Origin of the sequence: Parasutterella muris (genome assembly GCF_943193095.1) — a bacterium.
Taxonomy (GTDB): Bacteria; Pseudomonadota; Gammaproteobacteria; order Burkholderiales; family Burkholderiaceae_F; genus Parasutterella; species Parasutterella muris.
In genome coordinates, this window is sequence record NZ_CALPCV010000012.1 from 1 (window position 1) to 56,365 (window position 56,365).

Here is a 56,365-nt window from a genome sequence, read left to right on the forward strand (position 1 = left end):
GGGATGGATTCGAACCATCGTAGGCGTAAGCCAACAGATTTACAGTCTGCCCCCTTTAGCCACTCGGGCACCCCTCCACATTTGGAGAACGCAGATTTTGCCAAAGAACTTTTTCTTTGTCAAGCCTGCTGAAGATATATTTTTACGAGCTCTTACAAACCTCTTTAGTTTGAGTCATTTGGTGGAGGGGGATGGATTCGAACCATCGTAGGCGTAAGCCAACAGATTTACAGTCTGCCCCCTTTAGCCACTCGGGCACCCCTCCGCTCGTAAGCAGAAGCATAATTCTACATAATTAAATGAGAGTTGACAATTGAGCGCCGACGCCGAACATTGTCAGAACCCATCCGAGACGAACCATCCAGCCAACCCAGGGACGGTTCTGATCCTCCGCATCGCGCAGTTTCTTCAACGCTTCTTCACGCTTTTTCCCGTCCGTGACGTAAGTCAAAATGGCAAACTCACTGCTTCTGAAACACATCCCCGCAAAAATAAGCGCAAGTCCCATGTTTCCTAAGCTCTCAGCTGTGTCTCCCTCACTCAGACCGGCCAGCGCTTTGCCCATCATCACTGCTGAAATCACATAAAGTGAAGTACGCGCAATGACAGCGGCTCGAGTCTGTGAAATCGGAATTTTTTTGTCAGAAGTTCTCTGCATAAATTATTAATCTTTTTTTACAACTTTCTCTTCGGAGATGATTTCCGCATCAACGGCCTCGCTTTTATGCCAGTTCTTAGGCACAATGCTGCCGCCGCGGCCGGAATTATTGTCCGTTCTGTAATAATCGCCGGGATTATCTTCTGAATAATCCGTCTGTCCTTGAAATACTGCAAAGATTTTCCCGCTCAGCCAAAGCAGCCCTGATAGCGCAAACGCGCCGATGAGGACGGCTCCGAGAACCGGCAGAATAAACATGGCTGCCGCCAGGCCGACCGCTATCAGTAAAACCGGCACAATGAACTTGGAAAATTGAATGTTCAAAGTCTGCTCCTAACAATTAATAGAAGGAAAGGCAGTTTCATTCTACTTTGACAAAAGAGAAATAACGAGATCAATGCGTTTTGAAATATTTCTGTTTTCTCCCGCACTTCACGGCTTGTTACCTAGATAGGCTCCAGAGATCGGAGCTTTCCTAAATTGGCGGTATACTTTTCAGACTTCTAATTAGTATGGTCGAGGTATTTGACCTAATTTTAATTTATCAAACCAATGACAGAATCTACATTGATGGTCCTTCCTGATGTCCAGTCCAGTACGGACAGAAGAAATATTTCTATTCAGAAAGTCGGTGTCAAGGGCATTCGTACACCGATTCTTGTTAAAAGCCAGTCAGGTGCTCAGCACACTGTCGCTCACGTCGAAATGTACGTAGCGCTGCCCGCTGACAAAAAAGGCACGCACATGTCCCGCTTCTGGACTCTGCTCGGAAGCGTTGAGAAACCTTTCGCACCTGTGATGCTCAAAGAAGTCATCAGCCAAATGCTGGAATCGCTTAAGGCTGACGAGGGTTACATCCGCCTGTGCTTCCCATTCTTCATGGAGAAAAAGGCGCCTGTTTCCGAACTTGAAAGCACCATGGATTACGACGTTGAACTCGTTGCCGAGACGCTAAACGGACAAACAACAGTCTTCCAGAAAGTGACTGCTCCCGTCACAAGTCTTTGCCCCTGCAGCAAAGAAATCAGTAAATACGGAGCTCATAATCAGCGCTCTCACGTTTCGATCAGCGCCGAGGTCCAGACAAACTTCCCGATCGAAAAACAAATCGAAATGATTGAAAGCAGCGCTTCCTGCCAGGTCTGGGGCCTTCTGAAACGCTCCGATGAGAAGTTCGTCACCGAACACGCCTACGAAAACCCGAAATTCGTTGAAGACCTCGTGCGCGATGTCGCAATTCGCTGCCAGGATGAACCTTCTATCCTCTCCTTTACTGTAGAGGCTGAAAACTTCGAGTCTATCCACAATCATTCCGCTTTCGCTTCCATCGCTTTTAATAAAGACAACGAATAATTTTTAGAGGTCGATATGCTCGCCAATCAGAAGAAAGAAATTCTTCAGCTTTTTGCATCTGCGCTGCAGGCCGTCGGAGCACCTTCTGATGCAAAAATTGTTTTAGAGCGGCCCAAACAGACTGCTCACGGAGACGTCGCCTGCACCGTCGCCCTCCAGTGCGCCAAGGCTATGAAAATGCCTCCGCGTGCGATCGCCGAACAGATCGTTGCCAAATTAAATGAGAACCCGCAGACCAAGGAACTCATTTCCGCCATCCAGATCGCCGGCCCGGGCTTCATCAATATGACGCTCTCGGAAGCTGCAAAACAGGCTGTTGTTCCCCTTATCCTTAAAGAAGGGGCGGCATATGGATGCTCGGATGAACACACCGGTCAGTCAGTTCTGCTGGAATACGTCTCCGCAAATCCGACCGGACCTCTGCATCTCGGTCATGCAAGACAGGCTGCGCTCGGAGATGTCCTCTCCCGTATGCTGAGAAGCCAGGGCTGGTCTGTTACTCGTGAGTTCTATTACAACGACGCCGGGGTTCAAATCCACAATCTTGCCATCAGCGTTCAGGCAAGAGCTAAAGAACTTCTGGGCGAGAATGTTGTATTCCCCGAAGACGGCTATCACGGACTCTATATCGCCGATATCGCTAAAGATTACTTGGCTAAAAAAGATATTCAGACGTTCGACGGCGGCGTCGTTACAAGCTCCGGAAACCCGGATGACCTCGAGGATATCCGCACTTACTCGGTTGCCTACCTCAGAAATGAGCAGCACCGCGACCTTGAAGCGCTCGACGTCTCTTTCGACAACTATTATCTCGAAAGCTCTCTTTACAAAGACGGTCGAGTAGAAAAAGCAGTTCAGGCCATCAAGGATGCCGGAAAAACTTATGAGAAAGACGGCGCGCTGTGGTTTAAGAGCACCGATTACGGCGACGATAAAGACCGTGTTATGCGCAAAGCGGATGGAACCTACACCTATTTCATCCCGGACGTTGCATACCACCTTGCCAAATTCGAACGCGGCCATTCCCGTGCGATTAATATTCAGGGAACCGACCATTTCGGAACAATTGCACGAGTTCGCGCCGGCATTCAGGCCGCTTCCGGGGCATACGGATATACCATTCCGAAGGACTTCCCGGAATATATGCTCCACACCATGCTGCAGCTTGTGAAAGACGGCAAGCCGCTGAAAATGAGCAAGCGCGCAGGCAACTATGTGACGCTCGCCGATTTGGTCGAATGGGTCGGAAAAGATGCGGCACGCCTCTTTATGGTTAACCGTAAGGCCGATGCCGAATTTGTATTCGATATCGACTTGGCTCTCAGCCAGTCAGACGAAAATCCGGTTTATTACCTGCAGTATGCGCACGCCAGAATCTGCTCCGTACAGAGACAGGCAGAAGAAAAAGGCTTTAATGTTCCTTCTGAAAAGACACTCGCAGCCGCGGATCTGTCTTCTCTGACCACGCCGGCGGAAACCGTGCTGCTGAACAAACTTTCAGACTTCCCTGCCGCACTGGCTCAGGCCGCTGACGATCTCTCCCCGCAGAGCGTCGTCACCTACCTGAAGGATCTGGCTGCCGACTTCCACTCTCTCTACAACGCAGAGCGAGTGCTGGTCGATGAGACAAAAACAAGAAATGCAAGACTGGCTCTTTTACTCGCGACACGCCGAGTACTGAGAAACGGCCTTGAGATTCTTGGAATTTCTGCCCCGGAACGTCTGGAAAGAGAAACTGAACAAAATTAATTAACGGAACTGTTTTATGGCAAGTAAATCCGGCGGCGGTTTTGGAACTTGGTTTTACGGCGTACTGGTAGGCGCGGTAGTCGGTGTCGGCTGCTGCGCGGCCGCAGCGCTTTACATCACTAAGGCTCCAATCCCGTTTGTGAATAAGGTCAACCAGGCGAGCGAAAAAATTAACCCGATCGCCGGAGGTATGATCCCTGATCCTAACAAACCGCTCTCAGAAACCGGCGGTGCTCCGAGCAATGCTCCTAAGAGCAAAGTTGTAACTGTTGAACCGCCGACTGCCGAACAAGCGGACGCGGAAGCTAAACTTCAGCAGGAACAGGGTTCAAGATTCGTTGTTCAGGCCGGAGCGTTCAGTTCCGAGGCAGAAGCAGAAAACCGCAGAGCTGAGCTTGCGCTCCTTGGGTTTGAATCACGCGTGATCCCCAGAACCGACGAAGGTAAAACACTTTATCGCGTCCGTCTCGGGCCGTACGGAACTGTCCAGGAGGCAAATTCCGTACGTACAAAGTTATTAGAAAACTCTATTCAGGCAATCACCGGAAGAATTAAGTAACTGCTTTTCGGGCCTTGAATTTTTATTTAGTTAGGACTTTTATGCTTCGTAGAATTCTCCTTGCAGCTTGTCTGGCCATCCCGGCACTTAGTTTTGCTTCGGCGGAACATCCTGAAGAGGGTACGGATTACACCGTTTTAAAGACTCCTGTTCAAACACAGAACCCTAAAAAGATCGAAGTAATTTCTTTCTTTGCTTATACCTGCCCTCACTGCTACACCTACGAAAAAACATTAGAACCTTGGGCAGAAAAACTCCCTGAGGACGTTGAGTTCGTTCGTGTTCCGGTGGCGTGGTCTGATAAATACTTCCAGTACTCCAAGGCTTATTACGCCTTGGAAGCATTGAACAAACTGCATCCCTATCATGAAACGCTGTTTGAAGCAGTCATCAAACAGCGTAAAGACTTTCCGACAATCGAAAGCATTGCGGATTTCCTGGCAACCCAGGGGCTTGACCGTGACGATTTCATGAAAGCGGCCAACTCTTTCTCTACCAAGATGAAAAACGACCGCGCTTTCAAAACATGGCAGGCTTACAACATTGACGGAACCCCAGCTAATGCGGTCAACGGCAAATATGTCACCGCACCTCACATGGTCGGAACGCGTGAAGGCGCTATCCAAGTGATGGAGTTCCTCATCGATAAGGAAAGAAAAGCTAAAAAATAAGCCCGACTGAGAAGGCGCTTCAGAGCGCCTTTTTATTTTGGCAAAACACTTTGCTTTTTATCTAAACTAATAAAAATGAAGGGGCGGAAGCCTCCGTCCGGAACGATTTAACCTGGAGTTCTTACATGAATATTTTTCTCACCGGAGCCTCGAGCGGTATCGGTCAGGCGCTTGCCAAGGAATTTGCCGCTAACGGCGCGACGCTTGGACTTGTCGCTCGCCGAAAGGATAAACTCGATGAACTGATCGCCTCGCTTCCTCATCCGGAACTCCACACAGCTATCGTCTGTGACGTGACCGACAGAGATAAACTGATCGAGGAAGCCCGCAAATTTGATCAGCAGTGCGGAGGAACGGATATCGCTATCGCCTGTGCCGGCATCTCTGTCGGCGTAAAAACTCAGTATCGCGAAGACCTGGACGTTTTTAACAAGGTCTTTGATACTAATGTTTTCGCCATGGCTTCTACGTTTCACGCATTTATCGACCCGATGATCAGCCGCAAACGCGGAACATTGGTCGGTATTGCCAGCGTGGCCGGCATCAGAGGCCTGCCGGGCAGCGAAGCATACTGCGCCAGTAAGTCCGCCGCCATCACCTATTGCGAAAGCCTGCGCGTGGAAATGCAAAAGTACGGAGTTAAAGTGGTGACCATATCGCCGGGATTTGTTAGGACACCGCTGACAGCGCACAATCCTTATAAGATGCCCTTCATTATGGAACCGGAAGAATTCGCCAAGGAAGCCGTCAAAGTCATCATGGCGGGCCGTTCATATGCGACAATCCCCTACCAAATGGGCATCCTTTCTAAAATTCTGTGCCTGATTCCAAACTGCCTCTTTGACAAGATCCTCGCTTCTCGTAAACAAAAACCGCGAAGCGGACAAACTGAACAGACCGCAGTCCCGACAGAAGAAACAAAAGCAGAAGACGGCAGCAAATAGCCACAAAAAAATGGACCGAATCAGACTAATCTCCGATTCGGTCCTTTTTTATGAAAGTGAGGACTTACTCCTTAGTTTTCTTTCGCTCAATGTACTTTGAGGCGGCGGCTGTGAAGACTACGTCCGTTGAGGAATTCAGCGCGGTTTCGGCCGAATCCTGAAGTACACCGATGACGAAACCAACCGCAACGACCTGCATCGCAACATTCTGATCAATGCCGAAGAGTCCGCAGGCAAGCGGAATCAGAAGCAGCGAACCGCCGGGAACACCGGAAGCACCACAGGCACAGACGGAAGCAACAACAGAAAGAAGAAGCGCTGTGAAGACATCAACTTGAATACCAAGCGTGTGCGCTGCAGCAAGTGTGAGTACGGTAATCGTCACCGCGGCGCCGCCCATGTTGATGGTTGCTCCGATCGGAATAGAAAGAGAATAAAGGTTTTCATCCAGACCAAGCTTGCGGCAAAGATTCATATTCACCGGAATATTTGCCGCTGAAGAACGCGTAAAGAATGCTGTAACACCGCTTTCTCTAAGACAAGCCCAAACCAGAGGATAGGGATTTTCTTTGGTGCAGAGGAAAACAAGAAGCGGATTGACAATGAGCGCGATAACAGCCATAGAACCGAGCAGCACGCACAGCAGGCGAACATAGCTCAGCATTCCTTCAAGACCTGTCGTCGCAACCACTTCTGCCACCAGGCCGAATACGCCGATCGGAGCAAGACGAATAACAACACGAACCACGTACTCAACACTGAAACAAAGATCGGAAACAATGCTCTTTGTCTGATCTGATGAATAACGAAGCGCAAAACCTAAGCTGATCGCCCAGGCAAGAATACCTATGTAGTTCGCATTGGCAATCGCTTTCACGGGATTGTCAACAATGTTAAAAAGAAGGTTGCGAAGAACTTCTCCGATGCCTCCCGGGGCCGTGACTCCGTCCTGAATATTCGCCAGCGCGATACTGGTCGGAAATACGAAGCTCGCCACAACAGCAACTAAAGCTGCAAGCAAAGTACCGACCATATAAAGAAACAAAATGGATTTAATGCCGCCGCCGGTGTGGCCTTCCTGATTGGCAATGGATGCGGCAACCAAAACGAATACCAGTACAGGTGCAACAGCCTTAAGCGCACTGACAAAGAAACTGCCTAAAATGCCGCAGAGCTTCGCTCCTTCCGGATAAATGAAGGCAAGAGCAATACCAAGAACAAGGCCTGCCAAAATCTGCTTAACGAGCGAGCCCTGCTTAATAAGTGAAATTAAGAAAGGAAAAGTTCTTCTCATGGTTTTTAACTATATTGATTTGTAACTATGCTTTGAGTTTACTTTTTTTCTGGCAATTCTCCTAAACTCATAGTTCCTTTTTTGCACGGCTTCTACATGAAATTATCGCGAGGACTCCCTGCTGTCCCGTTTGTCCTGTTCAACATCTTTCTGGACATTCTTGGGATCGGCTTAATCATTCCTGTACTTCCCAAACTTGTCGGAACCCTTGTAGAAAACGCTCAGGCACAGGCCTGGTGGCTCGGCGCTATGCTGATCGCCTACGGTTTCATGCAGTTTGCGCTTGCGCCGACACTCGGGTCACTGTCAGACAAATGGGGACGCAGACCGATTCTTTTGCTCGGAGTTCTCGGTCTGGGCGTAATGTTCTTTGTTCCGGCCTTCTCCGACTCCCTAACTGTCATCCTCCTGTCACGAGTCCTCGGCGGAATGTTCTCGGCCAATATCGCTGTCGCTCAGGCTTATATTGCCGATGTCACACCTAAAGAACAGCGCGCCGCGGCCTTCGGAAAAATCGGAGCGTGCTTTGGCGTGGGATTTATCCTCGGCCCGGCAGCGGGCGGCCTCATCGGAGAATACAGCATTCGACTCCCGTTCATTCTGGCCGGAACCCTTGCAATCCTCAATTTCTTTTACGGCCTATTTATCCTTCCGGAATCACTCAGGATTAAAAATCCAAACGCCGTCACATTTGCAAGATGCAATCCGATCTCGTCTCTGCTCGAACTCGGAAAATTCAAACAAATCGGCGCGCTCCTTGTTGTCATCGCGCTCAGCAGCTTCGTGCAGTCCCTGCTCCACTCAACCTGGTCGCTCTTTACGACCTTCCGATTCCACTGGTCTCCTATGGATATCGGACTGTCTCTGGTTGCAATCGGCACAGTAACCGGGATTATTCAAGGGAAGTTCATCAAAAGTCTGCTCGCTTTTTTCGGACCGAAGCGGCTTATTCTTTTTGGTCTTCTCAGCGGAGCGGCTGCTTACCTTGGGTTCGGACTGATTACTGTAGGCGCTCTTGCATACCTCATCATTGTCCTCAACTTTCTGTCAGTGGCTGTAACCCCAACCCTAAACGGAATCGTGTCTGAAGAAGTCCCGTCGGCAGATCAGGGTCGGGCTCTCGGCGCTGTCAGCGCACTCGGAAGCTTAATGGGTGTTCTGGCACCTCTTCTCGGAACGCCTCTTTTAGTACACACCTCTCACATGGCCCCGGGATCAGTCCTGGGCGGACTGTCTTATATCATCTGCTCGGGCCTTCTGCTTCTCGCTGCATTAATCGCGTCTTTGCATTTTCGCAGCCATCCGCGAGCCTAACCAAAGATGCGTTCGCCTATAAAGGGTACCGATTGGATTACATACCGCACTTTTACTTTACATTTACCAATATGTAACTAGGAGATCGCCGTGAACAGTCGAATTTTTCTCTGTCTAATTCCTGCTTTCATTCTTGCCGGCTGCAGCCATTTGAGCGATTTGAACGGCCCCGGCACTTCACATGCCCCGTCAGCAGATGTCTTGAGCCCTAAGTCCGGAGCGCCTTTCCTGACACTTGATGCCAAAGGCTATCAGTATTTTCGCTGCACTGTCGATGCGAGAGGCGGATACTGGAAATTCGAAAGACCCGAAGCCAAACTGACAAACAGCGCCGGAGAAACTGTCGCTGAACTCAGCGGACCAATGCAGGCCTTTGACCACAGCGACGGATCAAGAATCATTTCTTCGCATATAACCGCCTGGGTTAATCCGGCTAATCCCGCCGTCGACAATAAACTTGCACTCCTACAGGCCGTGTCGGATGACCGAGAAGGCGTCTTCAAAGGAGTTAGGTACATCCAAAGACTGGATACCGTCGGCGGAATGCCTCAGGGTTCCTGTACCCAGCCCGATAACGGCAAACTGCAGAAGGTCCCCTTCAGCGCTAAGTTTGTTTTCTGGAAGTAGCGGGTAAATCATCACGGAAAACCTTAGAGATCGTCGCGTCTGCAGCTGCAGGCGCTCGATCTCCCGATGACGGGCCTAAGTTCAAAAGTCAAATTGAGGTATAATTACAGTTTGGCTAAGCAATTGGTTTTAGGGAGGAAATTAATGGGCCTGACCGCAACTACCGTTGGAGGTTACCTCAGAGACTTACCCGCTGACAGACGGGTCGCGATGGCAAGAGTCTGCAGTATGATTCGCCGTTCCGCAAGAGGCGTAAGGGAAAGTATGCGTTATGGTCTGGCTTTCTATGAGCTCCATGGCCCGTTATTCGCTTTAGAGTCAACCGATAAGGATATGACTCTCTTCGTCGCCGAACCTGAAGTCATGGAACAGCATAAAAGTTCTCTTCAGAACTATATTCCGGAAAGATGCGCCATCCGCTTCACTGACTTGAACCGTATTCCGCTCGACAGCCTTGAGAAAATTGTCAGGGATTCCGTCGCCGCTCGCCGCGAACGTCTGAAAGTCGGCTCTGCCCCTACTCAGAAAGAGCTCCTCGCCCTTTGGAAAATCACCGAAGAAGAAGCTAAGGCGCCGCCTCCCATCGTCGTCATTCCGATGGGCAGAGATGAGACCGAAACAGAAGAGCCGGCCCCTGAAGTTCAGGTTCCGGAAGAACCTAAGGAGCCCGTTGAGATCCTCAGAGCCCCGACTTTTAAGGATCCGGCCATGACCGCAAGCAGCCGCCCAAAGAAACAGACGGCTGAAACAGAGGAAACAAAAGCAGAAAAGCCCAAACGCAAAACTGCTGCAAGAAAGAAAACTGCAGCAAAAACCGCTGAAGGCAGTAAGACAGTCAAAAAAACGACTGCTAAAAAAACGACAGCATCCAAGAAAACCGCAAAAACCTCCGGCTCAGCTGGTACTGCGGCTAAAAAATCTTCTTCCGTAAAGAAGAAAACAACAGCTCGAAACGCCTCTGAGAAGTAATTTCAAACGAATGCTCAAAAACTCCGGACCTCCGGAGTTTTTTCTTTCTCAAATTGGACAAATAAAGCGTTGCGGGAGGTTATTTATGCAATGATTAGCTTGTCTGCAATTTAATTTTGTGTTTTTTGTATATGGACAAAAAAGAGAAAAAATCTCTGTGGAAATGGCTCGTTGTCGCCGTAGCCGTGATTTTCGTTGTCTTCATGGCCGTCCTTCCATTCGCTTGGGAAAGCGGAGATGATGTTCCTGCGCCGAATGCAACTATCGACAGCGGAAACTAAATAATGAGAGATCAAGAGGTTACTGTTCTCTCAGACGTGTCATTCGTAATAAAATCCAACAACAAATAAACCAATTGAATGCAAATTAACCGGGCTCGTTCCTGCTGGTATGACACAACTGAAAAAAAACACAGATATACAAAAAACGGAGATAAAAGGTGAACAGAAACTAAGCGTTAAACTTTTTCTGGTCATATTCATCAAAATGCTCTGTATATTTGCGATCTTTTTCATGTTTTTCGGACCGGAAACCCGAAAAAGTCAGGATCCTGAAACTGTCAGCAACGGGATCTTAGCCCCTCAATCTATGAATGAAACGGAAGGAAAGAAATAATGATCTCGTCTGAATTAGTTGACCTGTCACGGCTGCAGTTCGCCGCAACAGCGATGTATCACTATTTGTTCGTGCCTCTGACCCTCGGTCTCTCCATGCTTTTGGTAGCAATGGAGGCCTGTTATCTGGTCACGGGCAAACAAGTGTACAAAGACATGGTTAAATTCTGGGGAAAACTCTTCGGAATTAACTTTGCTCTCGGCGTTACAACCGGTATTACCATGGAATTCCAGTTCGGTACGAACTGGTCCTATTACTCCCATTATGTCGGCGACATTTTCGGAGCCCCTCTTGCGATTGAAGGCCTCATGGCGTTCTTCCTTGAGTCCACATTTATCGGCTTGTTCTTCTTCGGATGGAACCGTCTGAAAAAGGGCACGCACTTCCTCTGCACTTTCCTGATGGCGCTCGGCTCTAACTTATCCGCCCTCTGGATTCTTGTCGCCAACGGCTGGATGCAGTACCCGACAGGCGCCGAATTCAACTATCAGACGATGCGAATGGAAATGACAAATTTCTTCGACGTCTTCCTTAGCCCTTGGGCCCAGGCTAAGTTCTTCCACACGGTTTCCGCCGGCTACTGCACCGGTGCGGCTTTCGTGCTCGCGATTTCCGCTTACTACATCCTTAAAAACAGAGATCTTGACTTCGCTAAGCGCAGCTTCCGTATCGCCGCTGTCTTCGGTCTTGTCGCCGCGATTTTCACCATTCAGCAGGGCGATGAATCCGGTTACCTCGTTGCTCAGGATCAGCCGGCTAAACTCGCTTCCATGGAAGGCATTTGGCATACAGATCCTGCACCCGCTCCTATGGCGCTCCTCGCCTGGGCAGATCCGGAACAGAAGAAAAACACTTTTGAAATTACCGTCCCCTGGGTCGCCGGTATCCTCTCCACTCGTTCTCTCGATAAGACTCTTCCGGGCCTTAACGACATTATTGCCCAGAACAAAGAGCGAATCACTCAGGGCGTCGTCGCCGTTCAGGCGCTTGAAAAACTCAGAAAGGATCCTAAGGACGAACAGGCTAAGGATATTTTTGAGCAGCACAAGAAAGACCTCGGCTTCGGTCTTCTTACTAAGAAATATCAGCCTGACAGCGCTAAGGTAACCGAAGAAGACATCCAGAAAGCCGCGGATGACTCCATCCCTTATTCAGTCAACTCCATGTTCTACGCCTTCCGAATTATGGCGGGTACAGGCGTTGCGCTGCTACTTGTCTTCGGACTGTCTGTTTACTACTCGGTTCGCCGTGTAGTCGCTCAGAAACGTCTCTGGCTGCGACTGGTACTGTTTGCGGTTCCGCTCCCCTGGATCGCATGCGAAGCCGGCTGGTTCGTTGCTGAATACGGGCGCCAGCCCTGGACGATTTGGGAAATCCTCCCGACTCACTTATCTGTATCTTCACTGTCTGTCGGCTCGCTTTGGGGCTCTCTGGGAAGCTTGGTGGTTCTCTATACCGGCTTGCTGATCGTTGAGGCCTGGCTGATGGTACGCTTTGCCAAACTCGGACCGAGTGCTTTAGGCACAGGTGCTTATCACCATGAACAGGCTGCAAAATAAGGAGAGAGAGAATGTTTATTGATTACGAAATACTCAAGCTTATTTGGTGGCTCTTTATCGGTCTGCTTCTTGCTGGTTTTGCGGTGATGGACGGACAGGATATGGGCGTCGGTACACTCCTCCCCTTTATCGGCAGAACCGATGACCAGAGACGCGTCATGATTAATTCCGTCGCGCCTCACTGGGACGGAAACCAGGTATGGTTCATCACGGGCGGCGGCGCTATCTTCGCCGCTTGGCCTCTGATCTACGCTACCGCCTTCTCCGGCTTCTACTGGGCAATGCTGCTTGTCCTCTTTGCCCTGTTCTTCCGCCCCGTCGGTTTTGATTACCGTAGCAAGGTCGCAAATACCGCATGGAGAGGAACTTGGGACTGGCTTCTCTTCCTCGGAAGCTTTGTCCCGCCGGTTGTGTGCGGCGTCGCTTTCGGCAACCTCCTCGAAGGTGTTCCGTTCCACTTTGACGACCATCTGAGAAGCTTCTACACAGGCTCCTTCTGGGCCCTTCTTAACCCGTTCGCAATCCTCTGCGGTCTGGTTTCCATCTGTATGGTCGTCGCTCAGGGTTCCAACTACCTCGTACTCCGTACGGAGGGCGAGCTGCAGGGACGTGCCAAGGTCTGCGGTCAGATTTCTTCACTGCTCTTCCTTGCACTCTTCATCCTTGCAGGTATTTGGGTCTACATGGGTATCAACGGCTATGTCATTACCTCTGCGATCGATCCGAACATGCTTCCCAATCCGATGAGCAAAACCGTGGAAGTTCAGTCAGGCGCCTGGTTCGCTAACTACATGAACTACCCGATCCTCTGGATATTCCCGGCTCTTTCTGTTGCCGGAGGACTCCTCTCGTTCGTATGCGTGAGCAAAATGAAGGCCGGCGCCGCAATCGTTTTCTCCTCTCTGGCAGAAATCGGTACCATCTTTACTCCGCTGGTCGCCATGTTCCCGTTCCTGATGCCGTCCTCTTCCAACCCCGTCTCTTCTCTGACGGCATGGGACTGCACGAGCTCTGAACTGACTCTGTTCACGATGCTGTTCGTCACGATCGTATTCCTGCCGATTGTCCTGCTTTACACAGGCTGGGCTTACAAAGTCATGAGCGGAAAACTGACCGACGCAATGATTCAGAAAGATTCTAAGAATCTTTACTAATCGATCTATTTCAACTTAAAACTGTCCGGGCGCTGTCCGGACAGAAAAGAGACAAAAAAACTATGACGTATATTGCTTGGATCTGCGCCTTTCTTCTGATGATCGTCCTTAGCGCCCTTGCAACACTGGGCCTGGATTTTTCCGACGATAATCAGTCGAATTCATAATGCGTATCTTGTCCTTTTTGATCGCTTTGGCGGTGGCCGCATCCGTTATCCTTTATCCGCGCGCTATCGCCAGCGATATGACGGATGTCCCCCACGGATGGCTGGTGCTCCTACTGATCGGAATGAGTTTGTGCTTTGTGCACGGTGTGGGATTTAAAACCAACAGCCGTATTCTTAATATTATTTTTTCTCCGCTGGTTGCGTGGCCCTGTGTGGCCGCTGCAGGATACATCATCCTCAGTCAGGGACCTCTGTTCTGCTAATTAAAGCAGTCCGAAAGAGGCCATAAATACTGGCATTGTTAAAGACGACAGCGCAGTGCTCGCAAGCAGAGCATTCGCTGTTGATTCTTTTACCACATTAAACTCGCGGCTCATAATGTACACATTGACGCCAACCGGCAGACAGCCGAAAAGACATGCAGCCTGAGTTTCTATTCGGCCAAGCTCGAGCCCCCGGCACAATAGGTACACCGTCAGAGGCATCACAGCGAGCTTAAAAAATGTTTCTGCTGCGGTAACGCTCAGATGCGAAGCGATTCGATACTGCGCCAATCCGATGCCCACAGAAAAAAGCGCTACCGGCGTCGCCGCTGCGGCAAGTCCTGTAAGCACCGACTCAGCAGCCGTCGGAAGCGATATATGGAAATACGAAAAACAAAGACCGGCTAAGATCGCTGCAATCACCGGATTCTTAACCGTTCTGTACAAGCCTTCCGCACACGTTCTTAAATACGACGGAGAGCAGCTTCGGCAAACCTCAACAGCAATCGTCGCAACAAGCCAAAGTACAAAAACATTGATCGAAATCAGAAGAGAAATCGCCGGAATACAGTCTTCTCCAAGCAGCGATATTGCAAGCGGTACACCAAGCTGAACATTGTTCGAGAAAATGGCGCCCATGGAAAATACAGTGCTTTCATCGCCCGCCATGGCAAAAGACTTTCGACCGATAGTCCAAGCCGCTATGCAGACAATAAAACATGCGCCAAAAAACGCGATCCCGATCTTCCAGTCCGGCGGCGGAAGTTCCCCGATTCTGCGCATAGATTGAAAAAGCATGCACGGAATCGTTACCGTAAACGAAAATTTTGCCAGAGCTGCGCCAACCTCGCTTCCCAACAGTTTCACTTTCGCACAGAGCCAACCGGCCCCTATTGTCAGGAAAAGAGGCAGCGAAACCAGGAAAGTCTGAAGAAAAAGCGCCACCATGCCCTCAAAGAATCCGTCTGAGAGAGATTATAAGAGAGGCTTATAGCTGAGTCGCCTGCTTACGTTACATTGGCATCGGCAGACCATCGGACAGACGCATCCATCCGCGAATAATGCGATAGCAGACCCAAATTCCTAAAATGACAAAACCGACAATCCAAATGGCGAAACCGATCAGGAAAATAGCAAGCAGCAGGCCGAGAAGCCAGACGAGAATAATCCACAGAAGCGCATACCAGAATGTCCTGATCTGCCAGGAGAAATGACTGTCCAGATAGGTGCCCCTGACGTCAGATCGTTCCACATAATTGATAATAACGGCAATAATCGACGGCCAGCCGAATACAAAGGCCGTCGCTATTGATGCTCCGGTAAATACTCCGATTAAAATCGACAGCGCATGAAGCGCATAAACCACACGTGTAACAGTAATTAAACTGGGCGGAACCGGAGCGCGTCTAACCCCGCTCTCATCAGTTACAATTTCATATTCGCTCATTCTTTTCCCCAACAAGGAACGTTCTGCACGTATCATTGCTATTAAAGTCCAATTAGACAAGGATTTTTCAGAATCGTGGCTTTTTTGGGAAATAGGCTTGGCATTCCGTATCCTTTATCAGGATTTCGGCGAGGAGGTAAACGTGAGAATTTTATTAGTAGAAGATGATGGAATGATCGGCGAAGCCGTTTCTGACGGACTTAAGTCGGAAGGTTACGCGGTAGATTGGGTAAAAGACGGCAACTCAGCCGTTATCGCTCTGGATACAACTCCTTTTTCGATCGTAATTCTTGATCTGGGGCTGCCTGGAAAAGACGGTTTGGCCGTACTTAAAGAGCTTCGCAGACGAAAAAATCATATCCCTGTACTTGTAACCACCGCTCGTGATACGGTCAACGACAGAATCGAAGGATTGGACGCCGGCGCCGATGATTATTTGGTCAAACCGTATGACCTTGACGAACTCAGCGCAAGAATTCGAGCGCTTCTGAGACGCTCAGCCGGAAGAAGCGATCCGATCATACGCAGAGGCCGCCTCACTATTAATCCCTCGACTCGGGAAGTCATCTTTAACGGCAATTCCGTCATACTTTCCAGTAAGGAATACGCACTGCTGTTTGCGCTCGCCGAAAGACAGGGCATTGTTCTCTCCCGCTCTCAGCTCGAAGAAAAACTCTATAACTATGATTCCCTAATCGGCTCTAATGCTATTGAAGTTCACATCCATCATCTGAGAAAGAAACTCAGTGAGGACAGCATTAAAACCGTCCGTGGAGTGGGCTATGTTCTCGAAACCTAATGTATTCCATTAAGACTCGACTGCTGGCGGCCATAACAATTGCCCTGACCCTGGCAACCCTGTGTGCGGCCGCCGCTATCTATTTCTCTGTTGAAAACGAGATCAACCGACTGCTCGATAATTCTCTTCGACAGGTCGCCCTTGCCTATCAAAATGTCCGCTCACAGGACATTCTGCGTATTCGAAGAGATTTCTTTGCGCAGGACGAGAGCATGGTGGTACAGATTATCGATCCGAACACCGGAGCAAAGGCGCTTTCCAGAAGTATGGATCCTCTGCCGATAGCAGATCAGATTGGCTTCTCCAATGTCAAAATCGGCGACGAAATCTGGCGACTTTATACAACTCAGAACTCTTACGGACAAATCATAGAGGTAGCGCAGCCTACATTTGTGCGCAGCGAAATTGCGCTGCAGTCGGCAAAATCCGTACTGCTGCCGCTCTTTTTTATGCTGGTGCTCATCGCTTTGGTATGCCAAATTATCATCGGGCAGGGATTCAGAGCGCTCAGCCGAACCGCATCGGCAATCGGACGGCGTTCTCCGTCATCCCTAACCCCGCTTTCGCTAAAAGGTCTGCCTGCGGAAATTGAACCCCTTGTTTCATCGCTGAACAACCTTCTGGAACAGCTCAGCGACAGCCTTAAAGCTCAGAAACGATTTGCCTCGGATGCCGCCCATGAACTGCGGACTCCGCTCACCGCGCTAACACTTCAGATCCAGCTTGCGGAAAGAGCTAAAACCGAAGAAGCCAGACAAAAAGCCTTTGGCCGTCTTAAGGACGGAATCAAACGCGCGACGCGTCTGGTTACTCAGCTGCTGACAATGGCGCGCCTTGACCCGGACAATCGCTCACAGCCCTTGCTTCCGCTCGATCTGACCGCCTTGGCCCATTCCGTTTGCGATGAACTCGCGCCGCTTGCCGCCCAGAAGAATATCGAACTGAAAGCGGCCGCGGATAAACCCGCTGTAGCCATCGCCAACGAAGACGCACTGCGTTTGCTCATGAACAACCTCTGTGACAATGCGATGCGTTACACACCGGCAGACGGACACATCGAAATCAGGACGTATATCCGTGATTCCAAGGCTTTTATCGAGGTTTGCGACGACGGGCCGGGCGTTCCGGAAACAGAAAGAGAACGCATCTTTGAACGCTTCTATCGGGCTGAAGGCACAAAAACAATTCCCGGCACAGGACTCGGACTCGCAATCGTAAGACGCGTCGCGGAACTGCACGGCGGCACACCTTCGCTTGACGCCGGACTAAACGGCAAAGGCGTATGCTTCCGAATTTCATTCCCGGTAGCAGGCGCTCAGGAAGAAAATTAAACAATTTTGATTCCGCTTTTTTAATGAAGCAGCCTAAATTCCTTCCTACAATGATGAGCATTAGGTAAAGCGATTATCGATAACGGAGCCCAATAATAATGACGTTTCACAAATTTGCTGCCGCGGCGGCTGCCGCAGTACTTGTCATGACTGTGCCGGCTCAGCTCTCTTCTCTAAACGCAGTCAGCTCTGCCCATGCACAGACATCTGCCGTTTCCTCCCTCCCGGACTTCTCTAAACTCGTTGAAGACAACGGAAACGCGGTTGTCAGTATCGCCGTCGTTGAAAAAAGAAAGAAACGTGCCGAAAGCATGATCCCAAAGGATCAACTCGATTTTTTCCGCCACTTCGGCTTCCCGTTTCCTTTTGGAGATAACGGAGGCTTTACGCCGGGAAGACGTGGACAAGGGTCAGGTTTCATCATTAGCCCGGACGGATACATCCTCACAAATAATCATGTCGTTGAAAACGCAGATGACGTGACAGTCAGTCTCACCGATAAACGTGAGTTCAAAGCTAAGGTCGTCGGAACGGACCCTAAAACCGATATCGCACTGATTAAGATCGAAGGAAAGGACTTCCCGGCAGTTCGTCTCGGCAACTCCGATAACGTCAAGGTCGGAGAATGGGTGGCCGCCATCGGCGCGCCCTTTGGTCTGGACAACACCGTCACGGCCGGAATCGTCTCGGCAAAAAGCCGCAGCCTGCCGGATGAACAATTTGTACCCTTCATTCAGACCGATGTTGCGGTAAACCCGGGCAACTCCGGCGGACCGCTTTTTAACATGAAGGGTGAAGTCATCGGAATCAATTCTCAGATTTTTTCGACTTCGGGCGGCTTTATGGGACTCTCCTTCGCAATCCCGATTAATCTTGCCGTTCAGATTAAAAATGATCTGCAGAAGTACGGAAAAGTTTCGCGCGGAAGAATCGGCATACTGATGCAGCAGATGACGCCGGAACTTGCTAAAAGTTTCGGTATTAAGGAGACCAAAGGCGCGCTGATCACTCAGCTGGAAAAAGACGGTCCGGCAGACAAGGCAAAACTCAAGGAAGGCGATATTATCGTTGAATTCAACGGCACACCGATCTCGGAACTGAATGAATTATCTCAGGCAGTCGCAGGCACTAAGCCCGGAACCAAAGCCCGGCTTAAAGTCATAAGAGACGGAAAGCTTCAGGATTTCACCATTGTTATCGGGGAGCTGACTCCCGAAGGAATCCACAATCTCAAGCGCCCTGAAAATTTCAGTATCGGAATTCTGGACTTGGAAACCCGTCCTCTGGATCCTAAAGAGAAAAAGCGCGTTGAAAACGGCATCGCCGTCGTTTCGTCAGCCGGTATTGCCGCCGCTGCCGGTATACGCAAAGGCGATATCATCTTAAAAGCAGGCGGAAGAACAATAAAGAGTCGGGAGGACTTCGCCTCTGCTGTCAAAGGGGCTAAGGACAGCTTTGCCATCCTTATTGATCGATCCGGCAGACGAATTTTTGTGCCGATCAAGCTCGCCGACAAATAAGACGGGACAAAGGAGGCTCTAAGAGCCTCCTCAGTGTTTCCCGGCGTAATGAAGTGCGGTTAGCATAAGTCCGTCCAGGCAAGCGGGATTTCGATTAGGTTTCCCCGCAGACGTTTTCGGAAGTTCCTTCACCCAGGCGATACGGCGCGGTGATTTGTATGCCGCTAAATAAGGCTCAAGCGCCTTAACGATATCTTCCGCTTTTGGAATTTGGTCTTTGTCTCTCGGCACGAGAAGTGCGGTCACAATTGAGCCCCACGTCTCATCTGGCTTTCCGAGAACCAGAGCGTTTTTGACCGACGGAAGCCTCTCCAGCGCCTCCTCAACTTCTGCGGGATAGACATTCTCGCCGCCGCTGATAATCATGTCCGTACGTCTTGCAAAAATCCGTACGAACCCGTCTTCGCCGACCTCACCGATATCGCCGCTGTCGAACCATTCGCCCTTTTCCAAAGGCTTCCTGCCCCAATAGCCGCTCATCAGCATATCTCCGCGGACAAAGATATGCCCGTCCCGCGATTCAAGCTCAACCCCGGGATTGATCCTTCCGCTTCCTTCTGTTTTATGAAAACGCAGGGAAAAGGGTGTCGTCACCACATTACTCGCTGTCTCCGTCATCCCATACGTCATGATGAGAGGAATGCCTTTCTTCTCAGCCTCTTCCTTAAGCTTTGCCGATGTCGGCGCGCCCCCGACAAGAAGCGCCTTCAGACGGGGATTGGGGCGCCAATCCGGCGCCTCATCAAACACTTTCATCAGCATCGTGGGAACAATGGACGAGTAAGTGATTTTTGCTTCCTCCATTGTCCTCAGATAATCCTCAACCTTGAACTTCGGTCCGAGCGCAATCGCGCTTCGGGCAGCCAGCGAACGGGTCAGAATCGAAAAACCGCCGATACGCGCCGGAGAAATAGATAGGAGCCACACGTCATCGTGATTCAAAGGGATGTTGCCCCGAGAAGCTTCAGCGCTGGCTATCAGCGCTCTGCGCGTGAGAACGGCCGGCTTTGGAAGCCCTGTCGTTCCGGATGTGAACAAAATAACCGCCGCATCTTCCGGCAGCTTCTGATCAATGTGCGCAACACTTTCCGCAAGTACGCGCTTCTCGTAGTCCGTCAGCCCCGGATGGAAAAGAAGAATCGGCTGCTTTCTTTCCAGAAGCGCAAAAACCGATACGATGGTGTCCAAACAGGGGGAAGCCGTCAGATGATAAGGAACCGAGTCATCAAGCTCCTTATCTTTCTGTCTGACCAGCTCAAGAAGCTCACGGTAGGAAATCACTTTGCCGTGATCAATCACCGCGGGCGCCTCCGCTCTTTCAGAGGCTGCCGCTGAAATTGATAAAGCCTTATCCGTTTCCTCTTTGCTCATAATGCTCGATGATTAAGGTAAACGGGGGAATTTCTTGAAGTTCGGGCGGCGTTTTTCTAAGAAAGCCTCTTTGCCTTCTTTACCCTCTTCGGTCATGTAGTAGAGAAGCGTAGCGTTTCCGGCGAGTTCCTGAAGACCGGCCTGGCCGTCACAGTCCGCGTTGAGCGCAGCTTTAAGACAGCGAATGGCAATCGGAGAATTCGCAAGAATCTCACGGCACCATTGAACCGTTTCCGCCTCGAGCTCTTCATACGGCACCACCGCATTGACAAGACCCATTTCAAGGGCTTCTGTCGCATCATAGAAGCGGCAGAGGAACCAAATTTCTCTGGCTTTCTTCTGACCGACGATTCGAGCCATATAAGACGCACCCCAGCCGCCGTCAAAAGAACCGACCTTCGGTCCGGTCTGTCCGAATCTGGCGTTGTCGGCTGCCAAAGTAAGGTCGCACATCATGTGAAGCACGTGGCCGCCACCGACGCACCAGCCGGCTACCATAGCGATAACCGGTTTCGGGCAAGTACGGATCTGTCTCTGAAAATCAAGAACATTCAGACGAGGCACGCCGTCACTGCCCACATAGCCGCCGTTTCCGCGAACTTTCTGATCGCCGCCGGAGCAGAAAGCGTCCTTGCCTTCTCCGGTCAGAATAATGACGCCGATATTTTCGTCATCTCTGGCATCGGCCAAAGCCTGTTCCATTTCCCTTACGGTCAGCGGACGAAAAGCGTTTCTCACCTGCGGACGGTTGATGGTAATTTTCGCAATGCCTTCTTCGGATTTTTCGTACCGGATATCCTCAAAATCTCCCGCTTTTTTCCACTCGGGGACGCGGGGAAGAGAAGAAGTATCAAGCTGTGGCTGCATTTTTCGTTCCTAGAGAATAATTAAATTAATGACAACAAATTTTAGTTCCCGGCCGACGGAATTTGAGAAACGAGCGCATCCCATTTCGGCTGTTCTTCATGAATAAAGCGACTGAATGTTTCACTGTCCGAGAAAACCGGCTCCACACCTAGATTCTGAAGTCTTCTGCGTGCCTGATCGTCTTTAGCAAGTGCGTGAAAAGCGTCTGAAAAACCTTTCACGGTCTCCTTATCCGCTCCCTTCGGAAGCGCAAAACCGTCCCAAGCGTACAGCTCGTAGTTGTCCAGTCCTGCTTCTTTCATCGTCGGAATTTCCGGTGCCGCCGACAGTCTTTCGGGCGTTGTTACGGCAAGCGCCTTCAACGCGCCGCTCTTCACGTGAGGAAGGACATTCGAACTCACATCAATCATGAACGGAATTCGTCCCGCCATGACCTCTACAAGCGCGGCAGCGCCGCCGGAATGCGGAATGTGAGTAAGCTTGATGCCGGCCCGTTTCGCCAGATACTCGCCTGCCAAGTGACTTGTGGTGCCTACGCCCGAAGAGGCGAAGTTCACCGCCTCAGGATGCTCTTTGGCGTATTTGATCAAACTCGGTAAATCCGTCACACCCTCTATGGTTTTCGGATTCAGCACCATGATCAAACCGATTTTGGAGAGCTGACCGACAGGAATTAAATCTGTCATCGGATCAAATGGAACATTTTTATAAAGTTTCTTATTGACACACATGATCCCGTTTGTGACATAAGCAAGTGTTTTACCGTCCGGCTTAGCGGCCGCAGCTGCTGCTGTTCCAATATTGCCGCCCGCACCGGGACGATTGAGCACCCAGATCGGCTCACCGTATTTTTCAGCAAACAGATCCAGCGAAGCACGCGCTAAATTGTCTCCGCCGCCTCCCGGAGGAAACGGAACTATCAGACTGACTTCTTTGCCCGTCTGTGCGGAAACGATTGATCCGCAGCCTAAAAGGACGACCGATGACACCGAAAGAATAAAGCTCCGACGCTTCATATAGTTTTCCCTAAAAAAAATCTGTACCGTATGGTACAGTACAATTATGGGATAATCAATGAATGTTACTCAAAACGTGCTTTTGGCTTGTCAGAGATCAGCCGCGCACGGAAGAAAAAAGGCTGCTACTTGAAACCGATTACAAAAGAAGCAAAAACACAGCGCGGCAGAGATCGTCAAAAGACACTCCTGGACACGGCAATTAATGTGTTTTTAGAGCATGGATACGAGCGGGCTTCGCTGGAGAAAATCATTCTCTCAGCGGGCGGTTCGCGCTCCACGATCTATTCGCTCTACGGCAGCAAGCGCGGCCTGTTTTTAGCCTGCCTAAAACATCTGGTGGACGAGGTCTACTATGCCTACGAAGATTTCTATGATGAGAAACGCGGCTGGGAAGAGGAACTCGAAGTCTTCGGCAATATCTATCTGCGTTCCATTCTTTCGGACAAAGCGATCGGTACGAGCCGACTAATTTTTTCCGTGACTGCAAGGGAACCGGAAATCGGACGCTGGTACTACACAGAAGGCGCTCAGCTCAGTTATCTCTGTTTTGCGAAGGTCCTTGAAAACAAACTTCCGCTGGACTTTAACGACCTCAAAGAGATCTCTCTGCATTACATCGAGATGCTGAAGTCCGACCTGTACCACCATCGTCTCTGTGATCCGCACTTTATTCCGAATGACGCGATGATTGAGAACGAGGTCCGACTCTGCAGCCGCATCACCGCTTCTTATATCCGCAGCCTTTTAAATGATTGCGGCTCAAGCCGTAAATAACTTGAAATCTCTCAGCTGTTATTCAGCGACTTATTTCAAAAAACAGATTCTCGCCGCCTAACAGAAGACGGCTTTAGCAGACACCGTTTTTGTCGTTAAATTCTCCCCCTGAGCTTCTACCTAGAAGTTGAGTTTTTCCTTCCAAGTCGTCTTATCATTCAGCATTATTTTTCTGAGCCCAAAGTTGTCATGGTTGAATCTTTGTACCTCCAATACCTGTTCGGAGGATTTGTCAGTCTTATTGTTATCACAAATCCGCTCTCTAAGATTCCCCTTTTCATCAGCCTGACACAGGGAATGTCAGTGGATGTCAGAAAAAAACAAGCCAATTGGGCCTGTTATTACGCTGCCGCCATTATGCTTGTCAGCCTTGCCGCCGGCAACCTGCTCCTTGTCTTCTTCGGAATCTCATATGGAGCGCTGCGTATCTCCGGCGGTTTCGTCGTCGGTCTGATCGGATATCAAATGCTGTTCGGAGCTCGTGACCAACAAGGAGCGCCGGTTGTGCGCAGAGACAAGGACGACTACTCGTTCTTTCCGCTTGCGATGCCCGGTATCAGCGGTCCCGGTACGATCGCTGTGGTTATCGGTATCGCCTCAGAAATCGCGGAACTTCCGCAGGTAATCGATATGGCGGGCGCCTTCTTTATGACCGGAGTCGCCATTATCCTGACCGCATTTGTGACTTGGATCGTGCTTCGATGCGCCGATTACATCTCCGAGCGTCTCGGACCGAGCGGAACTCAGGTGCTGACTAAACTCATGGGGTTCCTGCTCATCTGTATCGGCGTCCAATTTATCGGCTCGGGCGTGCGAACGTTTATCGCAGGATCATAAACAAAGGGGCCTCAGGGCCCCTTTAGTTTACTTACTCAGTTGTCACGCTCTTTGCCAAATTTCTCGGCTTATCTACATCGGTCCCCTTGGCAACCGCTGTGTGATACGCCAGCAGCTGCAGAGGGAGCACATGAAGAATCGGAGAAAGATGACCATAGTTCTCGGGCATCTTAATCACGTGAATACCGGGCGCGCTTTCTATGTTTGTACCTTGGTCACAGAATACAAAAAGCTCTCCCTTTCTTGCACGAACTTCCTGCATATTGCTTTTCAGCTTTTCCAGCAGTTCGTCATTTGGCGCAACCGTCACTACCGGCATTTCTGCGTCAACCAGTGCCAGCGGTCCGTGCTTGAGCTCTCCGGCCGGATATCCTTCAGCGTGCAGATAGCTGATTTCCTTAAGCTTCAGCGCTCCTTCAAGCGCGATCGGATAGTGGACTCCGCGGCCTAAGAAAAGCGCATTATTTTTAGACGCAAAGAAAGAAGCCCATTCTTTAATTTCGTTTTCTTTCTCGAGGACGACATGCATGGCCTGAGGCAGATGACGCATATCAGCCATTAGTTTTTCCTCCGCCTCAGCGCTCAGTCTGCCTTTTTCTTTTGCAATCGCCAGCGTCATTAAAAAGAGCGACGCAAGCTGTGTTGTAAACGCCTTTGTTGAAGCCACACCGATCTCCACACCCGCTCGTGTGATGTAATGCAGTCGAGTCTGCTTCACCATAGCGCTTGTTGCAACGTTGCAGATGGTCATCGTCTTGTCCATGCCCAGAGATTTGGCATGTTCAAGAGCCGCTAAGGTATCCGCGGTCTCTCCCGACTGAGAAATCGTCAGCACCAGAGTGTCCTTATCGGGGACTGACTCTCTATAGCGATATTCGCTGGCAATTTCAACATCACAGGGAACCTTGGCAAGGGCCTCAAGCCAATATTTAGCCACCAGACCCGCGTAATAACTTGTGCCGCAGGCAATAATCAGAACGCGTTTAATCTGCTGGAAAATCTCTTTTGCCTCATGTCCGAAAATGGCGCTGGTAACGAATTGGACGCCTTCTAGGGTATCGGAAAGCGCCTGCGGCTGCTCGAAGATTTCCTTCTGCATGTAGTGCGTATAAGGGCCTAAGGCAATACCTGAAGTAAAGCCCTGAACAACAGAAACAGGCCTTTGGATCTCGACAAATTCGTCTCCTAAGCGGTTCCAGATCTGTGCTGAAGTCGGACGAATATCGGCAACGTCACCGTCTTCGAGATAGATATAACAATCAGTGACACCGGCCAGAGCAAGCGGATCTGAAGCGATAAAGTTTTCTTTATCTCCAAGCGCTACCACGAGAGGCGCGCTCATCTTGGCGCCAATGACACGATCCGGCTCATCTTTGCAGGAAACCGCAATGCCGTACGCACCCTTCAGACGAAGAACCGTCTTCTTTACCGCCTCAAGAAGATCCCCTTCGTAATAACTATGGACCAAATGAACGATAACCTCAGTATCGGTTTCACTTACGAATACGTAGCCCTTCGCTTTGAGTTCTTCTCGGAGCGGCTCATAGTTCTCAATGATGCCGTTATGAACCACCGCAATCTGATCATGCGAGAAGTGCGGATGTGTATTGCAGATCTCGGGCGCGCCGTGGGTAGCCCACCGAGTGTGAGCAATTCCGGAAAGTCCCTTAATTCCATTCTTTTCTGTCTGTTCGATCAGATCCTGAACTCTTGAAACCGTGCGCGCTCTTTTAAGCCGATTCTCATCGACTACGGCAACGCCGCATGAGTCATAACCACGATACTCAAGCCTTCTGAGACCTTCTGTCAGAATCGGAACAATATTTCTATAGCTGCAGCCAGCGACAATTCCGCACATTTCTAAACTCCATTAAATTTTTTTCTTGACAGGCCTCTGCCAGCCCTGAATTTCTGTCTGCCGCACGCGGCTGATAACTAAAACATTTTCCGACACGTTCTTTGTCACTGTCGTACCAGCCCCAACTGTAGCGCCTTTGCCCACTTTAACAGGCGCGACAAGCTGAGTATCACTGCCGATAAAGCAGTCGTCTTCAATGACCGTCCTGAATTTATTCACGCCGTCATAGTTGCATGTAATCGTTCCTGCTCCGATGTTGACTCCGGAACCCATAGCCGTATCGCCGATATACGAGAGATGATTGACTTTGCTTGCGGCACCGATCGAGCTTTTCTTAATTTCTACAAAGTTGCCAATGTGCACATCGTCCGACAGTTCTGCAAGCGGTCTCAATCGCGCAAAGGGCCCGATCTTCGCGTTCTTTCCGACTGTAGCTCCGTCAAAATGACTGTACGCTTCAACGGTTGTTCCGCTTCCGATCACAGAAGACTTAATCACACAGTACGGGCCGATCTTCACATTGTCTTCTATTACAACGTCACCTTCAAAAACGCATCCGACATCGATGAAAACATCGCGGCCGCACTTCAAATTTCCGCGAATATCCAGTCGGTTTTTGTCTGCGAGAAGCACGCCCTGCTTCATCAGTGCCACTGCCTGTCTGGCCTGATAAGCGCGTTCCAAGGCTTCTAACTGAAGTTTGTTGTTGGCACCTTCAACTTCCCAAGGGTCCGTTGCTTTAAAGGCATGTACAGTGCGGCCTTCACTGGCAGCCATCCCAACCAGATCTGTCAGATAGTATTCCTGCTGATTATTGTCGCAGCGAAGGTTTTTAAGCCAGCGCGTAAGATCCGGCGTCGGCACCAGCATAAATCCGGTATTTACCTCCCTGACCTTCTCCTGCTCGCTGTCTGCGTCTTTCTCTTCTACGATACGTTTTATCTCTCCGTTTTCACGAATAATTCTTCCGTAGCCGGTCGGATCATCTAAATCGATCGTCAAAAGACCAAACCCGCCTTCAGCAGCCTGAACGAGCTTTTTCAGCGTATCGGCAGTAATCAGGGGCACATCTCCGTATAAGACCAAAGTCGGAGAAGAAGGATCAAGGTATCTCTCGGCCTGCAGGACAGCGTGTCCTGTGCCTTTTTGTTCTGCCTGAAGCGCAAAGGATACCGGCTCACCATCCAGATGCGACATCACGGATTCGGCTCCGTGCCCAACCACAACAATAATTTTTCCTTCCGAGGAGACTTGTTTTGCAGCCGCAAGGACATGATCCAGCATCGGCTTGCCGCCGACCGGCTGCAGAACTTTGGGAAGTGAAGAATACATGCGTTTGCCGAGTCCGGCAGCCAAAATAACTATGTTCATTTTCTCAACAAATTAGCTTGCAGAATCATATAAATACTTGTCTTTGTTTTCCTGCCAGGAGCGAACGCATTCGCGATTTGCCCGAAGCGGCAGCAAAGAACCGAGTACCTGTCCAAAACCGGCGGCGAGGAATCCGCCCAGAAGCGCCGGGAATTCCTCCCCTAACGCAGTAAATGAAAGCACACCCCAGACAATGGTCCCGATGAAGATGGAGCACCAGCACCCGATCGTTGTGGAACGCTTCCAATACAGCCCTAGCGTCAGCGGCCAGAAAGCGCCAATCACCGGGAATTGATAAGCCATAGCCGCCAATTCATAAATCGGAGTGCCTTCCATACTGAGCGCATAGATCAAAACGCCAATTGCAAACACGATCAGTGAAATTCTCATCGCCTTCAATTCGCGCTGGTCGCTGAGCGGCATGATGTTTCTCAGAACGTTCTCAACAAATGTTGTTGTCGGAGCAAGCATGGTAGCTGAAGCGGTTGACATCACAGCCGAGAGGACAGCACCAAAGAAAAGAATGCGCAGCCAAAGCGGCATGTATTCCTTAATAAAGCTCGGCAGGATCTCCTGCGGATCGCTTGCCATCAGCTTTGCTGCCAAATCCGGAACCGCAAGGGTTGCGGCAATAACGATAAACATCGGGACCGAGGCAAACAACAGATAAAAAGAGCCGCCGAGAATAGGACCGAAACAGGCTATCTTCTCAGATTTTGCCGACATGACGCGCTGGAATACGTCCTGCTGAGGAATAGAGCCGATCATCATAGTGATCGCCGCAGAAGTCCAAAACATCCAATCCTTAAACGTATTTTCCGGGAAGAATCGAAACAGCTGATGTTCGCTCGCATATTCCGCAACTTTCATCGGACCACCCGCCATAGATCCCGCAAAGCAGGCGACAATCACCAAACCGATAACGATGATGATCATCTGGAAAAAATCCGTGAGCGCAACAGACCACATACCGCCGAAAACGGTATAGATCAAAACGACAATCGTTCCGACAATCATGGCATTGCTGACAGAGACATAACCTTCGGTCAGCAAATGAATGACAAGGCCCAAGGCTGCTACTTGAGCTGCAACCCAACCTAAATATGAGAGAACGACGAAAATTGAACAGCAGAGTTCTACTGACACGCCGTACCTTCTTCGATAGAAGTCGCCGACGGTAAGAAGACTCATGCGATAAAGCTTTCTGGCAAAAAACATTCCCACCAGAATCAGAGCCATACTGGAACCAAAAGGCTCCTCTACAACTCCAGACAATCCATTTTGAATAAACTGTCCGGGAAGACCAAGAACCGTCTCACTGCCAAACCACGTCGCAAAAGTCGCTGTAATAACCATTACCAGCGGAAGCGATCGACCGGCCAAAGCGTAGTCAGTGGTGCTTCGGACCCGTGTGGCCGCAAAAAGACCAATCGCGACGGTGCAGAGCAAATACAAACCAACAAACAGGGTCAGTTTCATTGCCGGATTATCCTCGTATCAAAAAATGAAAAAGAACGGTCGGCCTTTCGACTCTCCGAGCCAATGTTTAATTTTAGAAAAAAATTACTTGCAAGAAAAGAAAAAAGGGGCTTTTTGCCCCTTTCCGAAGGAACCTAAAAATTAAGCCTGCTGAATGCCTGCAAGCAGCCAGCCTGACTTGCCTTCCTTGGATTTAACCAAATTCCAAATCTCGTTGATCTTAGTCGGTTCACCGTTCTCTCTCAAATCTCCGGTGAAGCGGACAGAGGCAACGTACTCGGTCGGAGTCGTTTCAAAACCGGCAAGATCCGTGTGAAGGCTGACGATTTCAGTCAGGTTCGCGCCTTTAATTTCGCGACGCTGATGCGTCAGTTCAATGAACAGATCATCCGTGCAGTAGTTGGCGAGATCGTCCATATCTCCGCAGTCCCAAGCCTTCTGAAGCATCTTGAAATAGGCAGAGGACATATTCAGGAATTCTTCCTTATTGAATTCAGCAGGAACCTCAAAGCTGGAGGCGGAACTCTCGGAAGGATTCTCAGAGAATTCATCCATCGCGGAACCCGGACGAGCGCTAAAAGAAGAAGAGAGCGGTTCGGATGATTTCATCATGGGTTCGGGAGCCTTGTTTTCCTGCGGGAACGAAACCGAGCTTGTGCGCTGCTGCGTACTGGATGCCGCCGTAGTCTTTCGGGCCGTGAACATTCTAAAGGCGAGCAGCGCAAGCATAGCAAGCGTCAAAATCATCAGGAACTGTGCAAAGCCTTCGCCTAAACCAAGCATATTGGCAAGCGCCATAAAGCCGAGTGCAGCGGCAGCGCCGATTAAAAGACGTTTACCCATGCTCATACCGGCAGTCTTCGCTGCGGCAGTACCGGCAGCCGCAGCTGCTCCGGGCTTACGCGCCGCGGCGGCAGGGGCTTTTGAAGAGAACGGGGAGGAGGGAGCCGCCTTGGGGATGCTCATTGAACGGCCAAAACTGGAGCCGCCTCCAAGGCGAGCCGCGGATGCGTCTACCGTGACAGCGACAAGAGAGAGGCCGATCAAAAGAGCGGCAAAAAATTTCTTCATACTTTCCTCTATTTTCAATTTTTATATCCAATGTGAAGGGCTGTAATTCCAAAGGTGAAATTTTCCCACTCAACCTTTGAAAACCCCACGGAACTCATGATTTTAGCAAGAGTTTGCTGATCGGGGTGCATTCGGATGGACTCCGCTAAGTAACGATAGTTTTCAGCGTTTCCGGCGATTTTTGAGGCCAAAAAGGGCATCACATGGAAAGAATAAAAATCATAGAATGGTTTCATCCATGCCGCAGGTTTGGAAAACTCAAGAACTATAACTTTTCCGCCCGGTTTACATACACGCAGCATTTCGGCAAGCGCCCTGTCTTTGTGCGTCATATTTCTCAGGCCGTAAGACACAATCACGACATCAAAGTAGTTGCTCGGGCACGGGAGCGCCTCAGCGTCACACTCCGCGACATACGGAACATGCCCGGCCTCGCGCAGTCTGCGTTCACCAATCTTGAGCATCTCTAAATTGATGTCGGTAAGCCAGACTTCGCCTGACGGACCGATCTTTTTCTCGATCAGCAGTGAAATATCGCCGGTTCCGCCTGCGATATCAAGTACCTTCATATTTTCCTTGATGTCCGCTTTGTGAATCGCAGCATGTTTCCACATCCTATGCAGCCCAAAAGAAAGAATGTCATTCATCAAGTCATAGCGGGGAGCGACTTCATTAAAGACCTCCTTCACATGTTCTGCTTTTTCTTCCTCCGGAACTTTCTTAAATCCGAAGTCTGTTAGGTGTTTTTGCTCTTTGTCAGTCATGATTAATGATTTGGGCAGCTTGGTTTCTTTTTTTCAATAAAAGGAAGGTTTGCCGGATCATCCGGATCTCTTGATGCGCCGGCCTGTGTCAGCTCACTGAGGTAATCCTCCCAAAGCTGATCCTTGCGGACTCCGATTTCATAGAGCCAGTCCCAGCTGTATAGGCCGCTGTCATGGCCGTCTGAAAACGTAATCTTCAGCGCATACTCTCCGACAGGCTGGACGTCGGTAATCGTCACATCCCGTTTGCCGACCTGAAGTTTTTTCTCCTCAGGGGTATGCCCCTGAACTTCTGCCGACGGAGAGAATACTCTCAGGAATTCGTAAGGAAGCTCAAAGGGTTCTTCACCAAAGACGATTTCCAATAAACGTGATTTATTTCTGAAATTAATAGATGTAGGATTTTTCATGTTATTGCTCTCAATCGCAAAAGTGTATCAAGCTTATAGAGGCCTCTATCCCCGGAAGCTTTTTTCACCGAATATGAGCGATTGATTTGATTTAACCGATGACTGTTTTGTAGAATTGAACATCTTAGCACCCGTAGCTCATCTGGATAGAGTACTGCCCTCCGAAGGCAGGGGTAGTGGGTTCGAACCCCGCCGGGTGCGCCATTTTCTCTTGATCACTCTTCAGCTTTCGGGCGCCTCTTCCCGTGTTTCCTTTGTTTTAAGCAAAAAACAAGGATTTCAGCCGGGCTCATTTATATAATGATTCAAATCTCGATCCGTAAAAGAGCGCAGAAATGCTTCCTGCTTTACTTACCATTGCCGGTGTCCATCTTATTGCGCTGGCATCTCCCGGCCCTGATGTTTTTATTGTGATGCAGACCGCTGCAAGCCGATCCAGGAAGGAAGCTTTTTGCTGTGTTCTCGGAATTTCTCTGGGTGTTGCCTTTTGGGTTACTTTGGCTTTGCTCGGACTTCAGTGGCTGTTCGACACATTCATTTGGCTCCACAAAATTGTTATGGGGTTGGGCGGCATGTACCTACTTTGGATGTCATTCAATATCCTCCGACACGCGCTTAGCCGCTCTCAGGCAGCCGAGAACGTCGAAAGCGAAGTCCAATCCTCAGCCGCAAAAGCTTTTATCACGGGTCTCTGCACCAATCTTGCAAACGCCAAAGCGATCGTCTATTTCAGCGTCGTTTTCGCTCCTTTCATCACCCCGGACATGTCCGGCGGCTACTCTGCCGTGATCGGTATTCTTGTCGTTTTAGAAACATTCCTGTGGTTCTCGTTTGTCGCCCTTTTGCTCGGAATGCCAAAGCCGAAACAAATTTATCGATCAGCCGGAAGGTGGATCGACGGAGTGTGCGGCGTTATTTTCGGAGCATTCGGCGCCGCACTGCTGTACTCCGCTGCAGTTAAATAAAAGTAAGCACTTACTTCTATTCCTCTAAGGGATCAACCTTTTGAATAATATACAGTTTATCGTTCTCTCTAATTTTTTCTGAAAGTCGGAACGTTACATGCCGCCCCTTACAAACCTGCGTCACCGGTTTGCCGTCCACACAGGGATTTTTCAATTCAGAATAAACCGCTCCCGTTGTCGGCCCGGTAATGAGGATACGATCTCCTGCTCTAATTTCTGCAGCCTGAATTAAAAATTCGGCGACACCCGCCTTAGCAAAATATTTACAGCCTTTGCCCGCATAGATCTTTCTTTCGGTAGCCTGTGAGCCGTAGCGATTGCTCCACTCCCCCATTGTCTGTCCGAGGTAATAGCCATTCCAGAATCCGCGGTTATAAACTGTTGATAATTTATCGTCCCAAGACTTGCTGATCTCTTCGTTCCAGTTTCCTGCCAAAACCTGTCTAATCGCCTGATCGTAGGCTTCAACCACGGTTTTTACGTACTCGGCACCTCGAGCGCGCCCTTCAATCTTGAAAACACGAACACCGGCCTTCATCATCAAATCGATAAAACCAATTGTCTTCAGATCCTTCGGAGACATGATGTATTCATTATCGATTTCCAGTTCGACATCCCGCTCCTTATCTTTAACGATGTAAGCGCGTCGGCAGGTCTGCATACAGGCGCCTCTGTTAGCGCTTCTGCCGCGGGTATTGAGACTGAGGTAGCACTTGCCGCTGATCGCCATACAAAGAGCTCCGTGGCAGAACATTTCAATTCGGACCAAATCTCCGTTAGGACCTCGAATTTGTTCACTCTGTATGGCCTCGTATATTTTCTTAACCTGCCTCAGATTAAGTTCTCTTGCAAGAACCACAACGTCGGCAAACTGCGCATAGAACTTTAATGCCTCTTTGTTGGAGATATTCAGCTGCGTGGAAAGATGCACTTCCATTCCTCTTTCGCGGCAATACATCATCACCGCGGCGTCAGACGCAATCACCGCAGATATCCCGGATTCAGCCGCCGCATCAATGATCTCTCTCATCAGAGAAATATCTTCATCATAGATAACGGTATTCACCGTCAAATAGCTTTTGACTCCGTGACTTTTACAAAGCTCTGCGATTTCCTTCAAATCGTTTATCGTGAATTCATTTGCGGACTTAGAACGCATATTGAGCGCTCCGATGCCAAAATAAACTGAATCGGCGCCCGCCTGAAATGCCGCCGCTAATGACTCACGTGACCCGACCGGGGCCATAATTTCAAAATCTTTACGTTCCATATTAAAAACTCAAAGGGTCAACGTCGATATGCCAAACATTCTTGAACTGCCGGTTTTCTATTTCTGATGTGAATACCGCTAAAAACCGCTGCAGTTCCATTTTGTTGTCTGCCTCTATCAGCAGCTGAGCCCGTTCAATATCCATTACCTTCTGAACCGTCTGCGGAACCGGATCATAGAACCGAACACTTCTCGTTTGGACAGAAAGACCGATTTTCTTTACCTGAGATAGGAAGTCCAAGACTTCTCTAATGTCCTTTCCTTCGGAAATCATGAGCGCCTGAGCAGAGTACGGCGTCATGGAAGCTGTTTTACGTGCTTTTAATTCCTCTTGAGCAAATCCTTCGAAATCGTTGTCCTTCAGATATCGAAACAAGCTGTCCTTCGGATATTTCGTTTGAATCAGTACTTCGCCCTGCTCTCCGCTCCTTCCGGCACGTCCGGCAACCTGCATGAGCACGGAAAACAGTCTCTCTCGAGCGCGGTAGTCAAAGGACAGAAGCTGCGGATCAGTGTTCAGCACAACGACCAAAGACACCTTCTTGAAGTCGTGTCCTTTCGCCACAATCTGAGTTCCGACCAGAATATCAACTTCTCCGCTGTGAACTGCTTCAAGCATCCGACTCGCGCTTCCTCTGCGTCGGGCCGAATCCTGATCAAGTCTCATGATTTTAGCCTCGGGCCATTTTACTTCCAGCTCTTCTTCCGCCCTCTGAGTTCCTCTTCCGACGGGCTGAAGCTCATAGGAGCCGCACTTTGGACAGCTCGTGGGCAGCTTCATACTCCATCCGCAGTAATGACAGGTAAGTCTTCCCGTTGTTTTATGGAAGACCGCATAGGCCGAGCAGTGGGGACAAGTCGAGTGCCAACCGCAGCTTTTACACTCCACGACCGGCGCAAAGCCTCGACGATTTAAGAAAACAATCGATTGGCGCCCCTTTTCCAGGGTATCTGTAATTTTCTCCGCTGTCTCTGAGCATATCCCGTTCTGCGGACGGTCCAAAGAAGTATCAATAAGCGTAATACGGGGAAGCTCAGCTGATTCGACTGCCCGCTTCTTCATCTTGTAAAGCCGGAATCTTCCTTCCAAAGCGTTTCGATAGGACTCCAGAGACGGCGTTGCAGAACCCAAAAGCACAGGAATGCCTTCAATCTGAGCTCTTTTAAGCGCTAGGTCCCTCGCGTTATAACGAACCCCTTCATGGGATTTATAGGAAGCATCATGCTCTTCGTCGACTATGATCAGCTTTAAATTCGGAAGGCTGGCAAATACGGACAGACGTGTACCGACCAAAATACTTGCCCGCTCTTCATGACAGGCCAGCCAAGATGAAGCTTTCTGACCTTCGGCCATGGATGAATTCCACGTAGCGACAACCCGATCTTTAAATCGATTGCCTATCCGGGAAACCAATTGAGGCGTCAGATTAATCTCCGGAACCATCAGCAGGATCTGAGCCTTTGGATCGGCTTTAAATGTATTCTCAATAAGCCTTAGATAAACCTCTGTCTTGCCGCTTCCGGTAACACCGAAAAGAAGAGCCGGTGAAAATCCTTTGCTTTGAGAAAAGTCATCCACAATAGCCTCCTGCTCTTTGTTGAGCAGGGGGATGTCTTCCGGAGCGTCGTTAGATTTAAATTTTCGGTCTCTTAATTTGGAAAGAGAATTCGCATAGTTCGGACCGGGAATCCTGCGGAAAAATTTTGGAAGTGCAGGGACCGCCACCATCCCGTGCCTGCTGAGATAATAACGAGCGGCAAAGGCGGTCAGTCTCATCCAGTTTTCGGAAAGCGGCGCAATTTCGTCCGGTCTTCCGGCAACCTTTCTCAGTTTATTGACCGGCCATTCGGAACTGTCGGAGAATCCGGCAACGATGCCTATGACATTTCTTCTTCCAAGCGGGACAATACAGCGCTCTCCGACGTGCAAGCCCAGCTCCGGCACATTCTTATAGTCGAGCTGGCCCCTTAAAGGAGCATCAACAATGACTTTAACAATTGACTGGGCCATAGCGCTGAGATATTCCGTACAAATTTAAAAAGAACGGCCTCCAAGTTAACTCAGAGACCGATCGAATTACTTTACTTCATTAACAGCCGGTTTTTCAGCTCAAATACAATTTGATTCCATTTTTCACTTAATCATGGAATCTGCGGCTGTATTCATGCACTTCATCCACCAGCGCAGCGACTGTATCAGGATCCGTATCTTTATCAATGCCGTGCCCCAAATTGAAAACATGGCCACCCTGACCAACCATACCGAAATCTTCAATGACTTTTCTCGCCTGAGTTCTGACTTCATCCGGTCCTGCAAAAAGAATAGACGGGTCCATATTTCCCTGCAGACAGACGCTGTCACCGATCTGACGGCGTACATCTCCCAAACTAACCGTCCAGTCAACACCCATTGCATCGGCGCCGCAAGCGGCAATATCCGTAAGCCAAGGAGCAGATCCTTTCGTAAAGACGATTGAAGGGATTCTCTTTCCGTCTCGTTCCTTAATTAAGCCGGAGACGACCTGAGAAATGCACTTCAGCGAATACTCAAGATAATCACTGTGAGCAAGAGCGCCGCCCCATGTATCAAAAATCATCACGGCGTTTGCACCGGCCTCAATCTGTGCATTCAGATAAGAGGTCACGGCTGTGGTGTTGACGTCCAGAATCTGTTTTAAGAGGTCAGGGCGCCTATACAGCATTTCCTTAACCTTTCTAAAGTTCGATGAACTTCCGCCTTCAATCATGTAGCAGGCAAGCGTAAACGGGCTTCCCGAAAAGCCAATCAGAGGAATACGGTCGTTCAGCGCTCTCTTGATTTCTACTACCGCGTCGGTAACGTACTTCAGTTTATCGGCGGGATCAGGAACAAAGAGTTCTTTTACCGCAGCCTCATCCTGAACGGGTTTCGCAAACTTCGGTCCTTCACCTGGCAAAAACGAAAGGCCAAGCCCCATTGCGTCAGGAATCGTCAGAATATCGGAGAAAAGAATCGCCGCATCCAAAGGATAACGATCCACCGGCTGGAGCGTCACTTCACATGCATAATGTGGATTCATTGCCAAATCCATAAAACTTCCGGCTTTAGCTCTTGTTGCGCGGTATTCCGGCAGATAACGGCCCGCCTGACGCATCAGCCAAATGGGAGTGTAAGGAACCTTCTCTTTTAAAAGAGAACGGAGAAAAATATCATTCTTTAAAGGCATAGAATCCCTGTCCTGATTAATTTGCTGAACTTCCTACATTGTAGAAACAGAAAATGAATCAGTGATTAAGACAATGGGGCAGAACTGCATCGAAATATTTTTTCGTGCAGTTCAATTTATTAACGAACTACCAGTACAGGACGATCAGCTTTAGCTAAAACCTGCTGGGTAGAGCTTCCGATAAACAAAGAACCGAGCGTGCCCAAACCGCGGCTTGCCATAACGATGAAGCGAACATCACGTTCCTGTGCCGTTTTAAGAATGGCATCCGGAACAGAGTTGCCGACGACTTCAGCAACCTCACAAGGAACGCCGACTCTCTGGCATGCATCTTTGACATCCTCGAGAGTGCGGTCAGCGACTTCAGAGCCCTTCGCTTTGACAACTGTCATACCAAGAACGCAGGTGTTGAGGTTTTTTGCAAGTTTTGCAGCGGTGGTAATGGCTTTTTCCGAAATTTCGGAACCGTCAGTTGAAACAAGAATCACGGGTATCTCCTGGTAAAGGTCAATCGGTATATTTTAGTCAATTACTGGATAAAAAAAACTCCGGTAGATACCTAGTAAATACCGGAGTTTAAAAAAGACTTAGATTTATCTCTTGAGCTTCTGCAGGATACGAAGCTGTTCGGCGAGCATACTGATTTCCGCTTCAACCTTAGCAAGCTCGATTTCGCTTGCGCTTGTCTTAGCAGCAGCCTTCGCTCTTTCCATAGCTTCTTTCGCCTTGGCTTCATCAAGGTCTTTACTTCTGATAGCCACATCAGCCAGCACGATTACATGGTAGGGCTGAATTTCTAAGACCCCGCCCGCTACGAAGATTTCCTCTTCCTGGTTCCCGTTCGTATGAATACGAACAAGACCCGGACGAATCAGCGTAATGAGAGGGGTATGGCCTGGCAGAATACCGAGCTCGCCTTCGATACCGGGCAGAGCTACAAACTCGGCGTCGCCGCTAAAAAGACTTTCTTCAGCGTTTACAACGTCGACTTTTAAGGTTTTTTCCATTTAATTCTCCAGGTTGGCTGGTGAGAGACGAGCTCTCACCTCAGATTACTTGATGGTCTTAGCCTTTTCAAAAGCTTCATCAATTGTGCCGACCATGTAGAAGGCCTGTTCCGGAAGCTGATCGCATTCGCCGTCAACAATCATCTTGAAGCCGCGGATGGTTTCCTTCAGCGGAACATACTTACCGGGGGAACCGGTAAACACTTCAGCAACATGGAAGGGCTGAGAAAGGAATCTCTGGATCTTACGAGCTCTTGTAACGGCGAGCTTATCTTCAGGAGAAAGTTCGTCCATACCAAGAATCGCAATAATATCGCGGAGTTCTTTATAGCGCTGCAGAGTGGCCTGAACACGGCGAGTTACGCTGTAATGTTCTTCACCGATGATGTTCGGGTCGATCTGACGAGAAGTAGAGTCAAGCGGGTCGACAGCCGGATAAATACCCAGAGCTGCGATATCACGAGACAGAACAACTGTAGCGTCCAAGTGACCGAATGTTGTAGCCGGAGAGGGGTCAGTCAAGTCGTCAGCAGGAACGTAAACAGCCTGAATGGAGGTAATAGAACCAACCTTTGTAGAAGCAATACGTTCCTGAAGCTTACCCATTTCTTCAGCCAGTGTCGGCTGATAGCCTACGGCTGACGGCATACGGCCGAGCAGGGCGGATACTTCAGTACCGGCCAGTGTATAACGATAAATATTGTCGATGAAGAGAAGAATATCTCTGCCTTCATCACGGAAGGCTTCAGCCATTGTCAGACCGGTAAGAGCCACGCGGAGACGGTTTCCGGGAGGTTCGTTCATCTGACCGAAGACCATGGCCACTTTGTCGAGAACCTTAGATTCGCCCATTTCATGGTAGAAGTCATTACCTTCACGGGTACGTTCACCGACACCGGCGAAAACAGAGTAGCCGCCGTAAGCCTTAGCGATGTTGTTAATAAGTTCCATCATGTTGACGGTCTTACCAACACCGGCACCGCCGAACAGACCAATCTTACCGCCTTTGGCGAACGGGCAGACAAGGTCAATAACCTTAATGCCTGTTTCAAGAAGGTCGACGGACGGGCTCAGTTCGTCAAACTTAGGAGCAGCTCTGTGGATCGGCATACGCTTTTCTTCGCCGATCGGACCTGCTTCATCGATCGGACGTCCGAGAACGTCCATGATACGGCCGAGAGTCTTCGGGCCGACCGGAACTGTAATTCCGTGACCGAGAGCTTTAACAGCCATACCGCGCTGGAGACCTTCGGAAGAACCCATAGCAATGGTTCTAACGATGCCGTCACCCAGCTGCTGCTGAACTTCAAAGGTCAAACCTTCTTCAGCAAGCTTATTGTTTTCGTCCTTTTCAAGGACAAGTGCGTCGTAAACTTTCGGCATTTCTTCGCGGGGGAACTCGATGTCGACCACCGCGCCGATAACCTGTACGATCTTTCCGATACTCATAGGTATTCCTCGTTTCGATTTCTTTTCAATTAAGACACAGCCGCGGCGCCACCGACGATTTCGGTGATTTCCTTAGTAATGCCGGCCTGACGTGTCTTGTTGTAGACCAGTTGCAGATCGTCGATAAGCTTCTTAGCGTTATCAGATGCGGCCTTCATGGCGACCATACGAGCACTCTGTTCGCTTGCCATGTTTTCCGCTACTGCCTGATAAATAAGCGCTTCAACGTAACGCTTGAGCAGAACCTTTAAAACTTCTTCAGGGCTAGGTTCATAGATGTAGTCCCAAGAGTTTTGATGTTTGTCCGTCTCAACGGCCGATTTCGGCAAAGGAAGAAGCTGTTCAATCACAGGTTCCTGCTTCATCGCATTGATGAAACGGGAGTAGGCGATGTAGACGTGGTCTACACGGCCTTCCTGATAGGCTTCGATCTGAACTTTAATCGCTCCGAGCAAGCGTTCCAAATTTGGACGATCACCGAGCTGAACGACCTGCGAGACAATTGGCACACCGATGCGCTGGAGGAAACCTAATCCTTTGTTTCCAATAGCAGTCGCTTCAACTTTCTTACCTTCATGCGCCCAATCTCTAAGGGTATGAGCCAAAAGTCTCTGAATATTGGTATTCAAAGCGCCGGCCAAACCCTTATCGGTTGAAACAACAATCAAGCCGATGTTCTTTTCCTCCGCAGACTTGCGGAGGAACGGATGAACGGCTTCTGTTGAAGCTTCTGCCAGGTGACCGATTAAGTTACGGATGGTATCGCCGTACGGACGGGCCGCACGCATACGATCCTGGGCCTTCTTCATCTTGGAAGCGGCCACCATCTCCATCGCCTTTGTGATCTTACGGGTGTTTTGAACCGATCTGATCTTGGCTCGAATTTCTTTGGTACTTGGCATTAGGATCCTCTAACGTTGCTCAATTAGAAAGCACCGGATTTCTTGAACTCTTTGACAGCTTCTGTCAGAAGTTGTTCATCTTCCTTAGAGAGCTGCTTTGTCTCTTCAATACGTCCGATCAGATCCGCATGATTAATCTTCATGTAATCCTGCATCGCGTTTTCGACTTTCAGAGCATCCTTAACTTCGACATCATCATAGGCACCCATGTTGATGGCGAAAAGTACGAGAGCTTCTTCCCAAACCTGAAGAGGCTGGTACTGAGGCTGTTTCATGAGTTCGGTAACGATACGGCCGCGTTCCAGCTGTTTGCGTGTCGCTTCGTCAAGGTCGGAAGCAAACTGAGCAAACGCAGCAAGTTCACGGTACTGAGCCAGGGCCAGACGTACACCGCCGCCAAGTTTCTTAATAACTTTGGTCTGAGCAGCACCGCCGACTCGAGAAACCGAGATACCGGGGTTGATCGGAGGACGGATACCGGCGTTAAAGAGGTCGGTTTCCAAGAAGATCTGACCGTCGGTAATAGAAATCACGTTGGTCGGAACGAACGCTGTAACGTCGCCTGCCTGTGTTTCAATAATCGGAAGAGCAGTCATAGAACCAGTCTTACCCTTGACAGCACCCTTGGTAAAGCGTTCGACGTATTCCGGGTTGACACGCGCAGCTCTTTCGAGCAGACGGCTGTGCAGATAGAAAACGTCGCCAGGGTAGGCTTCACGTCCCGGCGGACGGCGAAGCAGCAGGGAAATCTGACGATAGGCCCAAGCCTGCTTGGTCAAGTCATCATAAACAATGAGAGAGTCCTCACCGCGGTCGCGGAAGTATTCACCCATTGTTGCTCCGGAGTAAGGAGCAATGTACTGCATGGCTGCAGATTCGGAAGCGGAAGCCGCAACGACGATGGTGTAATCCATTGCGCCGTATTCTTCGAGCTTACGAACAACGTTGGCAATCGTAGAAGCCTTTTGGCCGATCGCAACATAAATACAGATAAGGTCTTTGCCTTTCTGATTGATGATGGTATCGATAGCAACAGCAGTCTTTCCAGTCTGACGGTCGCCAATGATCAATTCACGCTGACCGCGTCCGATAGGAACCATAGAGTCAACAGACTTAAGACCGGTCTGGACAGGCTGGCTAACAGACTGACGTTCGATAACGCCAGGAGCAACCTTTTCAACAACGTCATATTCGTCGGTAACGATCGGGCCTTTGCCGTCAATCGGCTGACCAAGAGCGTTAACGACACGACCGATCAGGGCGCGTCCGACGGGGACCTGAAGGATTCGGCCGGTAGTTTTAACAATGTCGCCTTCGGAGATATGTTCATAGCTACCCAGAATAACAGCACCGACAGAGTCTCTTTCAAGGTTAAGAGCGAGACCGTAGGTGTTGTTGGGGAACTCAAGCATTTCACCCTGCATCACATCGGAAAGTCCGTGGACACGACAAATACCGTCGGTAACAGATACGACTGTACCTTCGGTACGAAGGTTGGTATTCAGACCCATACCTTCGATTCGCTGCTTCAGCAGCTCGCTAATTTCACTCGGATTGAGTTGCATAGCTATCAGCTCCGTAATTAACTTGTGAGGCGAGACTTCATTTGCTCAAGTCTTGCCTTAACTGTGCCATCAAGCACCTTGTCACCGACTGTAACGCGGACTCCGCCGATCAAAGAGTTGTCAACGACAACCTTGGGCAGAAGTTTCAGGTTCGGGAATTTCTTTTCCAGAGCCTTGACAAGGTCAGCTAACTGCTCATCATTCATGGGGTATGCGCTTTCGATAAGAACGTCGGCCTCATGATTTTCCTGATTGAGCAAATGACGAAATTGTGCAGTGATCTGAGGAAGAGCTTCGAGTCTTCCGTTTTCGATTACTAATTTGAGGAGGTTTTCGGCTTCGGCAGGAACCTTATCACCGAGCATTCCTCGAATAAGATCGTAAGTTTGGTTCACGGTCAAAGAAGGATCGTTAGATAATTCTTTGAGCTTAGGATCCTCAACGATCTCATCCAGCACGTCGAGAACAGGCAAAAGCTTGTCAGCCAAACCCTCTTCTTTACTGTCCTTAACAGCCTTAAGCAACGCTTCGGCATAAGGACGTGCGATAGTTGAGATCTCTGCCATGATTACAATTTCGCCTTAAGTTGGTCAAGTAATTGCTGGTGAGCCGAAGCATCGACTTCTTTACCCAGGATCTGGGAAGCTCCGGACACAGCCAAATTTGCAACCTGATCCCTAAGAACGTCTTTGGCAGCCTGGATTTCCTGAGCAGCCTGTGCACGAGCCGCGGCAATGATCTTATCGGCTTCGACCTGAGCCTGTTCTTTGGCTTCGTCGATAATAGCCTGACCACGCTTTTCGCCCTGAGCAACAATAACCTGAGACTGGGCTCGAGCGGCAGCTTCGATGGAAGCTCCTTCTTTTTTCGCTTCTTCCAAAGCATGTTCGCCGCGATCAGCTGCGGCTAAACCGTCAGCAATCTTTTTCTGCCGCTCTTCGATTGCTCGATTGAGCGGTGGCCAAATGAACTTCATGGTGATCCAAGCACCGACGAAGAACACGGCCATCTGTACGAACAATGTGGCATTAATGTTCATTTTCTAATCCCGTTAAGCATTTGCTGAGCAAATGCAGTTTGTCTATAAAAACCGCAACGAAGGTTTGGCTGATTAGCCGACAAACGGGTTAGCAAAGGCGAACATCATGGCGATACCAACACCGATAAGGAACGCAGCATCGATAAGGCCGGCGAGAAGGAACATCTTGGTCTGCAGTGTGTTGATGAGCTCAGGCTGGCGAGCAGAGGCTTCAAGATACTTGGAACCCATGATAGCGATACCGATACAGGCACCGAAAGCACCAAAGCCAATAATCAGGCCACAAGCTAATGCAACATAAGCGACGTTTGTCATAACGAACTCCTTGTTTAATATGACGTGTTTAAATCAAAAGAAAGAAAATAATTAGTGTCCTTCATGAGACTGACCGATGTAAACCAGAGTCAGCATCATCATAATGAAGGCCTGAAGTAAAACAATAAGAATATGGAAAAGCCACCAGCAGAGACCAGCAAAGAACTGGCCGATCACACCGAAAGCAGTCATTCCGATTTCTCCCTGCCAAAGCATACCTGTAAGCAGAGCGATCAGGAAGAACAGCAGTTCACCGGCATACATGTTGCCGAAGAGTCGCATACCCAGAGAGACTGTTTTAGCAATGTATTCGATGATGTTTAAAAGGAAATTAAACGGCCAGAGCAGGATGAAATTACCGAAAGGCGCTGTGAAAAGCTCTTTGTTGAAACCGGCAATACCCTTGATCTTAATACCGTAGTAGATCATGAGAAGAAGCACGCCGCAGGAAATGCCGAGCGAACCGTTCAAGTCGGCAGTTGGAAGCGGACGCAGATAGTGAATTCCGAACCAGCTGCCGATGGCGGGGAGCAAATCAACCGGGATAAGGTCGATTGCATTCATAAAGGTAACCCAAACAAAAACTGTCAGAGCAAGCGGAGCGATGAAGGTTCTGTCTCCGTGAACGATAGATTTCGCCTGATCAGAAACCATCTCAACAAGCATTTCAACAGCACACTGCCATTTCCCCGGAACTCCGGTGGTCGCTTTCCTGGCCGCTGAGTATAAAACCCAAAGCGCAAGAATCATCATTGCGATAGAGAATACTGCCGTGTCGAAGTTAAAAACAGAAAAGTCAACAATGCTTGTCTGCTTTACTGTGGACAGATGCGTTAAGTGGTGCTGAATATACTCAGTAGCCGTGCCTGCCATGATTGTTAATCCTTAATTATTCCCTGCTAGCTAAAGCAAAAACGTGACTTAATAGAACTACGCCGGCCGACAAAATAAACGCTAACCAGTTAAGTTCTTTATAAAACAAAGCGACGCTGAGAAATCCTAAGATGACCAGCGAAACCTTGATAAATTCAAAAACAAATACCCCTAGAGGACTTGCGGCTCTGTTCCTGGTTAAGTACATCAAAAAAATAACCAAGAAAGACGGGAGCGCACACACAGCACCACCTAATAAGGACGACACAGCCGCCGCACTTCCGCCAATGGCCAGCGCAGCAACTGTACAAATCAGACAGGCTATCAGTTGGCAGAAAACAACTCTTCTTAACGCTTTCATAAAAACAATTGTCTTCAGACCGTCCTGTAGAAACACGTGAATTCTAATAACTTAGCTTAATCTGAGCAACTCAAACCGCAGAATATCATCCGTTCTACCGAAGGGTTTATATGGATACAGGTATATTTTGTTACGTTTTTAACGACTTAAGAGCCTCATAAGCTCTTCCATATCTTTTTTCGAGTCAAATGAAATGCGCAGAACTCCCTTTCCCGAATCGCCGGATGTAACCTTTACTTTCAGGTTTAGGATTTTTGAGAGTTCTTTCTCGTATGACGCCCATTCTTTGTTTTTTTCAGAAGGCGCTTTCGGCTGATCCTTTTGCTCAGACTGTTCTTTCATCCTCCGGACAAGCTCTTCAGTCTGTCTAACGGATAAATCCTTCGAAATGATCAGGTTCGCTGCAGAAATTCTCTCTTTTTCCGGAAGCGAAAGAAGGCATCTGGCGTGCCCCATATCGAGTTGCCCCTCACGAACCATATCCTGAATCTCTTGGGGTAATGAAAGCAAGCGAAGAATATTGCTGATCATCGGACGTGACCGCCCGATAGCTGCCGCTATTTCTTCGTGGCTGTACTTAAATTCCTGAACCAAACGCTCCAACCCAGCTGCGACTTCCATCACATTAAGGTCCTCGCGTTGCAGATTCTCAACAAGCCCGATTATCATTGCCTGCTTATCGTTTACACCCAGAATACGAACTGGGACTTTTTTCAAACCGGCTAATAATGCAGCCTGATAGCGGCGTTCACCGGCGAGAATCTCAAATTTGTCCGCATCCGTCCTTCTCACAACAATCGGGTTAAGAATGCCGTTTGCTTTAATTGAATCTGATAAATCTTTCAGAGAATCCTGTTCAAACTTTGTCCTCGGCTGGAACTTTCCGGGATGCAGAGAGTTGATGGGAAGGGTCGAAGGTAAAGTTTCGTCCGGGGATGTATCAAGGACATCAGCAACGCTCTTCACGCCAAAAAAATTATCTAAGCCTTTTCCTAATCCTTTGGGTTTTCTTGTTACCAATTTATTTACCTTTCTTTCCGCGTTTAATCAACTTGTGGAGTTTTTCCCGTTTTGCAAATTCCTCGGCAAATGATCTATAGGCCTGGGCTCCTCTTGAGCTCGAGTCATAGTTCAGACCGGACAGCCCATGACTCGGTGCTTCCGCTAAGCGAACATTCGTAGGTACAACCGAACCAAACATAGATTTTCCAAAGAACTCAGTCAACTGATCGCTAACCTGTCGCTGAAGAGTGATTCTCGGATCAAACTTCACACGAAGCAGACCGGATATAACCAGATCTCCGTTTATTTGTTCACGCACTGCGCGAATCGTCAGAAGCAAATCGGATACACCCTCAAGGGAAAAGTACTCGCAAGTCATCGGGATAATCAGACCCGCTGAAGCACTGAAAGCATTAATGGTTAAGATCGACAATGTCGGCGGGCAATCAATCAGAACGACGTCGTATTCGTCTTCAAGAGGGGAGAGGAGTTTCTTAAGCGCCAATTCCTTCTGTTCGGCCCCCAGAAGCTCTTCTTCTGCAGAGGCAAGTCGTCTGTTTGCTCCGGCAACATCGTAGCCATTTTGTGAGTGAGTGATCACTCTCTTTAAATCAGCCTGACCAATAATTGCTTCATAAATCGAAGGAAGCAGCTTCACTTTATCGATACCGCTTCCCGTAGTTGCATTACCTTGAGGGTCAAGGTCAATTAGAAGGACGCGATAAGACATCTCGGCAAGTGCTGCCGCTAAGTTAACAGCGGTCGTGGTCTTACCGACTCCGCCCTTTTGATTTGCAATACAGTAAATCTTTGACATTTAAGATTTCTTTCTAAACCCACTAAGTAACCGCACAATTTTACAGAGATTTAATTTTATTTTTCACCGAAAGGAACAGTGCCGTCAAAGACTGATTCAAATTGTCTATAAGTAGTCTCAAGACGGTAATGCTTAGGACATTTTAATCTTCCGTCCTCTAGAATGTTTCGTACAGGGCAAAACTTTGACCGATGTATCAGATAGCTGGAATACAGAAATGAGTGATCCCATCAAACTTCCCGATCGTCTGACCGCAGAGGATTCTTCTCCTCTTTGGGAGCAAGTTCTCAATGCCGCGGACGCCGGACAAGTGCGAACAGTAGACGCTGCCGCAGTTAAATTCTGTGATGAAAGCGGCTTAACTTTACTCTATGAAATAAGACGGCAGCCGGAGAGATTCCAGCTCATTAATCTTTCCGCTGATCTTGAAAGCGTATACGCGACGATGCTTCGGAATTTTTCACCGGACTTAACAGAGCGTGAGAAATTAGGGTTCGTCAGCACATTAGGTAAGTGGCTAGCCGATAAAGTTACCGATACAAAAAAGAGCATCACTTTTTTAGGCTCATGCATATGCGCTCTTTTTGGTGTCCTTATTCATCCCTCACTGATCAGATTCAGAGAGATTTACGATATTTCGGATGAGAGCGGAAGTAAAGCAGTCACCATTATTTGCCTCATCGGTTTTTTAATGGGCGTCATCATTGCATTTGAAACAGCGCTCGTTGCGAAAATTTTTGGTGCTGTCATCTTTGTCGTCAATGGTATTGGAATTGCCATGACACGCGAACTTGGTCCTCTAATGACCGCTATTTTATTTGCAGGTCGTACCGGTTCAGCGTTTGCCGCGCAGATTGGAACGCAAAAGGTAAGTGAAGAACTTAATGCAATTACCACGTTCGGTCTTGACCCGGTCTATTTTCTTGTGGTTCCTAGATTAATCGCCTCTTCACTTGTCCTCCCGCTTCTTTCTGTATTTGCCACGATACTTGGTGTATTAGGCGGCGGCCTGGTCATGAGGCTTTACGATATTACATTCACGCAGTTTTACATCCAGCTCATCCACTCAATTTCTGCGACGGATGTTTTTTTCGGCCTTATAAAGGCGGTTATTTTTGGATTTGTTATCGCCTTAATCGGCTGTGAATGCGGCATGAATACGGGTGCGGGCGCAGCTGCTGTGGGTGATTCGACGACTAAGTCCGTCGTCAAAAGCATTGTCTGGATCGTTCTGATTGACGGAGCCGCAGCTCTGCTCACCAACCGATTAGGATTTTAACCATGAAGGAAAGAGAATCTGTTATTCAGGTTAAAAACCTGACAATGGGATGGCCGGGAAAAGTTCTCTTGGATAATGTCTCTTTTGACATATACGATCGTCAGATTGTTTTTATTATGGGAGGTTCCGGATGCGGAAAGTCGACATTAATGAAAACAATTATTGGTCTTAATCCGCCTTTGTCCGGTGACATACTCATCAGAGGGAAAAGTATTATTCACTCGGGAAACGAAATCCCGAATATCCAGCGCAGTCTGGGCATTATGTATCAAAGCGGCGCTCTTTTTGGTTCCCTCAGCGTTCTCGAAAACGTACGCTTTCCTTTGGATCAGTTCACCGACCTGCCAATGAAAGCTAAGAATCTAACGTCTCTAATGCTTCTGAATGCGCTTGAGATGCCTGCAGCCGCTAATCTCATGCCTGGTGAGCTTTCCGGAGGCATGATCAAAAGGGCAGGTATCGCCAGAGCACTTTCTTTAGGTGCAACTATTCTTCTTCTTGATGAGCCAAGTGCGGGTTTAGATCCGATCACTTCGGCCAATCTTGACGAGACTATCAAAAAGCTAAGGGACGAACTCGGCTGTACCTTTGTTATTGTCAGTCATGAACTGCAAAGCATTTTCAGAATTGCGGACAGGTGTCTGATGCTGGATCCGAAGACAAAATCCATCATTGCTGATGGAAATCCAAAAGAGCTTCAGGAGAACTCGCCCAATCCGTGGGTAAGGCAATTTTTTAATGCAGAGCCTGATTCGGAGAATTAAATGAACAATAGAGCAAATTATTTTCGGCTGGGTCTGTTTGTTTTGACAGCCATTGTTCTGGCCGTCCTTTCGATCGGTGTCATAGTAGGTCCGAATCTTTTTCGTCCTCAGAGTCACCTCGAAACGTATTTCATGTTTTCTATTAGCGGGCTTGAAGTTGGATCTCCAGTTAAATTTAGAGGAATACCGGTAGGGGAGGTGGAAGAAATTCTTCTATCATCGGAAGCCTACCCTTCGAATCATCAGGAGATTCTCTCAGAAAAGAACTCCGTCGCTGTTGTCCGAATGAAAATCAACCTTGCGGATGAAGAAGTAAAAAAGCAGCTCAAAGAATACATTTCTCACGGATTGAGAGTTCAGACGCAGCTGGCCGGTATTACAGGTTCTCTCTACCTTTCCATGGAATTTTTGGATAGTGACAAATATCCGGCTGATCGAATCAAATTCAGTTGGACTCCAAAGTATTTGTATATTCCGTCAGCCCCGAGTTTAAGCAACGAAATTGTAGAGAATGTTAAAAATTTCCTTGCAAGTCTTGATACTCTTGATTTGAAAGGAAATCTGGAAGGAACTTTACCCGTTCTTCAATCTTTGATTGGAAACTTGGAGAGAATCGCCAAAGGCTTAGAGCCTAATCTATTTAATTCTCTTGGTGATTCGCTTACACAGCTCTTCGTAAACGCCGACCACAAAATAGATGAGATTAATGTTTCACATCTCAACGAGCTCATTGAGCAAATCAGAAAATCCGCTGCAAGTTTAGATAATCTTGCCAAACGAACGGAGGCAGAAAAGCTTATTAAGAATTTGAGCAGTCTTTCTCAGAATCTCAACAACATGATTAAGACCAACAGTTACGATCTTGCTCTCACGCTCAGAAATTTGAATGCAATTGCTGAGAACTTAAAGAATCTGTCTTCATCTATCCCAAACAACCCTGCGGGTTTGCTGCTTTCACCCAAGCAGGCCGGCAATCCGTTAAGTAATAAATGAAATTGAAGGTACAAAATGCTTAGAAGACTTCTTCTTCAATCCTCTTTTCTGACCCTTGCAGGTTGTTCCATACTTCCGGAAAGACCTCCTCTCAAGCTTTATAGCATTTCATTAGGAGCGCCTACTTACAGGAACAGCATCAGTAAACGGAGACTTTCATCCGTTCGTGTCAATCCTCCCATGGTTGCCGAGCCATATGACTCATCAAAGATTTACGTCCTTGGAGAGGACAACAGAATGTTCAATACGGAAATCAGTCAGCTCGTTTCCACACCCTCTCAAATCATTGCTGCCGCAATTCGAGAAAAACTGTCCGCCGGTGGTCCTTGGAGAATTGTGCTGTTACCGAACTCCATTGCACAGTTTGATTATCAGCTGACGATCTTCATTTCAGAATTTTATATTTCTGCGGTTTCCAAGCCTTACCAGGCTAAGGTTGCTCTGCAAGCCTCGGTTACCACAACAGCCTTTGACAAGCTCGTTTATCAAAGACAATTCAGCGCAGCCTCAGACATTGAAAAAGCAGAAATTCCTCTGGCAGTCAAAGGACTGGAAAATGCCCTTAACACTGTCCTGAATGAACTGACTGTCAGTTTGAATGAGTCTCTCTGAAAAATAGAAATCCGTTATAAGAGCGTCATATCACTATAATGCCGTCTCTTGAGAAAACGGACCTATCATCGGCGGCAGATAAAAGCATAATTCGGCAGCTGCGAAAGAAGTGAAGAATACTTACTAAGTAATGATGAATTAACACAACAAGAAACTTTGTCTTCAACACTGTTAACTGAAAGGCCTTGCGACTTCAGCAAGGCCTTTTGTTCAGTACTTAAAGTTAACTTCAACTTTATTATTTTCTACTCAATACAACCAAATGTCTTTCCGAATCAACATTCGGAATTTCTACTTTTCTGATTTCAACAACCTTAACAAAATCCGGGATTTTCTCAATCTCTTCTTCAGGGAGTTTTCCCTTCATGACTATCCAACGTCCGTTTTTGCTTAGATGTTTCTCAGTTAGGTTTATAAAAGTTGAAATAGAAGCAAATGCACGAGACGTAATTAAATCGAATTTTTCTTCCGGACAATATGATTCAACTCTCGCATTTACCGCCTGAGCATTCAACAGTTTTAAGTTGATGATGGCCTGGCTAACAAAGGCTATTTTCTTTGCCACTGTATCTACTAAAGTAAACCTGAAGTTTGGCAGTAGGATAGCTGCAGGTATTCCGGGGAGCCCGCCGCCGCAGCCTACATCCATTACGCTGGTTTTCCCATTCGGTTGCTCAAACTCTTTCAAGAGAGGAATTAAAGTAGCAGAGTCTAACAAATGCTTATCAATAGCTTCCGTTTCATTATTGATAGAAGTGAGGTTATATACCTTGTTCCACTTCAACAGCAGTTGAAGGAACTTGTCCATCTTTTCCAGGTTCACTTCATTAACCGAAAGATGCAGCGCCTTAAACCCTTCAGAAAGTCTCTCAAAGTTCTTATTCTGCATTTTTTGCACCATTGCTGTTATGTCTCTTGATATATACCAGCAAGATAGAAATTGCAGCCGGTGTTACACCTGATATCTGCAGAGCTTCACCCAAATTCCTCGGTCTGATCTTTTTAAGTTTTTGAGTCACTTCAAAGGATAGACCCTTGGCTGAATCATAATCAAAATTATCAGGAATTACCGTTTCCAAACGCTGGAGATTTTTCTCAACTTCTTCTCTTTGTCTGTCTTCATAACCTTTGTATTTAATCCGCGTAACCAGCGTATCGGCTAAAGAAGAATCTAGATACGGTGGATTAAGAACTGATTCACCGTTTTGCATCTTTAGTTTTGTCAGATCTGTGTATACAAGCTCCGGCCTTCTCAGTAAGTTATACAGATTCGCTTCTTTACTTAAATCTTCTCCTAAAACGGATTCAACTGAAAGAGCATCTAATACGCCCGGATTTATCCAGATCGATTTAAGTCTTTGTGTTTCTTGTTCAATCAATTCTTCTTTTCTGCAGAAAAATTCCCAACGCTCTTCTGATACAACGCCAAGCTTATACCCAACTTCAGTAAGTCTCTTATCAGCATTGTCCTCACGAAGACTCAATCGAAATTCCGCCCGTGATGTGAACATTCTGTAAGGCTCATTAACACCTTTCGTAATCAGGTCATTAATCATCACACCAAGATAACCCTCATATCTCCTGACAACGAACGGTTCTCGCCCTCGTATGGACAGAACCGCATTGACGCCGGCCATCAGACCCTGTGCTGCCGCCTCTTCATAGCCGGTTGTTCCATTTACCTGGCCGGCTAAAAACAGATTTGAGAATTCCTTACTTTCTAAATTATCCTTCAGGTGTGTTGGATCGTAATAATCATATTCAATCGCATAGCCAGGTCGAATGATATGTACATTCTCCAAGCCCTTTATGGAATGTATAAAGTCGACCTGAACATCGTACGGAAGACTGGTTGAGATACCGTTAGGATAATATTCATAGGTATTTAGTCCTTCTGGTTCCAAAAATACGTGGTGAGAGTCCTTTTCGCTAAAACGATGAATCTTATCCTCAATCGAAGGGCAGTATCTTGGCCCGATTCCCTCAATCATCCCCGTATATAAGGGTGAGCGGTCCATATTCCTTCGAATAATGTCATGCGTTGAGACATTAGTTGATGTGATCCAGCAAGGAACCTGGTCAGGGTGATCCTCAGCACTACACATATACGAAAACACGGGTACCGGATTTGAATCACCAAGTTGCTCAGAACAGCGACTGAAATCGATTGTTCTTCCATCCAGTCTAGCAGGAGTTCCGGTTTTCAAGCGTGATCTTGGCAACCCTAGCTGTGCAAGATCGCCCCCTAATTCAATAGAAGCGGGATCTCCGCTTCGACCTGCTGAATAAACTGTCTCTCCGATAAATACCTTGCCGTTTAGAAAAGTTCCCGAACATAAAACTACCGCTTTAGAATGAACCCCAATACCAGATCGAAGATATACACCCTCAACGGCATGACCGTTCACGATCAAACCGTTTGCAGCTTCTTCTATTAAATCTAAGTTTTCAATCGATTCGATACGCTTACGCATCTCAAATTTGTAAAGTCGGCGATCGATCTGCGCACGGGTTGCACGAACTGCCGCCCCTTTTGAAGCGTTTAATACTCGAAACTGAATACCTGAAAAATCAGTAGCTTTAGCAATTAATCCGTCTAACGCATCAACCTCTTTCACGAGATGACTTTTTCCGATGCCTCCTATTGATGGATTACAGGATTGCTGACCTAAGTTATCTAAATTATGTGTTACAAGCAGCGTCTTCGCCTTCATTCTTGCGCACGCTGCTGCTGCCTCAATACCGGCATTACCACCGCCGATAACGATGACATCGTATTTAATTGGATATAAATAACTCATAATGTTTCACGTGGAACAAACTATTTACCGATACAAAATCCGCTAAAAATCTTACCTAGCAGATCATCTGAAGTTGTCTTACCGATAATCTCTCCCAGATTATCCGAACTCTCTCTAAGCTCTTCTGCAAACAACTCTAATTGTGGATTATTGGATTTTATAAAATCTGAAGCTTGATTTAGATGTAAGGAGGCTGCTTTTAAAAGGTTTAAGTGTCTCTCTCTTGCACTATAGACAGAATAGTTATCTGTGACTCCAGATAATTTAACAAGCGCATTTTTGAGTTCCTGTAATCCTGCACCCGTGACAGCAGAGGTTGAGATAACTGTTTCACGTGAAACAATGGAAATAGAATGCTGCGAACTGTCTAATAGATCGGATTTATTGAAAACGCGAATAACAGGAACATCTTCTTTTTTTATAGTGTGTAACAAGTCATCCAGTTTTTTATGATCCTCGTCATTAAGCGACGTTACATCCAATATCTGCAGAACAATATCAGCATTGGAAATTTCCTGCTTACTTCTCTCGATACCGATCTTCTCAATTGCATCATTAGTTTCTCGAATACCGGCTGTATCAACAAAATGAAAGAGAACTCCGGAGATATTAATCGAAGTTTTAATTCGATCCCGTGTAGTGCCTGCAATATCGGAAACGATTGCAACTTCTTCTCCGGCTAGCGCGTTTAATAAGCTAGATTTCCCCACATTTGCTTCGCCAATTATCGCAACTCTTAAACCATCCCTAATAATTTCCCCTTGTTTTGCATTTTTTATAATATCTTCAAGATGTTTTTTTATTGATTCAATTTTGTCTCTGGAACCGTACTGATTAATGAAATCAATTTCTTCCTCAGGAAAGTCAAGCATCGCCTCAACTTCAACTCTGAGGTTAATAAGCTCATCATTTAGCTTGCTAATTTCCTTAGAGAAGTCTCCTCTCAGTGAACGAGAGGCGGCTTTGACTGACTGCAGTGTTGAAGCTTCTATGAGATCCGCGGTGGCTTCAGCCTGAATTAAATCAATTTTTCCATTTAAAAAAGCCCGCTCTGTAAACTCACCCGGATTCGCGAGTCTCAGACCTAAATCTGAGAAACGATCTAGAAGTTCGTTCTGAATAAACTCTAATGAAGCCCTACCGCCATGTACTTGAATTTCAAGTACAGATTCGCCGGTATAAGAAAATGGTGCTGCAAAGAAAATGACAATGCCTCTGTCAATAATTTCGCCATCTTTATCGTGAATCGGAAGTAAGTATGCATACCTGCTTTCCAGCTTCTTACCGGAGAACAGCTTTGAGGAAATTTCCGTCACACTTTTCTGAGGTCCGGAGAGTCTCAATATTCCGATACCCGCATTACCGTTCCCTGTAGCTATTGCTATGATAGGGGTCGATTTGGAATCTGACATTCACAACCTTTTATATGAGTTTGAAGAACAATAAGAACGAAGCCGAAAAACTGCTCGGCTCGGTTCTCGCTGTGCTCTTTGCAGTGCCGATATCTGCTTATCTTGGCAGCATGTTTGGAGATACTTACAATGCTAGAGTAACGGTTTACCTATGTATCCTTAGTTGGACCATACTAGGTTCCGTCGTCCTGTTTATTCTCACGAGCAAAAGTAAGACCGCTTCAGCAAAAAGTATATTTCTGTGGATTATAAGCGTTTGGGTTTGGCCCCTTCCTCTCATCGGATACTTGATACGGAGAAAAGCATAGTAAGATGGACCGATGGTTCTTCAAAGACTGGATAAGAATCTTATCGCCAGAGAATATTAGATCAGAGCAGCGAAAGTCCATCTTGTAAACGAGATTCAGATTAAGTAGTAAACCTTGGCGAACTAGGTTAGAAAAGCTGTTATTCCGTCGGAGAAATAGAACCGATGAAAATGACTTCGCTGTCTCAATGATTATTTTTACTACCCAGAAAAAAAGGGCCCCTGATTAAACAGAGACCCTAAGCTATGAAATCTATAAATTAGTTGGTTTGCTTCTTAATTCGATCCGCGGCAATCTGCTTGTTGACAAGGTATTGCTGAACAATCGAAAGAATATTGTTCACCAGCCAGTAGAGCACAAGACCGGAAGCAAAGAAGATGAACATGATGCCGAAGACAAACGGCATGATAGCCATCATTTTTGCCTGAACAGGATCAGGAGGAGTCGGATTAAGCTTGAACTGAATGACCATTGTAATGATCATCAGAATAGGAAGAATGAACCAAGGATCAGGAGCCGCAAGGTCGGTCACCCAGAAAATCCAAGGAGCATCTCTTAACTCGACTGAAGCCAGAAGCACCCAGTAAAGAGCGAGAAAAACCGGCAGCTGGAGCAGGATAGGAAGACAACCGCCAACAGGGTTAATCTTCTCAGTCTTGTACATCTCCATCATCGCCATATTGAGACGCTGTTTATCATCTCCGTATTTTTCCTTAAGGGCCTTCATTCTCGGACCAAGATCTTTCATCTTCGCCATAGAGCGATATCCAGCAAGTGAAAGCGGATAAAGCACAGCTTTAACAATACAGGTCAGTAAAACGATCGCCCAGCCCCAATTCCCAACAATTCCGTGAAGGAAAGAAAGAAGCCAGTAGATCGGTTTAGCAAGGAAAGTCAGCCATCCGTAGTCAACTACCAGAGAAAGTCCCGGCGCAATTGCATCAAGTCTTGTCTGATCCTGAGGACCGGAGTACAGAACAGCGTCCATTGTCTTAGAACTGCCGCTGGGAATGGTGTTGATCTGCTCAATAGAGCCGATGGCGTAGAGTTTATCTCCGACTTTTCTTGTGTAGTTTTCGCGTTCAACTCCGGGAGTAGGAACCCAGGCGGAAACAAAGTAATGCTGAATCATAGCGATCCAACCGTTGTCTGCCTTAGCTTGGAAATCTCTGTCCCCGTCAGCGATATCGCTAAACGACACTTTCTGAAATTTTTCCTTATCTGTGTAGACTGCAGCACCAGTATAAGAGTTAACCATGGCGCCTTCACCTTCAGGCTTATCGCCGTCACGAGTGAGCTGGAAATAAATAGAAGGTGTAATGTCATTACCGGTGTTGTTAACGACCTCATGACTTACTTTAATGCCATAGTGACCGCGTTCAAAGGTATAAGCCTTAATGACTTTAACTCCGCCGGATTCGCCTTCAAATTTAACAGTAAGGGAGTCCTGACCATCTGCAAGCTTCAGCGGACCGGGAACAAGTTTAAATGCAGTCTTATGTGTAGGGTAAGGACCGCCGATCAATCCTGTCTGAGCAAGATAAGTGCGTCCTTTTTCCTGAGTGAAAAGGACAACATCTTTCGGAGCCTCGGGTTTATTGCCAAGAACCATGCCGACAAGGCCGGTATCAGTCCAAGGAGTAGTCTGTTTTTCTTTCCTCAGTTCAGAGCCGACAATAACCGCTCCTGTAGGATCGATAGACAGGTTTAAAAGATCCGTCTCAATATGAACTAAATCAGCTTTGGGAGCAGCAGCAGTTTCTGTAGGAAGTGCTGATGCTGTACTGGCCTGCGGTGTATCCGCTGAGCCCTGTGGAGCTGAGACGTTTTGAGTCTGTTGAGTTTCGGGTCCGAATAACGGCGGTTTTCCGTTGTAGACTTCCCAACGGTCATAAAGCATAAAAGCCGATAAACCGAAAAGAATCCATAGGAGGGCGCGTTGAATATCACTTCCCATGATTTGTGTTCTCTAATTTGGATTGAAAAATATAGTTTGATGAAGCGCTATTGCAGTCGCTGTTTTTGCACCAGCATCTCCAACGAAATTTCTCAGGAACTTCATCAATTCCACTCCCGCCAAAAGGCTGGCACCGCAGTAAACGAAACAACGTCAGCCAGCACCCTTTCACAGCACCGAATCTTTCAATCGAGGTGTATGAGTAGTGGGAGCAGGTAGGAAGAAATCTGCAGTTATGACCGACTATTGGTGAAAAAATAAGTTGGTAGCAACGGATTAATGTAAGAAGAAACAGCTTAATCACCAGTCTTCTCCATCCGTAAGGAAACTAATTTTTCAACAAGTTGTTCGAGCAAAATTCGGCAGTCTTCCCTCATTTCTTGTTTAAGTGAATCCCGGTAAGGGGTGCGAAATAAAGTAGACGGAAGCGGCGCTTTCAGACGAAAGACCACTCTCACACTGAAAGCTGAGTGCTCGTCCTCTACAGACAAACTGAGAGAGGAGCATCGAATTTCCTCTCTCAATATGCGTTTGATCAGATTTCTATCTACAGAACGCTTTGCAAAGCGTTTACCGACAGTTAACCCAACCAGGAATTTTGGTTCTTCATCGATAAGCTTTGCCTTAACTTCGAACCATTTTCCATGGAAGCGG

At 48.1% G+C, this 56,365-nt stretch carries 58 protein-coding genes and 2 tRNA genes (1 of these 60 cut by a window edge); 24 read left to right on the forward strand and 36 right to left on the reverse strand.

Annotated features, from left to right (window positions below; genetic code table 11):
• Positions 1–179 precede the first annotated feature (179 nt).
• The 3 genes from NFR90_RS05770 to NFR90_RS05780 all read right to left on the reverse strand — a co-directional run bounded on the left by NFR90_RS05770 (position 180) and on the right by NFR90_RS05780 (position 982).
• A tRNA-Tyr gene (locus tag NFR90_RS05770) sits at positions 180–265 on the reverse strand.
• A gap of 30 nt (positions 266–295) precedes the next feature.
• A complete protein-coding gene (locus NFR90_RS05775) occupies positions 296–658 on the reverse strand; it encodes a hypothetical protein (protein ID WP_160336359.1) in 363 nt (120 codons plus the stop codon).
• A gap of 6 nt (positions 659–664) precedes the next feature.
• On the reverse strand, positions 665–982 hold the full coding sequence (locus NFR90_RS05780; protein ID WP_160336358.1) for a hypothetical protein: 318 nt from the start codon (positions 980–982) through the stop codon (positions 665–667).
• Positions 983–1,210: 228 nt separating this feature from the next.
• Here NFR90_RS05780 and folE2 point away from each other — a divergent pair, with 228 nt between their 5' ends.
• From folE2 to NFR90_RS05805, 5 genes are all read left to right on the forward strand, one after another.
• Complete coding sequence (gene folE2, locus NFR90_RS05785; RefSeq protein WP_251451384.1) at positions 1,211–2,011, forward strand: GTP cyclohydrolase FolE2; 801 nt, start codon at positions 1,211–1,213, stop codon at positions 2,009–2,011.
• A gap of 15 nt (positions 2,012–2,026) precedes the next feature.
• Positions 2,027–3,760, forward strand: coding sequence for an arginine--tRNA ligase (gene argS / locus NFR90_RS05790; RefSeq protein ID WP_251451392.1), 1,734 nt, complete (start codon positions 2,027–2,029; stop codon positions 3,758–3,760).
• Between the two features lie 16 nt (positions 3,761–3,776).
• Positions 3,777–4,319, forward strand: a complete 543-nt coding sequence (locus NFR90_RS05795) for an SPOR domain-containing protein (RefSeq protein ID WP_160336355.1) — start codon at positions 3,777–3,779, stop codon at positions 4,317–4,319.
• A gap of 41 nt (positions 4,320–4,360) precedes the next feature.
• Positions 4,361–4,990, forward strand: coding sequence for a thiol:disulfide interchange protein DsbA/DsbL (locus tag NFR90_RS05800; RefSeq protein WP_160336354.1), 630 nt, complete (start codon positions 4,361–4,363; stop codon positions 4,988–4,990).
• Positions 4,991–5,115: 125 nt separating this feature from the next.
• Positions 5,116–5,934 (forward strand): SDR family oxidoreductase, encoded by an 819-nt coding sequence (locus NFR90_RS05805; protein WP_160336353.1) that lies wholly within the window; start codon positions 5,116–5,118, stop codon positions 5,932–5,934.
• 64 nt (positions 5,935–5,998) lie between these two features.
• On the opposite strand, the gene sstT is transcribed toward NFR90_RS05805, so the two are convergent.
• Entirely contained in the window at positions 5,999–7,228 is a 1,230-nt protein-coding gene (gene sstT / locus NFR90_RS05810) for a serine/threonine transporter SstT (protein WP_160336209.1), read from the reverse strand.
• Positions 7,229–7,324: 96 nt separating this feature from the next.
• Between sstT and NFR90_RS05815 the strand changes: the two genes are divergently transcribed.
• The 8 genes from NFR90_RS05815 (at position 7,325) to NFR90_RS05845 (ending at position 13,896) form a co-directional block, all read left to right on the forward strand.
• Entirely contained in the window at positions 7,325–8,542 is a 1,218-nt protein-coding gene (locus tag NFR90_RS05815; protein WP_251451394.1) for an MFS transporter, read from the forward strand.
• A gap of 90 nt (positions 8,543–8,632) precedes the next feature.
• Positions 8,633–9,169 (forward strand): DUF3455 domain-containing protein, encoded by a 537-nt coding sequence (locus NFR90_RS05820; RefSeq protein ID WP_251451396.1) that lies wholly within the window; start codon positions 8,633–8,635, stop codon positions 9,167–9,169.
• Positions 9,170–9,313: 144 nt separating this feature from the next.
• Positions 9,314–10,138, forward strand: coding sequence for a DUF1801 domain-containing protein (locus NFR90_RS05825; protein WP_251451398.1), 825 nt, complete (start codon positions 9,314–9,316; stop codon positions 10,136–10,138).
• Between the two features lie 131 nt (positions 10,139–10,269).
• Positions 10,270–10,419 (forward strand): hypothetical protein, encoded by a 150-nt coding sequence (locus NFR90_RS05830; protein ID WP_160336212.1) that lies wholly within the window; start codon positions 10,270–10,272, stop codon positions 10,417–10,419.
• Positions 10,420–10,528: 109 nt separating this feature from the next.
• Positions 10,529–10,753, forward strand: a complete 225-nt coding sequence (cydP, locus tag NFR90_RS11670) for a cytochrome oxidase putative small subunit CydP (RefSeq protein WP_353848287.1) — start codon at positions 10,529–10,531, stop codon at positions 10,751–10,753.
• Positions 10,753–12,312, forward strand: coding sequence for a cytochrome ubiquinol oxidase subunit I (locus NFR90_RS05835; RefSeq protein WP_251451401.1), 1,560 nt, complete (start codon positions 10,753–10,755; stop codon positions 12,310–12,312). The genes cydP and NFR90_RS05835 overlap by 1 nt, the downstream gene beginning before the upstream one ends.
• 11 nt (positions 12,313–12,323) lie before the next feature.
• Positions 12,324–13,466 (forward strand): cytochrome d ubiquinol oxidase subunit II, encoded by a 1,143-nt coding sequence (cydB, locus tag NFR90_RS05840; RefSeq protein WP_251451404.1) that lies wholly within the window; start codon positions 12,324–12,326, stop codon positions 13,464–13,466.
• Between the two features lie 166 nt (positions 13,467–13,632).
• Positions 13,633–13,896: a cyd operon YbgE family protein gene (locus NFR90_RS05845; RefSeq protein ID WP_160336215.1), complete on the forward strand. Its 264-nt coding sequence runs from the start codon at positions 13,633–13,635 to the stop codon at positions 13,894–13,896.
• Here NFR90_RS05845 and NFR90_RS05850 read toward each other — a convergent pair whose 3' ends face one another.
• Both NFR90_RS05850 and NFR90_RS05855 read right to left on the reverse strand, forming a co-directional pair.
• Complete coding sequence (locus NFR90_RS05850; RefSeq protein ID WP_160336216.1) at positions 13,897–14,844, reverse strand: AEC family transporter; 948 nt, start codon at positions 14,842–14,844, stop codon at positions 13,897–13,899.
• A 64-nt stretch (positions 14,845–14,908) separates the two neighbouring features.
• Positions 14,909–15,343 carry a DUF4870 family protein gene (locus tag NFR90_RS05855; protein ID WP_160336217.1) on the reverse strand — a complete coding sequence of 145 codons (435 nt, stop codon included), beginning with the start codon at positions 15,341–15,343 and terminating at the stop codon, positions 14,909–14,911.
• A gap of 142 nt (positions 15,344–15,485) precedes the next feature.
• Here NFR90_RS05855 and NFR90_RS05860 point away from each other — a divergent pair, with 142 nt between their 5' ends.
• The 3 genes from NFR90_RS05860 (at position 15,486) to NFR90_RS05870 (ending at position 18,993) form a co-directional block, all read left to right on the forward strand.
• Entirely contained in the window at positions 15,486–16,142 is a 657-nt protein-coding gene (locus NFR90_RS05860; RefSeq protein ID WP_251451406.1) for a response regulator, read from the forward strand.
• On the forward strand, positions 16,142–17,473 hold the full coding sequence (locus NFR90_RS05865) for an ATP-binding protein (protein ID WP_251451408.1): 1,332 nt from the start codon (positions 16,142–16,144) through the stop codon (positions 17,471–17,473). Before NFR90_RS05860 ends, NFR90_RS05865 begins: the two co-directional genes overlap by 1 nt.
• Positions 17,474–17,571: 98 nt before the next feature.
• Positions 17,572–18,993 carry a Do family serine endopeptidase gene (locus NFR90_RS05870; protein ID WP_251451410.1) on the forward strand — a complete coding sequence of 474 codons (1,422 nt, stop codon included), beginning with the start codon at positions 17,572–17,574 and terminating at the stop codon, positions 18,991–18,993.
• 30 nt (positions 18,994–19,023) lie between these two features.
• Here NFR90_RS05870 and NFR90_RS05875 read toward each other — a convergent pair whose 3' ends face one another.
• The 3 genes from NFR90_RS05875 to NFR90_RS05885 are packed head-to-tail and all read right to left on the reverse strand — an operon-like array spanning position 19,024 to position 22,247.
• Positions 19,024–20,364 (reverse strand): class I adenylate-forming enzyme family protein, encoded by a 1,341-nt coding sequence (locus NFR90_RS05875; protein WP_251451412.1) that lies wholly within the window; start codon positions 20,362–20,364, stop codon positions 19,024–19,026.
• A gap of 12 nt (positions 20,365–20,376) precedes the next feature.
• Positions 20,377–21,231: a 1,4-dihydroxy-2-naphthoyl-CoA synthase gene (gene menB, locus NFR90_RS05880; RefSeq protein WP_160336222.1), complete on the reverse strand. Its 855-nt coding sequence runs from the start codon at positions 21,229–21,231 to the stop codon at positions 20,377–20,379.
• 41 nt (positions 21,232–21,272) lie between these two features.
• Positions 21,273–22,247: a Bug family tripartite tricarboxylate transporter substrate binding protein gene (locus tag NFR90_RS05885; RefSeq protein WP_251451414.1), complete on the reverse strand. Its 975-nt coding sequence runs from the start codon at positions 22,245–22,247 to the stop codon at positions 21,273–21,275.
• Positions 22,248–22,376: 129 nt separating this feature from the next.
• Between NFR90_RS05885 and NFR90_RS05890 the strand changes: the two genes are divergently transcribed.
• Complete coding sequence (locus tag NFR90_RS05890) at positions 22,377–23,024, forward strand: TetR/AcrR family transcriptional regulator (RefSeq protein ID WP_251451416.1); 648 nt, start codon at positions 22,377–22,379, stop codon at positions 23,022–23,024.
• Between the two features lie 189 nt (positions 23,025–23,213).
• Positions 23,214–23,861 (forward strand): MarC family NAAT transporter, encoded by a 648-nt coding sequence (locus tag NFR90_RS05895; RefSeq protein ID WP_160335974.1) that lies wholly within the window; start codon positions 23,214–23,216, stop codon positions 23,859–23,861.
• 31 nt (positions 23,862–23,892) lie between these two features.
• Here NFR90_RS05895 and glmS read toward each other — a convergent pair whose 3' ends face one another.
• The 6 genes from glmS to NFR90_RS05925 all read right to left on the reverse strand — a co-directional run bounded on the left by glmS (position 23,893) and on the right by NFR90_RS05925 (position 30,814).
• Entirely contained in the window at positions 23,893–25,719 is a 1,827-nt protein-coding gene (gene glmS, locus NFR90_RS05900) for a glutamine--fructose-6-phosphate transaminase (isomerizing) (RefSeq protein WP_251451418.1), read from the reverse strand.
• A gap of 12 nt (positions 25,720–25,731) precedes the next feature.
• Complete coding sequence (glmU, locus tag NFR90_RS05905) at positions 25,732–27,090, reverse strand: bifunctional UDP-N-acetylglucosamine diphosphorylase/glucosamine-1-phosphate N-acetyltransferase GlmU (protein ID WP_251451421.1); 1,359 nt, start codon at positions 27,088–27,090, stop codon at positions 25,732–25,734.
• 12 nt (positions 27,091–27,102) lie between these two features.
• Positions 27,103–28,569, reverse strand: coding sequence for a high affinity choline transporter 1 (locus NFR90_RS05910; protein WP_160335977.1), 1,467 nt, complete (start codon positions 28,567–28,569; stop codon positions 27,103–27,105).
• 141 nt (positions 28,570–28,710) lie between these two features.
• Positions 28,711–29,640 (reverse strand): Tim44 domain-containing protein, encoded by a 930-nt coding sequence (locus NFR90_RS05915; RefSeq protein WP_251451423.1) that lies wholly within the window; start codon positions 29,638–29,640, stop codon positions 28,711–28,713.
• A gap of 14 nt (positions 29,641–29,654) precedes the next feature.
• Positions 29,655–30,404 (reverse strand): bifunctional demethylmenaquinone methyltransferase/2-methoxy-6-polyprenyl-1,4-benzoquinol methylase UbiE, encoded by a 750-nt coding sequence (gene ubiE, locus NFR90_RS05920; protein ID WP_251451425.1) that lies wholly within the window; start codon positions 30,402–30,404, stop codon positions 29,655–29,657.
• Positions 30,405–30,406: 2 nt separating this feature from the next.
• Positions 30,407–30,814: a gamma-butyrobetaine hydroxylase family protein gene (locus NFR90_RS05925; RefSeq protein WP_251451427.1), complete on the reverse strand. Its 408-nt coding sequence runs from the start codon at positions 30,812–30,814 to the stop codon at positions 30,407–30,409.
• Between the two features lie 127 nt (positions 30,815–30,941).
• On the opposite strand from NFR90_RS05925, the gene NFR90_RS05930 reads away from it, so the two are divergent.
• Both NFR90_RS05930 and NFR90_RS05935 read left to right on the forward strand, forming a co-directional pair.
• A tRNA-Arg gene (locus NFR90_RS05930) sits at positions 30,942–31,018 on the forward strand.
• A 131-nt stretch (positions 31,019–31,149) separates the two neighbouring features.
• Positions 31,150–31,779: a LysE family transporter gene (locus NFR90_RS05935; RefSeq protein ID WP_251451429.1), complete on the forward strand. Its 630-nt coding sequence runs from the start codon at positions 31,150–31,152 to the stop codon at positions 31,777–31,779.
• Between the two features lie 16 nt (positions 31,780–31,795).
• Here NFR90_RS05935 and NFR90_RS05940 read toward each other — a convergent pair whose 3' ends face one another.
• From NFR90_RS05940 to NFR90_RS06010, 15 genes are all read right to left on the reverse strand, one after another.
• A complete protein-coding gene (locus NFR90_RS05940; protein ID WP_251451431.1) occupies positions 31,796–33,049 on the reverse strand; it encodes a peptidase U32 family protein in 1,254 nt (417 codons plus the stop codon).
• Between the two features lies 1 nt (position 33,050).
• Positions 33,051–35,060, reverse strand: a complete 2,010-nt coding sequence (priA, locus tag NFR90_RS05945) for a replication restart helicase PriA (RefSeq protein WP_251451433.1) — start codon at positions 35,058–35,060, stop codon at positions 33,051–33,053.
• A 127-nt stretch (positions 35,061–35,187) separates the two neighbouring features.
• Positions 35,188–36,255 (reverse strand): uroporphyrinogen decarboxylase, encoded by a 1,068-nt coding sequence (gene hemE, locus NFR90_RS05950; protein ID WP_251451435.1) that lies wholly within the window; start codon positions 36,253–36,255, stop codon positions 35,188–35,190.
• Between the two features lie 119 nt (positions 36,256–36,374).
• Positions 36,375–36,743, reverse strand: coding sequence for a universal stress protein (locus NFR90_RS05955; RefSeq protein ID WP_251451437.1), 369 nt, complete (start codon positions 36,741–36,743; stop codon positions 36,375–36,377).
• A gap of 105 nt (positions 36,744–36,848) precedes the next feature.
• On the reverse strand, positions 36,849–37,262 hold the full coding sequence (locus tag NFR90_RS05960) for a F0F1 ATP synthase subunit epsilon (RefSeq protein ID WP_160335985.1): 414 nt from the start codon (positions 37,260–37,262) through the stop codon (positions 36,849–36,851).
• A 45-nt stretch (positions 37,263–37,307) separates the two neighbouring features.
• Entirely contained in the window at positions 37,308–38,711 is a 1,404-nt protein-coding gene (gene atpD / locus NFR90_RS05965) for a F0F1 ATP synthase subunit beta (protein ID WP_160335986.1), read from the reverse strand.
• Between the two features lie 29 nt (positions 38,712–38,740).
• A complete protein-coding gene (gene atpG, locus NFR90_RS05970; RefSeq protein WP_251451439.1) occupies positions 38,741–39,613 on the reverse strand; it encodes a F0F1 ATP synthase subunit gamma in 873 nt (290 codons plus the stop codon).
• A gap of 23 nt (positions 39,614–39,636) precedes the next feature.
• The gene (gene atpA, locus NFR90_RS05975) at positions 39,637–41,178 is read right to left on the reverse strand and encodes a F0F1 ATP synthase subunit alpha (protein ID WP_160335988.1); all 1,542 of its coding nucleotides are present in this window, start codon (positions 41,176–41,178) and stop codon (positions 39,637–39,639) included.
• Between the two features lie 17 nt (positions 41,179–41,195).
• Complete coding sequence (locus tag NFR90_RS05980) at positions 41,196–41,744, reverse strand: F0F1 ATP synthase subunit delta (RefSeq protein ID WP_160335989.1); 549 nt, start codon at positions 41,742–41,744, stop codon at positions 41,196–41,198.
• A 2-nt stretch (positions 41,745–41,746) separates the two neighbouring features.
• Positions 41,747–42,217, reverse strand: coding sequence for a F0F1 ATP synthase subunit B (locus NFR90_RS05985; RefSeq protein ID WP_160335990.1), 471 nt, complete (start codon positions 42,215–42,217; stop codon positions 41,747–41,749).
• 72 nt (positions 42,218–42,289) lie between these two features.
• On the reverse strand, positions 42,290–42,532 hold the full coding sequence (gene atpE, locus NFR90_RS05990; RefSeq protein ID WP_008810358.1) for a F0F1 ATP synthase subunit C: 243 nt from the start codon (positions 42,530–42,532) through the stop codon (positions 42,290–42,292).
• Positions 42,533–42,583: 51 nt separating this feature from the next.
• Positions 42,584–43,405: a F0F1 ATP synthase subunit A gene (gene atpB, locus NFR90_RS05995; protein WP_160335991.1), complete on the reverse strand. Its 822-nt coding sequence runs from the start codon at positions 43,403–43,405 to the stop codon at positions 42,584–42,586.
• A 16-nt stretch (positions 43,406–43,421) separates the two neighbouring features.
• Entirely contained in the window at positions 43,422–43,766 is a 345-nt protein-coding gene (locus tag NFR90_RS06000; RefSeq protein WP_251451441.1) for an ATP synthase subunit I, read from the reverse strand.
• Positions 43,767–43,904: 138 nt separating this feature from the next.
• Positions 43,905–44,786, reverse strand: coding sequence for a ParB/RepB/Spo0J family partition protein (locus tag NFR90_RS06005; protein ID WP_160335993.1), 882 nt, complete (start codon positions 44,784–44,786; stop codon positions 43,905–43,907).
• A gap of 1 nt (position 44,787) precedes the next feature.
• Entirely contained in the window at positions 44,788–45,585 is a 798-nt protein-coding gene (locus NFR90_RS06010) for a ParA family protein (RefSeq protein ID WP_251451443.1), read from the reverse strand.
• Between the two features lie 217 nt (positions 45,586–45,802).
• Between NFR90_RS06010 and NFR90_RS06015 the strand changes: the two genes are divergently transcribed.
• The 4 genes from NFR90_RS06015 (at position 45,803) to NFR90_RS06030 (ending at position 49,233) form a co-directional block, all read left to right on the forward strand.
• Positions 45,803–46,864, forward strand: coding sequence for an ABC transporter permease (locus NFR90_RS06015; RefSeq protein ID WP_251451444.1), 1,062 nt, complete (start codon positions 45,803–45,805; stop codon positions 46,862–46,864).
• Between the two features lie 2 nt (positions 46,865–46,866).
• Positions 46,867–47,628: an ABC transporter ATP-binding protein gene (locus tag NFR90_RS06020; RefSeq protein WP_160335996.1), complete on the forward strand. Its 762-nt coding sequence runs from the start codon at positions 46,867–46,869 to the stop codon at positions 47,626–47,628.
• Positions 47,629–47,760: 132 nt separating this feature from the next.
• Positions 47,761–48,621 carry an MlaD family protein gene (locus NFR90_RS06025; protein ID WP_251451446.1) on the forward strand — a complete coding sequence of 287 codons (861 nt, stop codon included), beginning with the start codon at positions 47,761–47,763 and terminating at the stop codon, positions 48,619–48,621.
• Between the two features lie 15 nt (positions 48,622–48,636).
• A complete protein-coding gene (locus NFR90_RS06030) occupies positions 48,637–49,233 on the forward strand; it encodes an ABC-type transport auxiliary lipoprotein family protein (protein ID WP_251451448.1) in 597 nt (198 codons plus the stop codon).
• Between the two features lie 238 nt (positions 49,234–49,471).
• On the opposite strand, the gene rsmG is transcribed toward NFR90_RS06030, so the two are convergent.
• From rsmG to NFR90_RS06060, 6 genes are all read right to left on the reverse strand, one after another.
• Positions 49,472–50,122, reverse strand: coding sequence for a 16S rRNA (guanine(527)-N(7))-methyltransferase RsmG (rsmG, locus tag NFR90_RS06035; RefSeq protein WP_251451449.1), 651 nt, complete (start codon positions 50,120–50,122; stop codon positions 49,472–49,474).
• Entirely contained in the window at positions 50,112–52,034 is a 1,923-nt protein-coding gene (gene mnmG / locus NFR90_RS06040; RefSeq protein WP_251451451.1) for a tRNA uridine-5-carboxymethylaminomethyl(34) synthesis enzyme MnmG, read from the reverse strand. The genes rsmG and mnmG overlap by 11 nt, the downstream gene beginning before the upstream one ends.
• Positions 52,035–52,054: 20 nt before the next feature.
• Positions 52,055–53,446, reverse strand: a complete 1,392-nt coding sequence (gene mnmE, locus NFR90_RS06045; RefSeq protein ID WP_251451453.1) for a tRNA uridine-5-carboxymethylaminomethyl(34) synthesis GTPase MnmE — start codon at positions 53,444–53,446, stop codon at positions 52,055–52,057.
• A 567-nt stretch (positions 53,447–54,013) separates the two neighbouring features.
• The gene (gene yidC / locus NFR90_RS06050) at positions 54,014–55,711 is read right to left on the reverse strand and encodes a membrane protein insertase YidC (RefSeq protein WP_160336110.1); all 1,698 of its coding nucleotides are present in this window, start codon (positions 55,709–55,711) and stop codon (positions 54,014–54,016) included.
• Positions 55,701–56,015: a membrane protein insertion efficiency factor YidD gene (yidD, locus tag NFR90_RS06055; protein ID WP_160336109.1), complete on the reverse strand. Its 315-nt coding sequence runs from the start codon at positions 56,013–56,015 to the stop codon at positions 55,701–55,703. Before yidD ends, yidC begins: the two co-directional genes overlap by 11 nt.
• A protein-coding gene (locus NFR90_RS06060) for a ribonuclease P protein component (protein ID WP_160336108.1) crosses the window boundary here: on the reverse strand, positions 56,008–56,365 show its 3' portion. Its footprint extends 89 nt past the window's final position; the window shows 358 of its 447 coding nt (coding positions 90–447); its start codon lies off the right edge, out of view; the stop codon is at positions 56,008–56,010. Before NFR90_RS06060 ends, yidD begins: the two co-directional genes overlap by 8 nt.

What these genes read in the sequence shown, in the direction of transcription:
- NFR90_RS05775 (WP_160336359.1), bottom strand. Translation starts at nt 658, where the DNA reads ATGCAGAGAACTTCTGACAAAAAAATTCCGATTTCACAGACTCGAGCC.
- folE2 (WP_251451384.1), top strand. Translation starts at nt 1,211, where the DNA reads ATGACAGAATCTACATTGATGGTCCTTCCTGATGTCCAGTCCAGTACG.
- argS (WP_251451392.1), top strand. Translation starts at nt 2,027, where the DNA reads ATGCTCGCCAATCAGAAGAAAGAAATTCTTCAGCTTTTTGCATCTGCG.
- NFR90_RS05795 (WP_160336355.1), top strand. Translation starts at nt 3,777, where the DNA reads ATGGCAAGTAAATCCGGCGGCGGTTTTGGAACTTGGTTTTACGGCGTA.
- NFR90_RS05800 (WP_160336354.1), top strand. Translation starts at nt 4,361, where the DNA reads ATGCTTCGTAGAATTCTCCTTGCAGCTTGTCTGGCCATCCCGGCACTT.
- NFR90_RS05805 (WP_160336353.1), top strand. Translation starts at nt 5,116, where the DNA reads ATGAATATTTTTCTCACCGGAGCCTCGAGCGGTATCGGTCAGGCGCTT.
- sstT (WP_160336209.1), bottom strand. Translation starts at nt 7,228, where the DNA reads ATGAGAAGAACTTTTCCTTTCTTAATTTCACTTATTAAGCAGGGCTCG.
- NFR90_RS05815 (WP_251451394.1), top strand. Translation starts at nt 7,325, where the DNA reads ATGAAATTATCGCGAGGACTCCCTGCTGTCCCGTTTGTCCTGTTCAAC.
- NFR90_RS05825 (WP_251451398.1), top strand. Translation starts at nt 9,314, where the DNA reads ATGGGCCTGACCGCAACTACCGTTGGAGGTTACCTCAGAGACTTACCC.
- NFR90_RS05830 (WP_160336212.1), top strand. Translation starts at nt 10,270, where the DNA reads ATGGACAAAAAAGAGAAAAAATCTCTGTGGAAATGGCTCGTTGTCGCC.
- cydP (WP_353848287.1), top strand. Translation starts at nt 10,529, where the DNA reads ATGACACAACTGAAAAAAAACACAGATATACAAAAAACGGAGATAAAA.
- NFR90_RS05835 (WP_251451401.1), top strand. Translation starts at nt 10,753, where the DNA reads ATGATCTCGTCTGAATTAGTTGACCTGTCACGGCTGCAGTTCGCCGCA.
- cydB (WP_251451404.1), top strand. Translation starts at nt 12,324, where the DNA reads ATGTTTATTGATTACGAAATACTCAAGCTTATTTGGTGGCTCTTTATC.
- NFR90_RS05845 (WP_160336215.1), top strand. Translation starts at nt 13,633, where the DNA reads ATGCGTATCTTGTCCTTTTTGATCGCTTTGGCGGTGGCCGCATCCGTT.
- NFR90_RS05850 (WP_160336216.1), bottom strand. Translation starts at nt 14,844, where the DNA reads ATGGTGGCGCTTTTTCTTCAGACTTTCCTGGTTTCGCTGCCTCTTTTC.
- NFR90_RS05855 (WP_160336217.1), bottom strand. Translation starts at nt 15,343, where the DNA reads ATGAGCGAATATGAAATTGTAACTGATGAGAGCGGGGTTAGACGCGCT.
- NFR90_RS05865 (WP_251451408.1), top strand. Translation starts at nt 16,142, where the DNA reads ATGTATTCCATTAAGACTCGACTGCTGGCGGCCATAACAATTGCCCTG.
- NFR90_RS05870 (WP_251451410.1), top strand. Translation starts at nt 17,572, where the DNA reads ATGACGTTTCACAAATTTGCTGCCGCGGCGGCTGCCGCAGTACTTGTC.
- NFR90_RS05875 (WP_251451412.1), bottom strand. Translation starts at nt 20,364, where the DNA reads ATGAGCAAAGAGGAAACGGATAAGGCTTTATCAATTTCAGCGGCAGCC.
- menB (WP_160336222.1), bottom strand. Translation starts at nt 21,231, where the DNA reads ATGCAGCCACAGCTTGATACTTCTTCTCTTCCCCGCGTCCCCGAGTGG.
- NFR90_RS05885 (WP_251451414.1), bottom strand. Translation starts at nt 22,247, where the DNA reads ATGAAGCGTCGGAGCTTTATTCTTTCGGTGTCATCGGTCGTCCTTTTA.
- NFR90_RS05895 (WP_160335974.1), top strand. Translation starts at nt 23,214, where the DNA reads ATGGTTGAATCTTTGTACCTCCAATACCTGTTCGGAGGATTTGTCAGT.
- glmS (WP_251451418.1), bottom strand. Translation starts at nt 25,719, where the DNA reads ATGTGCGGAATTGTCGCTGGCTGCAGCTATAGAAATATTGTTCCGATT.
- glmU (WP_251451421.1), bottom strand. Translation starts at nt 27,090, where the DNA reads ATGAACATAGTTATTTTGGCTGCCGGACTCGGCAAACGCATGTATTCT.
- NFR90_RS05910 (WP_160335977.1), bottom strand. Translation starts at nt 28,569, where the DNA reads ATGAAACTGACCCTGTTTGTTGGTTTGTATTTGCTCTGCACCGTCGCG.
- NFR90_RS05915 (WP_251451423.1), bottom strand. Translation starts at nt 29,640, where the DNA reads ATGAAGAAATTTTTTGCCGCTCTTTTGATCGGCCTCTCTCTTGTCGCT.
- ubiE (WP_251451425.1), bottom strand. Translation starts at nt 30,404, where the DNA reads ATGACTGACAAAGAGCAAAAACACCTAACAGACTTCGGATTTAAGAAA.
- NFR90_RS05925 (WP_251451427.1), bottom strand. Translation starts at nt 30,814, where the DNA reads ATGAAAAATCCTACATCTATTAATTTCAGAAATAAATCACGTTTATTG.
- NFR90_RS05935 (WP_251451429.1), top strand. Translation starts at nt 31,150, where the DNA reads ATGCTTCCTGCTTTACTTACCATTGCCGGTGTCCATCTTATTGCGCTG.
- NFR90_RS05940 (WP_251451431.1), bottom strand. Translation starts at nt 33,049, where the DNA reads ATGGAACGTAAAGATTTTGAAATTATGGCCCCGGTCGGGTCACGTGAG.
- priA (WP_251451433.1), bottom strand. Translation starts at nt 35,060, where the DNA reads ATGGCCCAGTCAATTGTTAAAGTCATTGTTGATGCTCCTTTAAGGGGC.
- hemE (WP_251451435.1), bottom strand. Translation starts at nt 36,255, where the DNA reads ATGCCTTTAAAGAATGATATTTTTCTCCGTTCTCTTTTAAAAGAGAAG.
- NFR90_RS05960 (WP_160335985.1), bottom strand. Translation starts at nt 37,262, where the DNA reads ATGGAAAAAACCTTAAAAGTCGACGTTGTAAACGCTGAAGAAAGTCTT.
- atpD (WP_160335986.1), bottom strand. Translation starts at nt 38,711, where the DNA reads ATGAGTATCGGAAAGATCGTACAGGTTATCGGCGCGGTGGTCGACATC.
- atpG (WP_251451439.1), bottom strand. Translation starts at nt 39,613, where the DNA reads ATGCCAAGTACCAAAGAAATTCGAGCCAAGATCAGATCGGTTCAAAAC.
- atpA (WP_160335988.1), bottom strand. Translation starts at nt 41,178, where the DNA reads ATGCAACTCAATCCGAGTGAAATTAGCGAGCTGCTGAAGCAGCGAATC.
- NFR90_RS05980 (WP_160335989.1), bottom strand. Translation starts at nt 41,744, where the DNA reads ATGGCAGAGATCTCAACTATCGCACGTCCTTATGCCGAAGCGTTGCTT.
- NFR90_RS05985 (WP_160335990.1), bottom strand. Translation starts at nt 42,217, where the DNA reads ATGAACATTAATGCCACATTGTTCGTACAGATGGCCGTGTTCTTCGTC.
- atpE (WP_008810358.1), bottom strand. Translation starts at nt 42,532, where the DNA reads ATGACAAACGTCGCTTATGTTGCATTAGCTTGTGGCCTGATTATTGGC.
- atpB (WP_160335991.1), bottom strand. Translation starts at nt 43,405, where the DNA reads ATGGCAGGCACGGCTACTGAGTATATTCAGCACCACTTAACGCATCTG.
- NFR90_RS06000 (WP_251451441.1), bottom strand. Translation starts at nt 43,766, where the DNA reads ATGAAAGCGTTAAGAAGAGTTGTTTTCTGCCAACTGATAGCCTGTCTG.
- NFR90_RS06010 (WP_251451443.1), bottom strand. Translation starts at nt 45,585, where the DNA reads ATGTCAAAGATTTACTGTATTGCAAATCAAAAGGGCGGAGTCGGTAAG.
- NFR90_RS06015 (WP_251451444.1), top strand. Translation starts at nt 45,803, where the DNA reads ATGAGTGATCCCATCAAACTTCCCGATCGTCTGACCGCAGAGGATTCT.
- NFR90_RS06020 (WP_160335996.1), top strand. Translation starts at nt 46,867, where the DNA reads ATGAAGGAAAGAGAATCTGTTATTCAGGTTAAAAACCTGACAATGGGA.
- NFR90_RS06025 (WP_251451446.1), top strand. Translation starts at nt 47,761, where the DNA reads ATGTTTTCTATTAGCGGGCTTGAAGTTGGATCTCCAGTTAAATTTAGA.
- NFR90_RS06030 (WP_251451448.1), top strand. Translation starts at nt 48,637, where the DNA reads ATGCTTAGAAGACTTCTTCTTCAATCCTCTTTTCTGACCCTTGCAGGT.
- rsmG (WP_251451449.1), bottom strand. Translation starts at nt 50,122, where the DNA reads ATGCAGAATAAGAACTTTGAGAGACTTTCTGAAGGGTTTAAGGCGCTG.
- mnmG (WP_251451451.1), bottom strand. Translation starts at nt 52,034, where the DNA reads ATGAGTTATTTATATCCAATTAAATACGATGTCATCGTTATCGGCGGT.
- mnmE (WP_251451453.1), bottom strand. Translation starts at nt 53,446, where the DNA reads ATGTCAGATTCCAAATCGACCCCTATCATAGCAATAGCTACAGGGAAC.
- yidC (WP_160336110.1), bottom strand. Translation starts at nt 55,711, where the DNA reads ATGGGAAGTGATATTCAACGCGCCCTCCTATGGATTCTTTTCGGTTTA.